This window comes from Methylobacterium sp. J-088 (assembly GCF_022829295.1).
In the GTDB taxonomy this organism is placed as follows: Bacteria; Pseudomonadota; Alphaproteobacteria; order Rhizobiales; family Beijerinckiaceae; genus Methylobacterium.
The window spans coordinates 1-51,395 of record NZ_JAKSYH010000229.1 but is presented as its reverse complement, the minus strand read 5'-3'; the positions used below and the strand labels follow the sequence as shown (position 1 = coordinate 51,395).

49 protein-coding genes and 1 pseudogene are annotated in these 51,395 nt (G+C 67.6%); 33 read left to right on the top strand and 17 right to left on the bottom strand.

Annotated elements, in window-relative coordinates:
- The 5 genes and pseudogenes from MKK63_RS25035 to MKK63_RS25015 all read right to left on the bottom strand — a co-directional run bounded on the left by MKK63_RS25035 (position 1) and on the right by MKK63_RS25015 (position 3,574).
- Entirely contained in the window at positions 1 to 204 is a 204-nt protein-coding gene (locus tag MKK63_RS25035) for a CsbD family protein (protein ID WP_244006485.1), read from the bottom strand.
- 97 nt (positions 205 to 301) lie between these two features.
- Positions 302 to 1,226: pseudogene (locus MKK63_RS25030) on the bottom strand (PhnA-like protein).
- A gap of 49 nt (positions 1,227 to 1,275) precedes the next feature.
- Complete coding sequence (locus tag MKK63_RS25025; protein ID WP_244006483.1) at positions 1,276 to 1,782, bottom strand: CsbD family protein; 507 nt, start codon at positions 1,780 to 1,782, stop codon at positions 1,276 to 1,278.
- Positions 1,783 to 1,844: 62 nt separating this feature from the next.
- Positions 1,845 to 2,024 carry a CsbD family protein gene (locus MKK63_RS25020; RefSeq protein ID WP_244006481.1) on the bottom strand — a complete coding sequence of 60 codons (180 nt, stop codon included), beginning with the start codon at positions 2,022 to 2,024 and terminating at the stop codon, positions 1,845 to 1,847.
- An 86-nt stretch (positions 2,025 to 2,110) separates the two neighbouring features.
- Complete coding sequence (locus tag MKK63_RS25015; protein ID WP_244006489.1) at positions 2,111 to 3,574, bottom strand: helix-turn-helix transcriptional regulator; 1,464 nt, start codon at positions 3,572 to 3,574, stop codon at positions 2,111 to 2,113.
- A 240-nt stretch (positions 3,575 to 3,814) separates the two neighbouring features.
- Here MKK63_RS25015 and MKK63_RS25010 point away from each other — a divergent pair, with 240 nt between their 5' ends.
- Together MKK63_RS25010 and aqpZ are read left to right on the top strand one after the other, a co-directional pair.
- The gene (locus MKK63_RS25010) at positions 3,815 to 4,456 is read left to right on the top strand and encodes a sigma-70 family RNA polymerase sigma factor (RefSeq protein ID WP_244006479.1); all 642 of its coding nucleotides are present in this window, start codon (positions 3,815 to 3,817) and stop codon (positions 4,454 to 4,456) included.
- A gap of 457 nt (positions 4,457 to 4,913) precedes the next feature.
- Positions 4,914 to 5,651 carry an aquaporin Z gene (gene aqpZ / locus MKK63_RS25005; protein ID WP_244006477.1) on the top strand — a complete coding sequence of 246 codons (738 nt, stop codon included), beginning with the start codon at positions 4,914 to 4,916 and terminating at the stop codon, positions 5,649 to 5,651.
- A 649-nt stretch (positions 5,652 to 6,300) separates the two neighbouring features.
- Here aqpZ and MKK63_RS25000 read toward each other — a convergent pair.
- Complete coding sequence (locus MKK63_RS25000; RefSeq protein WP_244006475.1) at positions 6,301 to 6,774, bottom strand: BA14K family protein; 474 nt, start codon at positions 6,772 to 6,774, stop codon at positions 6,301 to 6,303.
- Between the two features lie 721 nt (positions 6,775 to 7,495).
- Here MKK63_RS25000 and MKK63_RS24995 point away from each other — a divergent pair.
- The 4 genes from MKK63_RS24995 (at position 7,496) to MKK63_RS24980 (ending at position 9,527) form a co-directional block, all read left to right on the top strand.
- Complete coding sequence (locus MKK63_RS24995) at positions 7,496 to 7,768, top strand: hypothetical protein (protein ID WP_409564559.1); 273 nt, start codon at positions 7,496 to 7,498, stop codon at positions 7,766 to 7,768.
- Between the two features lie 211 nt (positions 7,769 to 7,979).
- A complete protein-coding gene (locus MKK63_RS24990) occupies positions 7,980 to 8,630 on the top strand; it encodes an NAD(P)-dependent oxidoreductase (protein WP_244006473.1) in 651 nt (216 codons plus the stop codon).
- A gap of 179 nt (positions 8,631 to 8,809) precedes the next feature.
- Complete coding sequence (locus MKK63_RS24985) at positions 8,810 to 9,049, top strand: type II toxin-antitoxin system Phd/YefM family antitoxin (RefSeq protein WP_244006471.1); 240 nt, start codon at positions 8,810 to 8,812, stop codon at positions 9,047 to 9,049.
- A 4-nt stretch (positions 9,050 to 9,053) separates the two neighbouring features.
- Complete coding sequence (locus MKK63_RS24980) at positions 9,054 to 9,527, top strand: type II toxin-antitoxin system VapC family toxin (RefSeq protein WP_244006470.1); 474 nt, start codon at positions 9,054 to 9,056, stop codon at positions 9,525 to 9,527.
- A 716-nt stretch (positions 9,528 to 10,243) separates the two neighbouring features.
- On the opposite strand, the gene repC is transcribed toward MKK63_RS24980, so the two are convergent.
- The 3 genes from repC to repA all read right to left on the bottom strand — a co-directional run bounded on the left by repC (position 10,244) and on the right by repA (position 13,862).
- Entirely contained in the window at positions 10,244 to 11,476 is a 1,233-nt protein-coding gene (gene repC, locus MKK63_RS24975) for a plasmid replication protein RepC (protein ID WP_244006469.1), read from the bottom strand.
- Between the two features lie 185 nt (positions 11,477 to 11,661).
- Positions 11,662 to 12,705: a plasmid partitioning protein RepB gene (gene repB, locus MKK63_RS24970; RefSeq protein WP_279574859.1), complete on the bottom strand. Its 1,044-nt coding sequence runs from the start codon at positions 12,703 to 12,705 to the stop codon at positions 11,662 to 11,664.
- Positions 12,702 to 13,862, bottom strand: coding sequence for a plasmid partitioning protein RepA (repA, locus tag MKK63_RS24965; RefSeq protein WP_244006467.1), 1,161 nt, complete (start codon positions 13,860 to 13,862; stop codon positions 12,702 to 12,704). Before repA ends, repB begins: the two co-directional genes overlap by 4 nt.
- A 702-nt stretch (positions 13,863 to 14,564) precedes the next feature.
- Between repA and MKK63_RS24960 the strand changes: the two genes are divergently transcribed.
- The 10 genes from MKK63_RS24960 to MKK63_RS24915 all read left to right on the top strand — a co-directional run bounded on the left by MKK63_RS24960 (position 14,565) and on the right by MKK63_RS24915 (position 25,315).
- The gene (locus MKK63_RS24960; protein ID WP_244006465.1) at positions 14,565 to 15,293 is read left to right on the top strand and encodes an SDR family oxidoreductase; all 729 of its coding nucleotides are present in this window, start codon (positions 14,565 to 14,567) and stop codon (positions 15,291 to 15,293) included.
- Positions 15,294 to 15,519: 226 nt separating this feature from the next.
- Positions 15,520 to 16,674 carry a transporter substrate-binding domain-containing protein gene (locus tag MKK63_RS24955; RefSeq protein WP_244006464.1) on the top strand — a complete coding sequence of 385 codons (1,155 nt, stop codon included), beginning with the start codon at positions 15,520 to 15,522 and terminating at the stop codon, positions 16,672 to 16,674.
- Entirely contained in the window at positions 16,671 to 17,297 is a 627-nt protein-coding gene (locus MKK63_RS24950) for an ANTAR domain-containing response regulator (protein WP_244006463.1), read from the top strand. The genes MKK63_RS24955 and MKK63_RS24950 overlap by 4 nt, the downstream gene beginning before the upstream one ends.
- Positions 17,298 to 17,471: 174 nt before the next feature.
- Positions 17,472 to 18,317: a nitrilase family protein gene (locus MKK63_RS24945; RefSeq protein WP_244006462.1), complete on the top strand. Its 846-nt coding sequence runs from the start codon at positions 17,472 to 17,474 to the stop codon at positions 18,315 to 18,317.
- Positions 18,318 to 18,358: 41 nt separating this feature from the next.
- Positions 18,359 to 19,534: a substrate-binding protein gene (locus MKK63_RS24940; RefSeq protein ID WP_244006461.1), complete on the top strand. Its 1,176-nt coding sequence runs from the start codon at positions 18,359 to 18,361 to the stop codon at positions 19,532 to 19,534.
- 105 nt (positions 19,535 to 19,639) lie between these two features.
- Positions 19,640 to 20,473, top strand: coding sequence for a branched-chain amino acid ABC transporter permease (locus MKK63_RS24935; RefSeq protein WP_244006460.1), 834 nt, complete (start codon positions 19,640 to 19,642; stop codon positions 20,471 to 20,473).
- Entirely contained in the window at positions 20,466 to 22,268 is a 1,803-nt protein-coding gene (locus MKK63_RS24930; RefSeq protein ID WP_244006458.1) for an ABC transporter permease subunit, read from the top strand. Before MKK63_RS24935 ends, MKK63_RS24930 begins: the two co-directional genes overlap by 8 nt.
- Positions 22,261 to 22,992 (top strand): ABC transporter ATP-binding protein, encoded by a 732-nt coding sequence (locus MKK63_RS24925; RefSeq protein ID WP_244006456.1) that lies wholly within the window; start codon positions 22,261 to 22,263, stop codon positions 22,990 to 22,992. The genes MKK63_RS24930 and MKK63_RS24925 overlap by 8 nt, the downstream gene beginning before the upstream one ends.
- Positions 22,993 to 22,995: 3 nt before the next feature.
- The gene (locus MKK63_RS24920) at positions 22,996 to 23,919 is read left to right on the top strand and encodes a DUF1028 domain-containing protein (RefSeq protein ID WP_244006454.1); all 924 of its coding nucleotides are present in this window, start codon (positions 22,996 to 22,998) and stop codon (positions 23,917 to 23,919) included.
- Positions 23,912 to 25,315, top strand: a complete 1,404-nt coding sequence (locus tag MKK63_RS24915; RefSeq protein ID WP_244006451.1) for an amidase — start codon at positions 23,912 to 23,914, stop codon at positions 25,313 to 25,315. The genes MKK63_RS24920 and MKK63_RS24915 overlap by 8 nt, the downstream gene beginning before the upstream one ends.
- Positions 25,316 to 25,333: 18 nt before the next feature.
- Here the strand turns inward: MKK63_RS24915 and MKK63_RS24910 are convergent, their stop codons facing one another.
- Positions 25,334 to 25,621, bottom strand: a complete 288-nt coding sequence (locus tag MKK63_RS24910; RefSeq protein WP_409564558.1) for a hypothetical protein — start codon at positions 25,619 to 25,621, stop codon at positions 25,334 to 25,336.
- Between the two features lie 229 nt (positions 25,622 to 25,850).
- Here MKK63_RS24910 and MKK63_RS24905 point away from each other — a divergent pair, with 229 nt between their 5' ends.
- Genes MKK63_RS24905 through MKK63_RS24895 form a run of 3 tightly spaced genes read left to right on the top strand, consistent with a single transcriptional unit; the run spans position 25,851 to position 28,404 of the window.
- Entirely contained in the window at positions 25,851 to 27,446 is a 1,596-nt protein-coding gene (locus tag MKK63_RS24905) for a flavin monoamine oxidase family protein (protein ID WP_244006449.1), read from the top strand.
- On the top strand, positions 27,443 to 27,886 hold the full coding sequence (locus MKK63_RS24900; protein WP_244006447.1) for a c-type cytochrome: 444 nt from the start codon (positions 27,443 to 27,445) through the stop codon (positions 27,884 to 27,886). Before MKK63_RS24905 ends, MKK63_RS24900 begins: the two co-directional genes overlap by 4 nt.
- Positions 27,883 to 28,404 (top strand): RidA family protein, encoded by a 522-nt coding sequence (locus MKK63_RS24895; RefSeq protein WP_244006445.1) that lies wholly within the window; start codon positions 27,883 to 27,885, stop codon positions 28,402 to 28,404. Before MKK63_RS24900 ends, MKK63_RS24895 begins: the two co-directional genes overlap by 4 nt.
- 254 nt (positions 28,405 to 28,658) lie before the next feature.
- On the opposite strand, the gene rhaI is transcribed toward MKK63_RS24895, so the two are convergent.
- Together rhaI and MKK63_RS24885 are read right to left on the bottom strand one after the other, a co-directional pair.
- Positions 28,659 to 29,951, bottom strand: coding sequence for an L-rhamnose catabolism isomerase (gene rhaI, locus MKK63_RS24890; protein ID WP_244006443.1), 1,293 nt, complete (start codon positions 29,949 to 29,951; stop codon positions 28,659 to 28,661).
- A 19-nt stretch (positions 29,952 to 29,970) separates the two neighbouring features.
- Positions 29,971 to 32,070 (bottom strand): bifunctional rhamnulose-1-phosphate aldolase/short-chain dehydrogenase, encoded by a 2,100-nt coding sequence (locus tag MKK63_RS24885; RefSeq protein WP_244006442.1) that lies wholly within the window; start codon positions 32,068 to 32,070, stop codon positions 29,971 to 29,973.
- A gap of 208 nt (positions 32,071 to 32,278) precedes the next feature.
- On the opposite strand from MKK63_RS24885, the gene MKK63_RS24880 reads away from it, so the two are divergent.
- From MKK63_RS24880 to MKK63_RS24830, 11 genes are all read left to right on the top strand, one after another.
- A complete protein-coding gene (locus MKK63_RS24880) occupies positions 32,279 to 33,100 on the top strand; it encodes a DeoR/GlpR family DNA-binding transcription regulator (RefSeq protein ID WP_244006441.1) in 822 nt (273 codons plus the stop codon).
- A 58-nt stretch (positions 33,101 to 33,158) separates the two neighbouring features.
- Positions 33,159 to 34,151, top strand: a complete 993-nt coding sequence (gene rhaS, locus MKK63_RS24875; protein ID WP_244006440.1) for a rhamnose ABC transporter substrate-binding protein — start codon at positions 33,159 to 33,161, stop codon at positions 34,149 to 34,151.
- Positions 34,152 to 34,536: 385 nt separating this feature from the next.
- The gene (locus MKK63_RS24870; RefSeq protein WP_244006439.1) at positions 34,537 to 36,096 is read left to right on the top strand and encodes a sugar ABC transporter ATP-binding protein; all 1,560 of its coding nucleotides are present in this window, start codon (positions 34,537 to 34,539) and stop codon (positions 36,094 to 36,096) included.
- Positions 36,093 to 37,118 (top strand): ABC transporter permease, encoded by a 1,026-nt coding sequence (locus MKK63_RS24865; RefSeq protein WP_409564557.1) that lies wholly within the window; start codon positions 36,093 to 36,095, stop codon positions 37,116 to 37,118. The genes MKK63_RS24870 and MKK63_RS24865 overlap by 4 nt, the downstream gene beginning before the upstream one ends.
- 4 nt (positions 37,119 to 37,122) lie before the next feature.
- The gene (locus MKK63_RS24860) at positions 37,123 to 38,127 is read left to right on the top strand and encodes an ABC transporter permease (RefSeq protein WP_244006438.1); all 1,005 of its coding nucleotides are present in this window, start codon (positions 37,123 to 37,125) and stop codon (positions 38,125 to 38,127) included.
- On the top strand, positions 38,124 to 38,465 hold the full coding sequence (locus MKK63_RS24855; RefSeq protein WP_244006436.1) for an L-rhamnose mutarotase: 342 nt from the start codon (positions 38,124 to 38,126) through the stop codon (positions 38,463 to 38,465). Before MKK63_RS24860 ends, MKK63_RS24855 begins: the two co-directional genes overlap by 4 nt.
- Positions 38,462 to 39,862 (top strand): FGGY-family carbohydrate kinase, encoded by a 1,401-nt coding sequence (locus MKK63_RS24850; protein ID WP_244006435.1) that lies wholly within the window; start codon positions 38,462 to 38,464, stop codon positions 39,860 to 39,862. Before MKK63_RS24855 ends, MKK63_RS24850 begins: the two co-directional genes overlap by 4 nt.
- Positions 39,863 to 40,208: 346 nt before the next feature.
- A complete protein-coding gene (ugpB, locus tag MKK63_RS24845; RefSeq protein ID WP_244006434.1) occupies positions 40,209 to 41,552 on the top strand; it encodes a sn-glycerol-3-phosphate ABC transporter substrate-binding protein UgpB in 1,344 nt (447 codons plus the stop codon).
- Between the two features lie 30 nt (positions 41,553 to 41,582).
- Positions 41,583 to 42,464, top strand: a complete 882-nt coding sequence (locus MKK63_RS24840; protein WP_244006433.1) for an ABC transporter permease subunit — start codon at positions 41,583 to 41,585, stop codon at positions 42,462 to 42,464.
- On the top strand, positions 42,464 to 43,297 hold the full coding sequence (gene ugpE / locus MKK63_RS24835) for a sn-glycerol-3-phosphate ABC transporter permease UgpE (RefSeq protein ID WP_244006486.1): 834 nt from the start codon (positions 42,464 to 42,466) through the stop codon (positions 43,295 to 43,297). Before MKK63_RS24840 ends, ugpE begins: the two co-directional genes overlap by 1 nt.
- On the top strand, positions 43,297 to 44,382 hold the full coding sequence (locus tag MKK63_RS24830) for an ABC transporter ATP-binding protein (protein WP_244006432.1): 1,086 nt from the start codon (positions 43,297 to 43,299) through the stop codon (positions 44,380 to 44,382). The genes ugpE and MKK63_RS24830 overlap by 1 nt, the downstream gene beginning before the upstream one ends.
- 81 nt (positions 44,383 to 44,463) lie before the next feature.
- On the opposite strand, the gene MKK63_RS24825 is transcribed toward MKK63_RS24830, so the two are convergent.
- From MKK63_RS24825 to MKK63_RS24805, 5 genes are all read right to left on the bottom strand, one after another.
- Entirely contained in the window at positions 44,464 to 46,950 is a 2,487-nt protein-coding gene (locus tag MKK63_RS24825; RefSeq protein ID WP_244006431.1) for a PAS domain-containing sensor histidine kinase, read from the bottom strand.
- A gap of 270 nt (positions 46,951 to 47,220) precedes the next feature.
- Positions 47,221 to 47,589: a hypothetical protein gene (locus tag MKK63_RS24820; RefSeq protein WP_244006429.1), complete on the bottom strand. Its 369-nt coding sequence runs from the start codon at positions 47,587 to 47,589 to the stop codon at positions 47,221 to 47,223.
- A gap of 328 nt (positions 47,590 to 47,917) precedes the next feature.
- Entirely contained in the window at positions 47,918 to 48,067 is a 150-nt protein-coding gene (locus MKK63_RS24815) for a hypothetical protein (protein WP_244006490.1), read from the bottom strand.
- 21 nt (positions 48,068 to 48,088) lie between these two features.
- Positions 48,089 to 48,361: a hypothetical protein gene (locus MKK63_RS24810; RefSeq protein ID WP_244006428.1), complete on the bottom strand. Its 273-nt coding sequence runs from the start codon at positions 48,359 to 48,361 to the stop codon at positions 48,089 to 48,091.
- A 335-nt stretch (positions 48,362 to 48,696) separates the two neighbouring features.
- A complete protein-coding gene (locus tag MKK63_RS24805; protein WP_244006427.1) occupies positions 48,697 to 48,906 on the bottom strand; it encodes a hypothetical protein in 210 nt (69 codons plus the stop codon).
- A gap of 577 nt (positions 48,907 to 49,483) precedes the next feature.
- Here MKK63_RS24805 and MKK63_RS24800 point away from each other — a divergent pair.
- The 3 genes from MKK63_RS24800 (at position 49,484) to MKK63_RS24790 (ending at position 51,196) form a co-directional block, all read left to right on the top strand.
- The gene (locus MKK63_RS24800; RefSeq protein ID WP_244006426.1) at positions 49,484 to 49,720 is read left to right on the top strand and encodes a hypothetical protein; all 237 of its coding nucleotides are present in this window, start codon (positions 49,484 to 49,486) and stop codon (positions 49,718 to 49,720) included.
- 160 nt (positions 49,721 to 49,880) lie between these two features.
- Positions 49,881 to 50,582: a response regulator transcription factor CtrA gene (ctrA, locus tag MKK63_RS24795; protein ID WP_244006425.1), complete on the top strand. Its 702-nt coding sequence runs from the start codon at positions 49,881 to 49,883 to the stop codon at positions 50,580 to 50,582.
- Between the two features lie 92 nt (positions 50,583 to 50,674).
- Positions 50,675 to 51,196 carry a MucR family transcriptional regulator gene (locus MKK63_RS24790; RefSeq protein WP_244006424.1) on the top strand — a complete coding sequence of 174 codons (522 nt, stop codon included), beginning with the start codon at positions 50,675 to 50,677 and terminating at the stop codon, positions 51,194 to 51,196.
- Positions 51,197 to 51,395 lie beyond the last annotated feature (199 nt).

Below are 51,395 nucleotides of genomic sequence, written 5' to 3'. Positions count from 1 at the left end.
TCAATGCTTGCCGGTGATCTTGTCGGCGAGGGACTTGGCGCCGTCCTTGACGTCGCCGGCGGTCTTCTGCGCCTCGCCCTTCAGCTCCTGCACCTTGCCCTCGGCCACCAGCTTGTCGTTGCCGGTCACCTGGCCGGCCGCCTGCTTGACGTTGCCGACGGCCTCGTTGGCCAGACCCTTCAGCTTGTCGGTCGTGCTGCTCATCGCGTGATCTCCTGCTGGACGTGGAGGCCGGGCGTCCCGGCCGGGATGGAGACCCCCGCCGGCGGCGGGGGCCCGTGAACAAAGCTGGTTGAGCGGCTCAGACCCGCCGGGTCTCGTAGGCGCCGAGCAGCGTCGCCGGCTTCGGGGCGCCCAGGCGGCCGCCGAGGAACGCCGCCAGCGCGCCCCAGGATCAGCGCGATCGCCGCGTAGAACGCACCCTGCGTCGCCGCCGACTTCGCCGTCACGGCCGCGGCCTCGGCCTTCTGCTTGGCCGTGGTGACCGCCTGCTCGTACTGCTTCTGGTAGTCGTCGATCTGCGCCTTGGCCTGATCCGGCGCGATGCCCTGCGCCTTGGCCAGCGCGTCCGCGGCGCGGGCCTTGGCCTGCTCCTTCTGGGCCGGATCACCGGTCAGCACCGCCTTCACCGCGGCCACCGCCGCGTCCTTGGCGGCCTGCGGGTCCTGGCCGGCGGACTGCTGGCGGACCTTCTGCTCGATCCCGTCGAACGGGTTGGAGATCTTCGACAACGAGGGGGCAGCCGCCTGCGCGGCGGTCTGGATCGTGCCGCCGACGAGGTTGCTCGCGCCGCCCAGCGCGCTCGACACGGTGCCGAGGGTTCCGCTGACGATGCCGCTCGCGGCGGAGGTCAGCAGGTACAGCACCACCAGGGTGGTCACCGCCCAGGAGACCAGCCCGTGCAGGGCGGCCGCCCCCGGCAGGGGCTTGCCGGACAGGCGGCCGGCGATCAGGCCGCCGGCCAGCGAGGCGACGATACCGGAGGCGACGAACCAGATGCCCGCGCCCATCGAGACCGTCGAGGCGGACGGGTTGTCGGCGGCGGTGGTGCCGACGGAGGCCAAGCCGACCCCGACGCCGACGAGGTTGACGATGACCTGGGTCACCAGGGCGGTCACGGCGCCGGCGAAGATGGCGCCCCACGAGACCTCGTTGAGCAGCACGGTGCGCGTATCGGCGTGTGCCGCTCCGGTCGCGAGGGGGGTGGTGGTCGTCTGGATGGTCACGTTTTCACTCCGGGTAGTGGTTCGTTCGTAGCCGAGAGGCTGTGGTGGCTCAGTCGCGGTTCGCGTTGACGAGCAGGGCAAGGCCGAAACCGACGGCGCCGGCGATCAGCAGCGAGGCCAGCGGGTACTCGGCGACCTGGCCGCTCACTCCGCCGTTGCCATGGCGCAGGGCGCGGGAGCCACGCTCGTAGGCGTCCTCGGCGTAGTCGGAGGCGTTGTCCGCCGCGCGGCGCACGGAGCGCTGCGCCCGGTCGAAATGGTCCTCGGCCGCACCCTGGGCGTGGCGGGCCCGGTCCTCGATGTCGTCGGCGCCGACGAGGCCGCCCACGGTCTCGCGGAGGCGTCCGCCGAGGTCACGGGCGGTGTCGGCGACCTGCCCGGCCGCGTCGCGCACGGTGTCCTTAGCCTGGCCGTAAAGGTTCTCGGCCTTGCCGCTCGCCTCGCGGGCCCGGCCCTCGGCCGAGTCCCGCTGCGAGCCGGTCAGGTCGCCCACCGCGCCCTGCACCTTACCGCCGAGTTCCTTCGCGGCGCCCGTGATCCGGTCCGTGTCGACCATGTCGTTCTCCTGTCTCTTGGTGTCTCGAAAGGATGGCCCGATCGGACCATCCCGCGGGAATGTCAGCCGCGCTCCGGCCCGGTGGGCTTGGATCGACCGGCCTTGGGGGTGTCGGCGTCCTTCTTCTGACGCCGGCCCTCGGCCTCGACCCGGGGATCGCCGGTGAGCTTGCCGAGGGCTTCCTTGACCGAACCCTTGAGGTGTTCGGCGGAAGTGGAATTCTTGTCTTCGGCCACGGTCATTCCGTATCGTTCGAGAAAACCCTGCACCGAAGCTGAGATGATCAGCTTGCCTCTATCTTCAATGGTCATTCTATACTAGTAAATAGTTATTTTGTTCCCGATACATGCGAGGGAAATCCATTTTCACGCCCCCAAACGACGGCCTCACTGCGTTTGTGGACGCCGATCTTGCGATAGAGCGCAGCGCCGTGATTGCGCACCGTGTTGCGCGACAGGTCGAGCTTGCGCGCGATGGCCGCGTCATCGAAACCGGCGCAGATCAGGTTCAGGATCTGCCGCTCACGGGCCGTCAGGTTGATGGTGGCCGCGTCGGAGGTCCCTATGTTCGGCCTGCGCAGGTTGGCGAGCTTCTCGATCAGCCCACGGCTGAACCAGGAGGTGTCGGCCATCACCGTTTCGATCGCGTCGAACAGCTCGCGCTCGGTGTGCTTGCGGTCGGTGATGTCCTGCATCACCAGCAGCGCGAACGCGTCGTGGTCGATCTCGATGCGCTCCGCCGAGACGAGGCAATCGAGGCTCGCCCCGCTCCCGTGGCGGAGGCAGACCTCCGCACCGAGGAGATAGCCCGTTCGCTCCAGGGCCGCCTCGAAGTCGGTCCGTTGCCGGTCACTCAGCCACAGCCCAGCCTCGTCCAGGCTGCGACCGACGATGTCGTCCTGACCCAGGCCGAACACGCGGGTGAAGGCTTCGTTGACCCCCGTGACCCGGAACCCGTCGGCCCGCGCCAGCACGGTGGGGACGGGTGTGAGGCGGAACGCCTTTGCGAAGCGCGCCTCGCTCTGGCGCAGCGCGATCTCCGCCTTCCGCCGCAATTCGAGGTCGGCGAATGTGAAGAGCATGCAGGGCTCGTCCCCCATCTCGATCGGCTGGCCCGCCACGATCACGAAGCGGCTGCCCCCGTCTGGCAAGCGCAGGCAGGCTTCCATCTGCGGGATGGTGGCGCCTTCCTTCAGGTGCGTGATGGCGAGGTCGCGGTTACGCGCCTCCGCCAGCACGTCCACCTCGTAGGCGGTCCGGCCGATCACGGCATCGCGGGTGAAGCCGGTCATCTCAAGGAAGCCGGTATTCACCTTGACGTGGCGCAGATCCGACAGGCGCGTGATGACCGCTGGGGCCGGATTGGCATTGAAGGTCGTCTCGAACCGCTCCTCGGCCTCGAACTGATCGGTGACGTCCTTCAGGATCAGTGCGAGACAGCTCGGTTTGCCCTCGCGGTCCGTGGCCACGAGGCTGCGCAGGGAATGGACGAAATCCTGTTCGGGCCGGTCGGCGCGCCGGACCTCGACGACGACGTCGTGGAACCGCTCGCCCGCCACGACCCGCTCGATCGGGTACTGGTTCGGGGTGACGTGGTTGCGGTAGCGCAGGCGGAATCGCTCACGGTACGCGTCGACCGTCGGTCCGAGTTCGTCCAGGCTGCCGGCGCCATGCATCGCGAGCGCGGCCTCGTTGGCGTAGGCGATCGTCTGGTCGGGTTCGACCAGGATCACGCCTTCGCTGAGGCCGGCGATGATCTGCCGGAGTTCGTGCCTGTCGACGCCCGCCGTCACGACCCGCATCGTCCTTTTCTATCGCCTCTGCCCGATCGGCAGCGACGCAAGAACAGATTGCGCGCAAGCTGGTTCCAAAATTTATGTTAAGATCCTGGTATACGCGTATCATTGAACTCGGGACCGGCGACCAAAGATTGATGCTCGACGAAGCCCATGTGACCGGCAAACGGTCCTGGGCGCCGACATCCAAGCGATGGTGAGTTCAATCGCGTGACCCATGTTGCCGAAGAATTCCGCGTGCCCGCCGCTCACGGAGCGGTGATCTCGATCGCGAGCGGCAGGCTCGGACGAGAACTACGGGATTATTACCCAGAAGTTGAATCCCTCGATGACGGATCGCCTCTGTCCGAGGCACTGCTGCGCCTGTCCGAGGCGCTGGATGCGGCCGAAGCGCGATCGGGAAACAGCTTCGCGGCCGACCTGATCGCCGTCTTGCCCGACCTGCGTCGCTACGCGCTGTCGCTGAGCCGCAACGCCACCGAGAGCGACGACCTCGTCCAGTACACATTGCTCAAGGCCTGGGAGCACCGCGCCAGCTTCAGCCCCGGAACCCGTCTGAAAGCGTGGCTCTTCACGATCCTGCGCAACGGCCATCTCAACAGCCGGATGAAGCATCGCCGCGAAGTGCCGGACCCGGAGGGCACGTACGCGGCCGGTCTGTCGAGCCTGGCCGATCAGGAGCACCGTCTCGACGTGCGGGATGTCCAAGAGGCGCTCGACCGCCTGGAGCCCGCCCAGCGCGAGGCGCTTCTGCTCGTCGCGATCGAGGACCTCTCCTACGAGGCCGCCGCCGAGCGAATCGGCTGCCCGGCCGGAACGGTGAAGAGCCGGGTCAGTCGCGCGCGGAACAGGCTCGCCGTCGAGCTCGGAGAAGCCTGAGCGACGCAGCCGGACGCAACGCCGGCACGCGCATCACCAGACGAGACGGACGATCCCCACACACCACGAAACGGAGGCGCCTCCATGAGAAGTCGTTACCGTCTCGCAGGCATCCTGCTCGCAGCCTCTCCGGCCCTGGCGCAGTCGCCCGAGGCGGTCACGGGGATAGCGGGCACCCGGAACGACAACCTGAAGGCGAGGTCCGTTGCTCAAGCGCCCGGGACGCCGCAGCTGTCGCGCAAGGACGGCCGCAAGCGCGATTCCGTGATCGATACCGGCACGGATCAATGCCGGGCCGTCCCCGATTCCGTCGACCTCGGCTTGGACCCGACCGACACGGAGTCGGCGGCCGTGGGAACGGGTCCCTCGCCGCATCCGTACCGGCGCCGGTCCCGAGGACCATCACAAAAGTCAAAGATGACCTGAACCTCAGAGACGCTTCCAAAGGAGAACGACCATGGGCCATGACCTGAAACGCCGTACCGCCGCCGAGTTCTTCGGAACCTTCTGGCTCACCTTCGGCGGCTGCGGCGCTGCGGTGCTCTCGGCCGCCTTCCCGGAACTCGGCATCGGTTTCGCCGGCGTCGCCCTGGCCTTCGGGTTGACGGTGCTCAGCATGGCCTATGCGGTCGGTCACATCTCCGGCGGGCACTTCAATCCTGCCGTCACCCTGGGCCTCTGGGCTTCGGGCCGCTGCGCCAACAAGCACGTGGTGCCCTACATCCTCGCCCAACTCATCGGTGCCGTCGTTGCGGCGGGCGCGCTGTATCTGATCGCTTCGGGCAAGGCGGGCTGGGTCCCCAAGGGCTTCGCCTCGAACGGCTACGGCGACCTCAGCCCCGGCAAGTACGGGCTCGCGGCCTGCCTCGTAACGGAGGTGCTGATGACCTTCTTCTTCCTGATGATCATCATTGGCTCGACCTCGAAGGGTGCGGCGAGCGGCTTTGCCGGCATCCCGATCGGCTTTGCTCTCGTGCTGATCCACCTCGTCTCGATCCCGGTGACCAATACCTCAGTGAACCCCGCCCGCTCGACCGGCGTCGCGCTGTTCGCCGGCAGTGAGTACGTGGCGCAGCTCTGGCTGTTCTGGCTCGCGCCTATTGCGGGGGCCATGATCGCGGGTGCCCTGGCCTGGTGGCTCTACGAGGACACCAAGATCGTCGACACCGTCGTGGTCGAGCGGCGCGCCGCCTGAGAGCAGAGTTCGAGATAGTAGGAAGGCCGGGCGCAGGCATGATTTCGGATGCGCCCGGCCCGTCGTTGGTCCGCTTCCGGACTGGTGCCCGATCCAAGCCGCGGACGGCCCCGATTCGTGCCAGATACGGATGCCGGCGATGATGAAAGCCGGCGCCTTTCAGGCCAGCGCGTATTGGAAACGGGTCCTGGAACAGGCAGAGTCGGCCTTGGCGCGGACGAGATCGAAACGGGCCCCCTCCCCTCTCTGTCATCCACGGCTCAGTCCGGAATGATGGGAGGGATGGCGCCCACGATGACCTTCGATCTCCACGGCACACCGCAGGCCGAGAATCCTCGCGCTGTACGGTCCATTCGTGTTGATGAAACTCACGATGCTGGGTCACGACCTCGAAGCGTCGCGCGCCGTGGGCACATCCGCGTCCACGGATGAGCTGTCTGCGCGTCTGCAGGCATACGCCGCCGCCATGAACCAGCAGGAACGACGGCGCGCCTTCGCCGAGGCCGCTGGCCCCTCCCCGACGCAGGCCGGCGGCCGATCCTTGCTCTGAGGAGGCGCGGCCATACCGGATCGAGTCTCACGACGACATGACGAAAGCCCCGGCCGCTTGTGAGCGACCGGGGCCGGCGTTCAGACGGTCCTTCGCCTGTTATGGGCAGGGATGACGGAAGCCGTCATAGCCGAGATAGGTGCCTGAGGCCGGGTCGTAGGAGGCATAGCGCGACGCGCAGTAGGCCGAACCGCGCACAACCACCGGACGGGCGTAGACGACCGGCGCGGGAGTCTCGTAGACCGCCACGGGCCGCGCTGCGCTATTCGCCGCCGCCGAACCGATCACGGTGCCGGCCGCAAAGCCGAGAAGGCCTGCGCCGACCGCGGCGCCGACACCCGGGCCTCGGCGGTAGCCATAGCCACCGCGCCATCCACCAAATCCGCCGCGGTGCCAGCCGCCGCGGTGCCAGCCGCCGTAGCCGGGGCGGAACTGGGAGTAGGACACCGGAAGGGTGCCGGCCTCCAGCGCATCCATGGCCTTGCCGGCATGGGCTGTCTCGGCTGCCTGGGCAGCGGGAGCAGCGAGGCTGGCCAGAACGGCCAGCGCGGCGACGCCGATCTTTATCCTCATCGAATGGCTCTCCATCGTTTGGGCGCAGATGCCTGTGTCGGCAGCCACATGAACGCTACGAACAATAGAGAGCCGTCACCGTTCCTGGGTCGGCGATACGTTTTGGTTTCCAATGTGTGTCTAGATCGGATAGAGCTCTGGCGTCCCGTACTATCCCGGCCGTTCCATCCGGCTCCAATACCCCATCAATCTGCACAAAGACATGGACTCGGTCGTTCTCAACCCAGGGCCTTTACGGCCGCCGACGATTCAGCCTTACCGGTATGGCTGAACTGCCAGCCAGGACTGTCCCAGTACGCTCCCCCTTCGTACGGACCCGGGTTGGTTCGATGTGGGGAATAGCGCCGCCGCATCGCAGTCTGCCGCACACGCGAGGCACCCTCAGCCTCGTACGCCGGTCGATCAGGCCGGCCCATGCTATCCCCCCGGCGCGACGGTGTTTACCGGCTCCGACACGCGTCGAGCCCCGCAAACGGCCGGATGAACTGCATTGCAAGTGCGTCCGGTTCCGGCAGCGTCGGGCCCGGCACCTCCGCGCCGTCGTTCAAGCAACATTCATTTCGGAAAGGAAGACGGCAGCCGGTCGATGTCCTTCCGAATGACAGCCTAAACCAATCGAAAGCATGTGAAGTCATAAAAATATGCCCAGACCCCTCTTCATAACGGAACGTGAGCACTTACATCGCAGTCGCGGCGATGATGCCGCCGAGGAATGATCACAATGATGAAGCGTGTCGCCATGGCCGCTGTTGCGGCGAGTGCCCTTCTGGCCGCCGGTCAGGCTGCCGAGGCGAAGGGTTGCATCAAGGGTGCCATCGTCGGCGGCATCGCCGGACACTATGCCGGGCATGGTGTGCTCGGCGCCGTGGGTGGGTGCGCCGCCGGTCGTGCCCTCGCCAAACGTCAGGCCGAGCGTCGGCAGGTCGCACCCCCCGTCAACACGGGCAGTGCAGTCCGCCCCGGCCGGGGCGCCGGCGGTTACGTCAGCTACTGACGCAACGGTGGCGCCGCGCGGATGCCTGCGCCACCTCCGCCACCGAGGGACGGCGTCCCGGGTGCTGGGGTCAGGGATGTCGTGATCAGGGGACTCGGCGGCGCGTCGGCCGGCCACGCGCGGCCCGGCCTTCGGGCAAACGGCCACATGGCGGGCGGCTCAAGGCGCCCGATCTACCGGTCTCCCTTCAGCATCGCGCCCCACGGTTCGCATGGCCCACATCCTCGTCATCGGTGCCAGCCAGGGCATAGGCTTGGAGACCGTGAAGGCGGCCCTGAGCGCAGGGCATCGCGTCCGGGCCTTTGCCCGCTCCGCGAACAGGATGGAGCAATCGGCCCCGAACCTGGAGCGCTTTCCCGGGGACGCCTTGAACCGGCACGACGTCGAGGTGGCACTCGATGGCGTCGACGTGGTGGTCCAGGCGCTCGGCGTCCCCGCGCGGGACCTGCTCGGGTCGGTCCGGCTGTTCTCGGATGCGACCGGCATCCTCGTGCCCGCCATGGAGAAGGCCGGTGTCCGGCGACTGCTCGCGGTCACCGGTTTCGGCGCTGGCGACAGCCGCGACGCGATCAGCCCGTTGCAGCGCCTGCCCTTCCGGCTGGTCTTCGGACGCGCCTACGACGACAAGGACGCCCAGGAGATGCGCATCCGCCGCAGCACACTGGACTGGACCCTGGTCCGACCCGGGGTGCTGACAGGCGGACAGGCGACCGGGCGGTACCGTGTCCTCGAAGACCCTGCGTCGTGGCGAAACGGGCTGATTGCGCGGGCCGACGTCGCGCATTTTATCGTCGAACACGTCGAGGATGCGCGCCAAATCGGCAAGGCCGTCGTTCTGATCGAGCGGGCCCTCCCCTTCTGAGGCCGGTCGGTCGCGGCGATCCCGTTATCGGCCAGGGCGGCATCACAAACCCCAGGGCGAGTGCCGGGCCGCGTAGAGCCCGTGGGAGGCTTTTGCCAAGGCATCCGGACGGCTGAGGCCGACCTTGCGGGGGCGCGGCTGTACGCCTAATATGACCATAGTGGTCATGGAGCCGTCTCATGCAGGAAATCCAGCTTCGCGACGCCAAGGCTACGCTCTCGGCGGTGATCGATCAGGCCAAGCAGGGCGAACCGTCGATCATCACGCGCCATGGCCGGCCCGAGGCCGTGCTGCTGAGCTTCGCGGAGTGGCAGCGGCTGTCGCAGGTCCCGTCCTTCGGCAGGCTCCTCATGGCGGCGCCCATCACGGACGACGACCTCCCCTCCGCTTCCGGTAGGTTGAGAAGCGCCGAGTTGTGACGCCGTGTATCTGGTCGATACCAACGTCCTGTCGGCCGGCGCGCCGACCAAGGCCGTTCCTGCTGTCGAACTGATCGACTGGATGGACCGCAACAGCGCCGACCTCCACCTGTCCGTGGTGACCATCGCGGAGATCGAGGATGGCATCGCGAAAAGTCGCAGGGATGGTGCTGCGCGGAAGGCAGAGCGGCTCTCAGAGTGGCTTGAGGTCGTCCTGCATCTGTATGCGGCTAAGGTTCTGCCCGTCGACATTCCAGTCGCTCGGCATATCGGGAGGCTGTCCGACGTGGCGCGCGGACACGGGCACGCGCCGGGCTTTGCCGATCTTGCGATCGCCGCCACGGCTCAGTGTCATGGTTGGACGGTCCTCACCCGGAATGTCCGGCACTTCACGCCGCTCGGCGTCGCTGCGCATGATCCCTTCGACACCGTGCCGCCGGACGTGCGCTCCGCGAGTTCTCCAACGCGCCAGCCATGATCGGCGGTCGCGCAGCAATCGATTTCGACAAGACGCGCATCAGCTGCCGCTGATGGTCGTTCCGCCGGAGGGGCTCGCCGCCCGGATCCCGCAAGATTCGATCGACGCTCCAAGATGGACGGCTCCGGTGAAGGCGTAATCGTCCGCCGGCATCGTTCTGCCTATCAGCACCCTGATCCTGAACGTTATCCGGCGACAGTCATGCGCGCCTGATGGTGCATCTGAAGTGACTATCCCGCCCCTCTTACCGCAGGACGGCAGTCGTTTATTTGGTTCGCATCGCCGTTGCCTCCGCGCCTGCATCCGTCTCCACATCGAATTGACCGGATCGGAGCAAAAAACCTGCCGCTCCTCCACGGGTATCAGCATCAGGTTGGCCGCAGTTCGCAGTTGCGCCGACCGCCCTCCCCGCTTTTGCGCCGCATCGGCACGTATGGGGATGGACTTGGCTTGCGTCGCCGTCTCGGCGGCGCTCGATCGTGCGGGCATGACGCCGGTCCGCGAAGGTTGCGGCCAGTCACCCACCAGAGCCCCCTCCCCGTGCGATTGGATTCGCGCAGGCCAGCCCCAGGATCGTCATGGTCGACACGGATCCGCGGAATTCCTGCTCTCTATCCGTGGAGCGATGAGATCCATGCCTCTCACCCTCGCCTCCGGCGATCGCACGAAACGACAGGTAAGCGCAGGTCCGAATCCTGATTCTGCGCGCGACCATCTCATTGCCGCACCGCGAGCGAGCCAAGCTTCGCCCGGTTCAGGGCCTGCAGCACCGGGCCGAGGCTGTATCGACCCGCTTTCTTGCGCTCCACGAGTGAGCGGAGATAGCCCCCCGGACTGCTGATCCGCTCAACCCTCTGCAGGATCGCCGCTACGGTGATGGCTGCGACGTCCTCGCCCATTTCAGTCCGTGCTTCCCGCCACGCATGGGGACTGATGCCCATGGCTGCCCGGGCAAGGTCCGCGACCGAAATGAGTTCGTTCCAGGTTCGGATCTCACCGCGTGCGTAGGCTTGGATATCCGGGCAGGCGTCGAGCACAAACCCAAGTGGGTAGGTCGCTCGAACCCTCGCGGCATCGACCGCCGGTCGGTCGATGATCGGACCCGCCGCTACGGCCTTTTTCTCTTCTTCCCCGGTAGCTTTTTCATAATCAGGTGACTCGGGATTTGAATTCTGATTGTGGCGATCATTCTGCGCGGCATTGCCGCTTGATTCTGCTGTTTCCCAATGTGCCGACAACAACTTGCTCAGATCGGCCCGCAAGTCAGCCAGGCCCGCTGCTGCAGCCGATAAGGCATCGCTGGACGGGGATCTCGGCAGGCTGTCGAGAATGGCGCGGTAACGGCTGCGGAGCAGCCCGGCCGATGTTGTGCCGCCTTCTACCTCTTCCAGAGCCAGGATCAGCTTCGCGCAGTCGCGACGCAAGAGGGTCACCTGCTCACGGGCGACGCGAAGTGTTCGTGCAGCCTCTCGGATTGCTTCGGCGAGGACTGCGAATTCACAGGCTCGGGCAACCAACGGCGACAGGTCGAACCCGAAGGCCTGGGTGACAGCTCCGGTCTGGCCGCGTCGGACGTAGCGCTTCCCATTCGGGCTGTCGCGCCGGATCACGATGCCGGCTTCCACCAAAGCCGCGAGGTGCCGACGAAGGCTTGCTTCCGCCATGCCGTGCGCTCTCAACGCCAGGGCCGTGTTCGACGGAAACACGACGAGCTCGCACCCCTCCCCGGGGCTCAACGTCGTTTCGGGATGGAAGGTCAACAGGGCATCCAAGACCGCGAGGGCGCGGTCGGAGAGTCCCAGGGCCGAGCGTGCGGCGGCAAGATCGCGGAAAACGGACCACTTGTTCACGGTGGTCTCGTTTGGACAGCCGGCCGCCTGCGCCTGCGCGTGGAATTGCGCAGCCGTCAGCGATCGCCGCCCGAAGGGCGTCGTGATGTGCAGGCTCATGGTGTGGCCGAGCACCGGGCAAAGTTCGGACGTTCGCCGAATCGACGTCAAAGTGCTTGACGATGTGCCGGGAGATGTGATTCTCTACGCTTGCTTAGGACGAGAGAGGGTCTTCCGGACGCGGTTCGGGGGGCCCTTTCTTTTTGCGGTGTTCTCGTCTCCTTTCGTTCGTGTGGCGGGTCGGGTTAGCCCTTGCTCTGCCGATAGGCCGCAAGGATCTCGGGAAGCCGGTCGAGGACATAGTCCGCCAACCCAGGCTCAATCTTTTCGTCGAAGGCGAGCGCAACGCGGTCGGCTGAACGCTCGACCCGGGCCAGCTTTCGACCGTGTTCGTCCTTCCAGATCTCGGCCTTCGGCCTGCGCTCCTGTTTCGGCGCAACGGCAGCGAAGATCGCTGCAAACCGTTCGTCCGTGTTCTTGGCTTGGAACGCCGGATCACCCAGGATCTCAGTCAGGGCAGGGCGGCTCGCATCCTTCACGCGCTCGGCCAGGAGCATCCAGCGCGGGCGGCCCGCCGCGGGAGCAGGACCGATCGCCTTGAGGATGTCCTCCGGAACGCTTCGGGCCACCGAGATCAAGGTCGAGAGATCGCCCTTCCCCACCCCCATGGCCGCGGTGATCGTCTCGCGGGGAAATCCGTGTGCCTCCAGACGCAGGGCGAAAAACGCACGCTCGATGTAGCTGAGGTCGCGCCGCTCGAGGTTCTCCTTGCCTTGGGCAATGACGAGCTCGGCATCGGTAAGCGGCCGCACCACCGCGCGCACCGGTCTCTCGAGGAGCTGGGCCGCGCGTGTCCGCCGTCGGCCGAATGCAATCTGATAGCGGCCGACGGCGGTGGGGTGAGGGCGGACCAGCACCGGCACCTGCTGGCCACTTTCCCGGATACTCTCCACGAGCGCGCCGAGGCTGGCATCGTTCGCATCGTCCACCCGGTCGGCAATGAACGAGGCGTCGATGAGCTTGGGGTCGAGGTCGATGACGGCCGAACCCTGCTCCAGAGCGGCGGCGGCATCCGCTTTCGCGGCCAGCCCACGCAGGGTGTTGCTCATCGCGCCGATGGCGCCACTCCGACGACGCTCCGGCGCCTGAGATGGGGGAGGGGGGTTTGCAGGTGCAAACTCATCGTTGGACTCACCCGGGTTTGCATCTGCAAACTGCTCCGGGCTTGACGCCGGCTTAGGGGTCGCCCGGGAGCCGAAGAGCGCGTCGAGGTTCGATCGGCGGCTCATGAGCGGCCCCACGCCAGTCGGATCAGCCCCTCGATCTCGCTATTGACCGCATCCAAAGCCTCGAGCGCCCGGTCGTAGGTCGAGCGCGTGATCCCCTCTCGGCCGATCTCGTAGAGAGTCTGCTTCGACAGCCCCGCGTCGGACACCGCCGAGGATTTCAGCATCGGCGCGGTCAGCACCGCGTCCTCGAACAGCGTGCGCAGCATTCCGACGATGCGGGTCTGCGGGGCGTCGTGCTGTTCGTAGCGCGTGATCAGGTAGCGCAGCCAGTCGTATTGAAGCCGCCCGCCATGCTCGGTGACGACGCCGAGCAGATCCTCCGTCATGGCCAGGAACTGGCTCATCGAAGCGACGTCGAGCATCTGCGGATGCACGGTCACCAGAAGCGCCGACGCCGCACAGAGAGCCGATAGCGTAAGGTACCCCAGCTGCGGCGGGCAATCGATGACGACCACGTCGTACTGGCTCTGGACCGATTCCAGCGCTTGCGCGATGCGGTCGAAGAACAGCGGTTCGCCGGGACGGCGCTCGCTGAGGGCGCGCGGCGTCTCGTGCTCGAACTCCATGAGTTCGAGGTTGGCTGGCACGAGGTCGAGGCCTGTAAAGTAGGTTCGGCGAATGATCGCTTCGAGAGGACGCCGTTCCGCGTCGTAGCGGATTGCGCCGTAGAGCGTCTCGTTCTCGCCGACCTCCAGTTCCGGCTGGACGCCCAGCAGAGCCGACATGCTGGCCTGTGGATCGAGGTCGAGCGCAAGGACCCGGTAACCCTTTAAAACCAGATGTTGGGCAAGATGCGTCGTTGTGGTCGTCTTGCCGGAGCCGCCTTTGAAGTTCGCGATGGCGATGACCTGAAGGTGCTCGTTCTCGCCTCGCATGGGCTGATAACGACGACCGCCACGTGTTTTCTCATCGAGATAAGCGCGAAGCCCATGGATATCGGCGAGACTGTAGGACCGCCGTCCGGTCGATGACACATCGGGTTGCGGACCATGCCCCTCGGATGCGAGTTGCTGAATCCGCGACACGGTCACACCGACGATGCGGGCCACCTCGGTGGAGGTGAAACGGCGCAGCGACTTCGCGGAACTGGGCGGAAAAAGCCCGGAGGAGATGGCCTGGAGCTGTTCGCGCAGCACCGCGGCGTGATCACCGATCATCGCGGCTGGCGATACGGGGGGAGGGGGCGCAACCATGTGAGCCCCCGTATACTGGTTCATCCTCTCAGGCCTCGCTTGCAGAAAAAGCGCCAAAATAGCGGACAAACTGCAACTGACTGCAGACAGTCACGATTCGCAAGCGTGAGTCGAGTCCCAAATGGTGACTCGGCAAGCCCGGCCGGAGATTGGGTTGTGGGCGAATCGGTTTGATGGTGTTTAGCCCGCCCGGTCGTTCGATGGCTTTCCGACCTGTCAGAGCAAGGTTTTGCCGCCGAGAAGCCCGTCCCAGCGACTAATAAAGACGTCCCGACCGCCGAAACGCGCGACGATGCCGTTCCACGCAGCTGCACCACACCGACTTCGCGATCGACCTGCCGCGCGGCAGGCGGCGTTTCGGGATCCCGTACCAGCGCTTGCCAGAAACCCCGACACCAGACGCGTGATGGACGCTTACGAAGGGACGCCTCGTCCGCGATAGTGCCCCGGGTTGACGACGCGATTGCAGTTATACGCGGCACAGTGCGACGGAGATCGAAACCACGCCCGAAGGTGTCGCAGCGGAGCTGCAACCGCGAAGGAGAGCTTTTTTGGAACTTGCGAACGTGCGCAGAACCGGATCAGGTCAGCGCTTGGAAAGCGGTGTAAAACAGGCTCTGCGTCGATCCTCTCCCATAGGGACACGGAGCCTTCAGGGAGCGCACCATGGCAGATCTTTCGGGCAAGACGGTCCTGATCACGGCGGCCGGGCAGGGGATCGGACGGGCGAGTGCGCTCGCCTTTGCGGCCGCCGGCGCTCGGGTCCACGCCACCGACATCAGCGCGGACGCCCTTGCCGAGCTGCGCGCCGACGGCCTCAGCACTGCGATCCTCGACGTGCGCGACGCGGCCGCCGTCGCGAGCCGGGTCGAGCGGATCGGTCGGATCGACGTGCTGTTCAATTGCGCCGGCGTGGTCCATGGCGGAACTATCCTGGAGATGCCCGATACGGATCTCGACGTCGCCTTCGACCTCAACGTCAAGGCGATGATCCGTACGATCCGCGCCGTGCTGCCCGGCATGATCGAACGACGCGACGGTGCCATCCTCAACATGGCCTCGGTGGCGTCCTCGGTGAAAGGTGTTCCGAACCGCTTCGCCTACGGGGTCACCAAGGCGGCTGTGATCGGGCTGACCAAGGCGGTGGCGGCCGATTACGTCGCCCACAACATCCGCTGCAACGCGATCTGCCCCGGCACTGTCGAGAGCCCATCACTGCAGGAGCGGATTCGGGCGCAGGGCGATTATGAGCAGACCCGGGCCGCGTTCATCGCCCGACAGCCGATCGGGCGGCTGGGCACGCCGGAGGAGATCGCCGACCTCGCGGTCTATCTGGCCGGAGCGACCTACACCACCGGCCAAGCCCTTGCGATCGATGGGGGCTGGACGATCTGATGCCTTCGCGTTGAAACTGTGCCGGATCGGTCGGCCCTCCGGGTCTTTCGCGTCGAAGCCGGTACGCCGCAGTCTAGGGATGGCGGCGCGAGGTCGATCCGTCCCCTTCGGCCCCGGAACGCGCCCGCCCCTGCGCCCCTTGCTTTCCCAGTGCCTCGCCCGTGAGATAGGACGGCCAATCGCAGCACCCTCCGGTGAGCGGACATTCAGCAAGGGTCAGGATGCCATGGCGGCCAGGGACGAAGCGACGTGGCGCGTCGGCGTCCTGTTTTCGCGAAGCGGGGTCAGCGGCATCACCGAGACCGAGCATTTTCTCGGCACCGCGCTCGCCATCGAGGAGATCAACACCGCCGGCGGCGTGCTCGGACGCCCGATCGAGCCGATCTGCTACGATCCCGCCGGCGACACCGACGCCTATCGTGCCCTGGCCCGGCGCATGCTGGCAGAGGATGGGGCCGAGGTGGTGTTCGGATGCTCGCTCTCGGCGAGCCGCAAATCGGTCATGTCCACCGTCGAGCGGCACAACGGCCTGCTCTGGTACCCGTCGATCTACGAGGGTTTCGAGTATTCGGAGAATATCATTTACACCGGAGCGACCCTGAACCAGAACATCTTCGCGCTGTCCGACTATTTGTTACAGCAACATGGCTCGCGGATCTTCATGATCGGCTCGGACTACATCTATCCCCGCGAGTCGAACCGGGTCATGCGCGACTTGATCGAGGCCAAGGGCGGCACCATCGTGGGCGAGCTTTATGCGCCGCTCGACGCCGACGAGGCCGCCCACGGGGCGATGGTCGCCGAGATCCGGCGGGTCGGCCCGGACGCGGTGTTCTCGACCGTGGTCGGGCGCGGGGCAGAGCGGCTGTACCGCGCCTACGCGGATGCGGGGATCGACCGGATGCGCTGCCCGATCGCGAGCCTGACCCTGGCCGAGGGGCAAATCCACGCGATCGGCCCCGAGCGCTGCACCGGCCACGTCCTCGCCGCGCCGTATTTCGCCGCCTTGCCGGGCGACGAGAACGAGCGCTTTGTCGGGGCCTTCGCGGCCCGGTTCGGGCCTGAGCGCCCCACCAGCATGTGGTCGGAGACCGCCTACGCGCAGGTGCATCTCTTCGCCCGGGCGCTGGCGGAAGCCGGCACACTCGATGCCGCGCGGCTCGGTGCGGCGGCCCTGCGCCAGCGGTTCGCGGCGCCGGAGGGCGAACTGACCTTCGACGGCGAGACCCGGCACATCTGGCTCACCCCCGGCATCGGGGTCGCGCGGGCAGATGGGCAGTTCGACGTGGTCTGGCGGGGCCGCCGGCCGGTGCGGCCCGATCCCTACCTCGCGTGGTCGCGCTTCGAGACGAACTGGCTGGACGAGGGGATCGCCGCGTGAGCGCCCCCGCGCGCAAGATCCTGGACGACCTGCGGCGGGCGCGCGCCCTCGTCATCCACCCCCGCGACGAGGAGGGCGCCGCCCTGCTCGAGCAGTTGCGCCGCCTCGGCTGCGCGGTCTCTTTGGTCTGGCCGCCGCCTGCCGCGCTGCCGCCGGAGATCGACACCCTGTTTATCCAGCTCGACGACGCGCAGGTGATGCACCTCCTGCCGTCGATCGAGGAGGCGGAACCGGCCGTCATCGCCATCGTGGCCTACGAGAGCCCGACCTCCCTGAAGGCGATCGCCGACGTGAACGCCCACGGCGTGCTCAACAAGCCGCTCCATCCCCGCGGCGTGCTGACCCAGTTCGCCCTGGCGCGCTACCGGCGCGGCTACGAGGGACGGCTGATCAGCAAGATCAACCGGCTGGAGGACACCATGAAGGGCCGCCGTACCGTCGAGAAGGCGGTCCGGCTTCTGGTGGACCTGAACCGGATCGACGAGGACGCCGCCTACAAGATGCTCCGGGACCGGGCCACCGCCGCCCGCGTGCCGATGGCGAGCGTCTCCGAGAGTGTGGTGGCGGCCTACGAGGCCATGAGCGGTCTGGGACTGCGCATCGCGTTGGCGGACAAGACCTGATCGCAGCAGCCTGCTGCTTTTATGGTCTTGCGGTCCGGAATGTGACGCGTATCGTCGTCGAACCGGGCAAGGTTGCCCCGCAGCAGCTTTGCTGCACCACATCACGGCTTTGAAGCCTCTGGTTCGCGGATGATCCTCTCCGCGTCCAGGGGCTTTTTGCGTTTTGGAGCGTCCATGGTCCAAGCGAACGATCCCGCGCGCCCGCCGATCCGGGTCTCCTGCATCCAGTTCGCGCCGCAATTCGGCGATGTCGCGGCCAACATGGCCCACGCGACGGATATCGTCCGCGCCGCCGCCGCCGAGGGCAGCCGGCTGATCGTCCTGCCGGAACTCGCCAGCACCGGCTACGTGTTCGAGTCCCAGGCCGAGGCGCGATCCCTCGCCGAGCCGGTGCCGGACGGTCCGACCACCCGCGCCTGGGCGGCGCTCGCGGCCGAACTCAACATCTATATCGTGGCAGGAATCGCCGAAGTGGCGGGCGACACCCTCTACAACGCCGCCGTGATCGTCGGGCCGGAGGGCTACATCGGCACCTACCGCAAGGCCCATCTCTGGGACCAGGAGAACGTGTTCTTCGCCAAGGGCGATCTCGGCTTCCCGGTCTTCGACACGGCGTTCGGCAAGGTCGGCGTCGCGATCTGCTACGACGGCTGGTTCCCCGAGACCTTTCGGCAGCTGGCCCTCGGCGGCGCCGAGATCGTCTGCATCCCGACCAACTGGGTGCCGATGCCCGACCAGCCGGCGGGCGAGGCCGCCATGGCCAACACGCTGCACCGGGCCGCCGCGCATTCGAACGGCCTCTTCATCGCCTGCGCCGACCGGGTCGGCGTGGAGCGCGGACAACCCTTCGAGGGCCAGAGCCTGATCATCGGGCCGAAGGGCTGGCCCCTTGCCGGCCCGGCGAGCCGCACGGAGACCGAGACCCTCTCGGCGCTGGTCGACCTCGACGCGGCCGGACGCAAGGACCTCAACACGTTCAACTCGCTGCTGCGCGACCGCCGCACCGACATCTACGGCTGAACCGCAGACCCGCGCCCCGTCCCCCCACAAGGAGTTCGTTCATGGTGAAATGGTCCCTCCTCGGCGCTACCACGCTGGCGCTCGGCGCCACCACGCTGGCGCTCGCGGCAACGGCCGCGCAGGCCGCCGACAGCAAGCCGATCGTCATCGGCATCCCGATCGGCCTGTCGGGCGCCAACAGCGTCGTGGCGCCCTCGGTGGTGCAGTCGGCCGAACTCGCGGTCGAGGAGATCAACGCCAAGGGCGGCGTGCTCGGCCGCAAGCTCGCCCTGGAGGTGGCCGACGACGCCTCGGGGGCGGCGGGCGCCCAGAAGGCATTCGACAGCCTGATCTACCAGAAGAAGGTCGACGTCCTGATCTCCATGGAGACGAGCGCGGCCCGAAACGCCGGCCTGCCCGCCGTGACCAAGGGGAAGGTACCCTACATCTACACCTCGTTCTACGAGGGCCATTCCTGCAACAAGAACATGTTCGTCGATGCCTGGGTGCCGGAGCAGCAGGTCCCGCCGGTGGTGGACGCCTTCAAGGCGAAGGGCGCCAAGACCTACTTCCTGATCGGCAGCGATTACGCCTTCGGCCGCGGCATGCTGGGCTTCACCAAGAGTTACGTCGAGAAGACCGGCGGCAAGGTTCTCGGCGAGGAATACCTGCCGATGGACGGCAGCGACTGGACGGCGATCATCTCCAAGCTGAAGGAAGCCAAGCCTGACGCGCTGATCACCTCGACGGCCGGCGGCGCGCCGAATGTCACGCTGACGAAGCAGTTGCGCGGCGCGGGCGTGGCGCTGCCCTTCGCCAATCTCGCGCTGGACGAGGGCACCGCCAAGAGCATGGGCGCCGATGCCGACGGCGTCTACCTTTCGGCCTCCTACGTCACCGGGATCGACAGCCCAGAGAACAAGACTTTCCTGGCGGCGATGCAGAAGAAGTTCGGCGCGGAGCTGCGCACTCCGAACGACCTCTCGGTGCCGGAATACGAGGCGATCTACCTGTACAAGGCCGCCGTCGAGAAGGCGGGCGGGACCGAGACCGCCAAGGTGCTGGAGGCGCTGCCGACGGTGAGCGTCACCGGCCCGCGGGGCACGATCCGGATGAACAAACAGCACCACGCGCCGCTGACCATGTATCTCGGCCAGATCCAGAAGGACGGCACCGTGAAGGTCGCCGGCACCTTCAAGGACGTCGATCCCGGGGAGCAGTGCCCGAAGCTGCAATGAGGGGCGGGGGCTGAGGGATCCGCGCGTCTCCCTCCCCCCTCTGCGGGGGAGGGGGCGCAGCGGCCCGTGCCGTGCCTTCCTATTCCCGCGCACCCGGAATCCCCGATGCTGCTGACCCTCGACATCCTGACCACCGCGGCGATCCTGTTCATCGTCTCGATCGGCCTCCTGGCGATCTTCGGCGTGCTCAAGATCATCAACTTCGCCCATGGGGCGTGGCTGACGGTCGGCGCCTATTGCGCGGTGGTGACCGCCAAGCTCGGGCTCAATCCCTGGGCGGCGCTGCCGCTGGCCTTCGTGGTCGGCGCGGCGCTCGGTGGGCTGGCGGAACACTTCATCATCCGCCCGCTCTACCGGCGGCCGCTCGACGCGATCCTGGCGACCTGGGGGCTCGGCATCGTGGTCGGGCAGCTCGTCACCCTGGCCTTCGGCCGGGACGTCCAGATGACCCCGAACCTCTTCGCCGGCACCATCGCAATCCTCGGCGTCGAGTATTCCGCCTACCGGCTCGTTGCGCTCGGCATCGCGCTGGCGATCGGCCTCCTGTTCGCGCTGACCATCGAGCGGACCCGGCTCGGCCTCTCGGCCCGGGCGGTGATCATGAACGAGACGCTGGCGCGCAGCCTCGGCATCGACACCGGGCGGGTGCGCCTCGTGGTCTTCATGATCGGCGCCGGCTTGGCCGCGCTCGCCGGCGTGCTGCTGACGCCGCTCACCAGCGTCGATCCCAACATGGGCGTCTCCTGGCTGATCGGTGCCTTCATGCTGGTGATGGTCGCCGACGCCTCCTACCTCGCCCTGGCGGCGGCCTGCCTCGTGTTCGGCGCCGCGCAGGTCCTGATCAGCACCTTCGTGAGCCCGATCCTGGGCAGCATCGCCATCGCGGTGCTCGCCGCCCTCGTGCTGCGGATCAGCCCGAAAGGTTTCTCCCGTGCTTGAAACCCTGCCCGCCGCCGGGCGCATCGCCCCGCCCCCCCGGCGCCGTCTCGCCGTCGCGGCCCCCTGCGTGGTCGCCGGCCTCGCCGCGATGGCGCTCTGGATCGCGCCGGCCGTCCTCGACACCTTCGCGGTCAACGTCCTGACCCGCTCGATGATCTACGCGGTGCTGGCCGTCACGGTGGACCTGCTCTGGGGCTTCGCCGGGATCCTGACCTTCGGGCAGGCCGCCTTCTTCGGCGTCGGCGCCTACGCCACCGCGATGATCCTGACCGCCCTCGGTGCCACGCCGGCGGGCTTCGCGGCGGCCCTCGCCACCGCCATTGCGGCACCGGCGCTCCTCGGCCTCGTGGTCGGTTGGCTGTCGTTCTATCACCGCTCGACGCCGCTCTACGCCTCGGTGATCTCGCTGGTCGTCCCGATCGTCGTGGTGCAGCTGATCTATGCCGGCGGGGAATCGACCGGGTCCAGCAGCGGCCTCGTCGGCTTCGACGTGCTGCCCTTGGAGATCGCGGGCTATTTCCGCCTCGCGGCGCTGGTCCTGGTCCTCGTCACGCTGGTGGCCTGGATCCTTGTGCGCTCGGATGCCGGGCGCGCCCTGGTGGCGCTCCGGGACAACGAGGCGCGCTGCGCCTATCTCGGCCTCAACCCCCGGCGCCTCCAGATCCTGCTGACCGCGGCTCTGGCCGCCGTCGCGGGGCTCGCCGGCTTCCTGTTCGCCAACGCTTCGGGCGTCGTCGCCCCGGAGAATGCCGGCTTCCTGTTCGGCACGGAACTCGTGATCTGGGTGGCCCTCGGCGGCCGCGGCACGCTGCTCGGCCCGGTGCTCGGCACCATCGCCATCGACTACCTCGCGGCGAACCTCTCGGGAGACCTGCCATTCCTCTGGCAGCTCCTGCTGGGCACGGCCTTCGTCATCATCATCATCCTGCTGCCGGGCGGCCTTGCCGACCTCGTCGGCCGCCTGTGGCGGGTTCTGCCGATCGGCCGCCGAACCAGAGCGGCGCCGCACCTCGTGGCCCGGGTCGCCGCGCCCGAGGCGGCCGGGACCGGCGTCCCGATCCTCAAGGTCGAGAATCTCGCCAAGGCCTACGGCGCCCTGACGGTGCTGGAGGGCATCGACCTGGAGATCCGGGCGGGCGAGCTCGTCAGCCTCGTCGGTCCCAACGGCGCCGGAAAAACCACGCTGATGCGCTGCCTCAGCGACGGCACCGAGCCGTTCACGGGGGCGGTCGCGATCGGTGGCACCGCGATCACCGGGCTGACGCCCAACCGGATCGTCGGCCTCGGGGTCGGGCGCAAGTTCCAGGTGGCGAGCGTGTTCGAGAGCCTGTCGGTGGCCGATTGCCTCCGGCTCGCCCGGGCACCGCATGACGGGCTGAGCCCGGTCGGGCAGGCCGAGACGCTCGGCCTGCCGCAGGCCGCCCTCGACGTGCTGCGGATGACCGGCCTCGACCACCTGCTGACGCCGCCGACGCGCCTCCTCTCCCATGGCCAGAAGCAGGCGCTCGAACTCGCCATGGTGGTGGCGCTGGAGCCGCGCCTGATCCTGCTGGACGAGCCCACCGCGGGCCTGACCAAGGCCGAGCGCACCACCATCGGGACAGTCCTCAAGGCGCTCACCACCGGACGCGGCATCGCCGCCGTGCTGGTCGAGCACGACCTCGATTTCGTGCGGGAGATTTCTTCGCGGATCGTGGTGCTGCACCAGGGCCGGCTGGTTCTCGACGGAACGGTCGAAGCGGTCGTCGGCTCCGAACTGGTCCGGACGATCTATTCGGGAGGCGCCCATGGCTGAGGCAGCACGGCACGGTGCACCGATGGAGGCCGCCCTCGCCCTCGAACGGGTGTCGAGCGGCTACGGCGCCGTCTCCATCGTGAAGGACGTGTCCCTGTCGGTCGGGCAGGGGGAGATCGTGGCGCTGCTGGGCAAGAACGGCATGGGCAAGACCACCCTGCTCAAGACCATCCTGGGCATGGTGGCCCTGCGCGGCGGAGCCATCACGATCGGCGGACAGGCGCTCGCCGGCCTCACGCCCGCCCGGCTCGTGGCGCTCGGCCTCGGCTATGCGCCCCAGGAGCAGCCCCTGTTCCAGGATCTGTCGATCCGCGACAACCTGCGCCTCGCCGTGCCGTCCGACCGGATGCTGCCGGCGGCGCTGGAGCGGCTGTTCGGCCACTTTCCCTTCCTGAAGGACCGGCTGGCCCAGCGCGCCGGCACCCTCTCTGGGGGCGAGCAGAAGATGCTGATCCTCGGCCGCGCCCTGATGCTGCGTCCGCGCCTCCTCCTGATCGACGAGATCTCCGAGGGGGTGCAGCCGTCGATGGTCGCGCGCCTGCGCGGCGTGCTCCAGGCCGAGCGGGCGGCGGGCGTCTCCATGCTGGTGGTGGAGCAGCACGTCGCCTTCGCGCTGGGGCTGGCCGACCGCTACGCGGTGCTCAAGCTCGGCGAGATCGTGGATAGCGGCCCCGCCCGGGCACCGGACGCGCAGGCCCGCGTGATCGACCATCTGGCGGTGTGAGCCATGAGCGAACTCAACACCTTCTCGATCGCCGCCCGCTGCCCGCGGACCGGGCAGCTCGGCGTCGCGGTGGCGAGCGCGGTGCCGGCGGTGGGCGGTCTCTGCCCGTATCTCCGGGCGGGGATCGGGGCCGTCACCACCCAGTCCTGGGTCAATCCCTACCTCGCCGCGCGCATCCTCGACGGTCTCGGGGCGGGGCTCGGCCCCGATGCGGCGCTCGCAGCGGCACTCGCCACCGACGACCGGCCGGACCTGCGCCAGCTCGGGCTCGTCGACGGGCACGGGATGGCCGCAGCCTGGACCGGGGCCGGTTGCACAGCGGAGGCCGGGCACCGCACGGGCCCGGGCTACGCCGTCCAGGGCAACATGCTGACGGATCCCGGCGTGATCGACGCCATGGCGCGGGCCTTCGAGGAAAGCGCCGGGCACGATCTCGACGAGCGGCTGATGCGCACCCTGGAGGCCGGTGACGCGGCCGGCGGCGACAGGCGCGGCAAGCAGTCCGCGGCCCTCAAGATCGTCGCCCGGGAGGATTATCCCTCCCTCGATCTGCGGGTCGACGAGCACGCCGAGCCCGTCGCCGAACTCCGCCGGATCCTCGGCGTCGCCCGGTGCCAGCTCGTGCCGTTCGTGGCGGGCATGCCGCGCAAGGACGGGCCCGCGGGGGCGCTGCCGGAAGCAGTCTCCGCGATGCTGCTCCGGCCGCCCGGGGAGCGGCCCGGTTCGGCGCCGGCCGACATCTCGGACCTCCTGTCCGACGTCATCGGGCTGCCCCCGGAGGCAGCCGAGCGAATGGCGCACCTGCAAGCGCAGTTCGCGCCGGTCCTGGCCGAGATCAGGACCCTGCGCGCCCTCGACCTCACGCAGGTCCATCCGGCCATCCTGTTCGATCCGAGTCTGCCCTATCGCGGGGTGCCCCATGAGTGACGCCCTGTGGCAGCTGCCGATCACGGAGCTCGCCCGGCGGATCGCGTCGCGAAACCTGTCGAGCGTCGAACTCGTCGGCGCCGCGCTCGACCGGATCCGGCGCCTCGACGGAGACCTCCAGAGTTTCGTGGCCCTCTCGTCCACCGCCCTCGACGCGGCGCGCGCCGCCGATGCGGAAATCGCCCGGACGGGTCCGCGCAGCCCGCTCCACGGGATCCCGATCGGCATCAAGGACAATTACACGACGGCCGAGCTGCCGACCCGGGCCGGAACGGCGGTGGACGGCCTCACCTTCCCGCAGGAGGACAGCCACGCCGTGTCGCGGCTCCGCGCAAGCGGCGCGGTGATCCTCGGCAAGACGCGGATGCACGAATTCGCCTGGGGCATGGTCACGCCGCCGACCCGCAACCCCTGGGACCGCGACCGGGTGCCCGGCGGATCGAGCGGTGGTTCGGCAGCCGCGGTGGCGGCCCGGCTCTGTCCGGCGGCGCTGGGCTCGGATACCGGCGGCTCCATCCGCATTCCGGCAGCCCTGTGCGGGATCGTCGGCCTCAAGCCGACCTTCGGCCGGATCGGCCGCTCGGGGATCGTCCCGCATTCCTGGTCCCTCGACCATGCCGGTCCGCTGACCCTGACGGTGGCCGATGCGGCGCTGCTGCTGCAGATCCTCGCCGGCCCCGATCCGGCCGATCCGGCCGCCGCCGCGGTCCCGGTGCCGGATTACGCGGCCGGACTCGACCAGACGCTGCAGGGCCTGCGGGTCGCGGTGATCCGCAACCACTTCTTCGAGATCATCGACGACGACGTCTTCGAAGCAGTCGAGGCGGCGATCCGGTTCTTCGCCGGGCAGGGCTGCAGGGTGCGGGACGTGGCGGTGCCGTCCCTGCGGTTCGGGCTCGGCGCAATCTACGCCATCGAGCTGGCCTCCTCGACGGCCTACCACGACCGCAATCTGACGCAGGGCCACGTCGCGGGCTTTGCGGAGGATGTCCGCGATCTCGTGGAGATGGGCCGCTTGGTGACCGGCCCGGACTACCTGCGGGCCGAGCAGGCGCGGGCGTTGATTATGGCCGAGATGGCCGCCGTGCTGGAGGAGGCCGACGTGATCGTCACCCCCACGGCACCCCTGACCGCATGGCGGGCCGACGAGACCACCGTCACGATTGCCGGGCGGCGGGAGAGCGTCCTGGCGGCGTCCTGGCGCCTGACCTACCCGTTCAATCTCACCGGGCTCCCGGCGATCGCGGTGCCCTGCGGCTTCGACCGGCGATCCCTGCCGATCAGCCTGCAGATCGCCGCGCGGCCCTTCGCCGAGGCCATGCTCCTGCGGTTCGCACACCAGTACGAGCGGGCGCATGACTGGTGGCGCCGGATCCCGCTTGCGCCGGATCCGTGACGCCGGCGCAGGCGCGCCTCAAGGCCTGGACCGTCCCGCGAGGGATTTCAGTACGGCGATGAGCTGTTTCTCGAAAAGCAGCGCCGAGCCGTCGTAAAACTCCGGGTCGAACGCATGTTTCGCGTTCATGACCGAGGACGCGCTCTGCACCGCGATCGGGCGACTTGCCTCGCCGAACGGGCCTGAGCCGGACCCGCCATAGCCGTCGTTGCAAGCGTGGCGGGCGCGGCGGATCGCCCTTGAGCAGACGGTGTAAGCGACCGCAGCCGAAACGCTGGCATGATCGAGCACGACGCTGACGGTCACGGCTTTTCGAAGTATACAGAGCACCAAATTAGACCACATTTTCTTGTATTACAATAAATAGAAAAGCAATATTCATCCAAATTTTTGTAAATTGTTCGATAGTATCTGGGTATTTAGAAAATATTGTGCAGAACAGATCGATCTTCCACTTTAAATAAGATCATCTGGCCCCGGTTTTGCTTTGCATTCCGCGCCCTTGACTCATCCGGAATAGGAGGCGGCAAGCGAGATGGCAGAGGCATCGGGTTTAAGTCGGCGAAAGCTGATCGCCATGGTCGGGGCGGCCGCCGGGAGTGCAGCCGCCTATCAGGTGATGACCAGCCTCGGGTTCGCCGAGGAATCGCCCTATCGTGGTCCGATCCGGCTCGACGGCGATCCCAAGGGCGCCTCGGTTCTGATCCTGGGGGCCGGCCTCGCCGGCATGACGGCCGCACTCGAGTTGCACCGGGCGGGGTACCAAGTCCAGATCCTCGAATACAACATCCGGGCCGGCGGCCGGAACTGGTCACTGCGCGGCGGCGATACCTACACTGAACTGGGCGGCGCCGTGCAGCGCTGCGAGTTCGAGACCGGCCTCTATCTCAATCCCGGCCCGTGGCGGATCCCCTATCACCACCACGGCGTCCTCGATTACTGCCGACGCCTCGGGGTCGCCCTGGAGCCGTTCATTCAGCTCAACCACAACGCCTATGTCCACAACACGACGGGCTTCGGGGGGGCGCCGCAGCGAATCCGCACGGTCAAGACCGATTTCGAGGGCGCCACCGCGGAGCTTCTGGCCAAGGCGACCCGTAAGGGCGCGCTCGACGCGCAGGTATCCAAGGACGATCAGGAGATCCTCATCGAGGCCCTGCGGTCGCTCGGCGGCCTGGACAAGGATCTCACCTATCGCGCCGGTGACACGTCATCGGAGTTCCGCGGCTACGCCCGCGATCCCGGCGGCGGGCTCTCGGCGCGCCCGGTCGACGGCGCGCCGATGGGACTCCACGACATCCTGACCTCGCGGCTGTGGCGCGGCCTGCAGAACTTCCTGCTGTACGAGTTCCAGACCACGATGTTCCAGCCGGTCGGCGGCATGGGCCGCATCGGTGAGGCCTTCGCCCGCGCCCTGCCGCCCGAGACCATCCGGTACGGCGCGAAGGTGATCGAGATCGCCCAGGACGGTCACAGCGTCACGGCCACCTACCAGGACACGCGCCAGGGCGGCGCGGTCCGGCAGGTCCAGGCGGATTGGTGCGTCTGCGCCCTGCCGTTGACGGTCCTGAGCCAGATCCCGACCCAGGTCGGCGCAAAGATGAAGGCGGCGATCGACGCGGTACCCTACGCCGCGTCCGTGAAGATCGGGTTGCAGTTCAAGCGGCGGTTCTGGGAGGAGGACGAGCACATCTTCGGCGGCATCTCCTACACCGATCTGCCGATCCGCCAGATCAGCTATCCATCGACCGGCTACAATACCGGCGGCAAGGGCGTGCTACTCGGCGGCTACACCTGGAACGGGCCCGGCTCCTACGAATTCACCGCCATGAGCCCCGCCGAGCGGGTGCGCCGCGCCGTCGCGTACGGAAGCCAGATCCACCCGCAATACCGCACCGAGTTCGAGACAGGCATCGCGGTCGCCTGGCACCGCGTGCCGTTCACGCTGGGCTGCGCCGGCGATTGGACCGCGGCGGCGCGCGCCGAGCATTACGACAACCTCTGCGCCCTCGACGGGCGGATCATGCTCGCCGGTGAGCACGCCTCCTACATTCCGGCCTGGCAGGAGGGCGCAATCCTCTCGGCGCTCGATGCGGTTTCGCGGCTCCACAAGAGGGTCCTGGCGGCATGAGCGGAGTCTTCGTATCCCGAACGATCGCCGGAGCGGTCGCAATCGCACTGATCCTGGCGACGCGCGTTGGCGCCTCTGCGCAGGAGCCAGCCACCAAAGCGGCGCTGCCGTCGGCCGGGCCGGCGATGAGCGTCGGCAAGAGCTTCACCGAGGTTGGGGGCGAGGCTCTTTACGCCCAGGTCTGCGCCGCCTGCCATCAGGCGGACGGGGAGGGCGCGGTCGGTGCGGCGTCCTACCCGGCGCTCACGCATAACGCGCGGCTCGCGGCGGCGGGCTATTCGGTCACGATCCTGGTGCGCGGCCTGCGCGGCATGCCGCCGATCGGACGCATGATGACCGACACACAGGTGGCGGAGGTCGTGAACTACGTCCGCACGCATTTCGACAATCATTACGACGACGCGATCACCCCCGAGGATGTGAAGGCAGCACGGCCATGATCGGACACACCCTGATGAAGCAGACGGTGATCCCCGGCTCCCTGGCGCTCGCGCTGGCCCTGACGGCCGGGCCGGGCCGCGCCGCGGAGGACATCGTCCGGCACCCGATCCCGGGCTCGGACTTTCCGATCTCGGAAGCGATCGAGGTGCCGGCGGGCCACGCGACGGTCTATCTCAGCGGCTTCGGGCCTGTGGTGGCGGACCCGAAGGCCGAGAAGAACACGCTTGCCGCCTTCGGCGACACCCGCACGCAGACGGCCTCGACCCTGGCGTCGATCGAGGCTGCGCTCAAACGGCAGAACCTGTCGCTGCGCGACGTGGTGAAGATGACGGTCTTTCTGGTCGGCGACCCGGCGAAGGGCGGCCGGATGGATTTCGCCGGCCTGATGGACGCCTACCGAGAACGGTTCGGGACGCCGTCCCAGCCGAACCTACCGGTCCGCTCGGCGCTCCAAGTCGCGGCGCTGGCCAATCCGGGATGGCTCGTCGAAATCGAGGTCACCGCCATCCGGCCATGACCGGCGGTCGAACCGAAATTGAATTACCCACTCCGTCATTCCGAGGCCGCTTGCGGACCCTGGAATGCGGAGCGGGCGACGGGATTACATTCACAGTTGCGTTTGCGCGAGGTTCTGAGGCTCTGCATCGCCAAGATTTGCGCCTTATGGACCTCGCAAACCGCGATCGAGGCGACGCGCCATTTGGCTATTGCATGCTTGTCGCCATGCCGTAGCCTCATCCGGCACGGTCCGGTCGTCGCGCGGCCGTCCCGTCAGACGATGCCGCCGCCACCGCCCCGGGCGGCCGGTCGCGCGGCGGCGACCTTGGCGCGGTAGCCGCTGTCCCGGTAAGCCGCGATCGGGTCGATCGCGCCGCCGGCATCCAGGCGAGCCCGGGCCAGGATCGGGCCGACATCCGTGCGGAAGGCCGCCTTCAGCGTCTCCGAGGCCATCAGCGCGTCGTTGTCCTCCTGATAGCCGGCGAGCGCCGCGCGATCGACCAGCAGCGCCTGGGCGTAGGCGCGCCGGATCTCGTCGGCCGAGCGGATCAGGCTCTCGATCGGGTCGGTCACGTTGTGGGACTGGTCGATCATGTAGGCCGGGGCGTCGCCGCTTTCGCCGAGATCGACCAGCTCGTTGAACACCAGGAACAGGCGGAACGGATCGATCGAGCCGGCATCGAGGTCGTCGTCGCCGTATTTCGAATCGTTGACGTGGAAGCCGCCGAGCTTGCCGGCGTGGGCCAGCCGCGACACGATCATCTCGATGTTCACGTTCGGCGCGTGGTGCCCGAGATCGACCAGGCAGGCCGCCTTCGGGCCGAGCGCCTGGGCGGTGACCAGGCTCGTCCCCCAATCCTGCACCACGGTGGCGTAGAAGGCCGGCTCGTACATCTTGTGTTCGGAGAACAGCCGCCAGCCCTCGGGGAGCGCCGCGTAGATCTCCTGCATCGAGGCGAGATAGCGCTCGAAGGCCCGGCCCATATGGCTCTGGCCCGGAAAATTCGCGCCGTCGCCGATCCACACGGTCAGCGCCTTCGAGCCCAAGGCCTCGCCGAGGCGGATGCAGGCGATGTTGTGCGCCACCGCCTGCGCGCGCACGGCCGGATCGACATGGCTGAGCGAGCCGAACTTGTACGACAGGGGATGGTCCGGATCGCCCGGATGATCCTGGAAGGTGTTGGAGTTCATCGCGTCGAAGCCGAGGCCTAAGGCCTCCGCCCGGGCGCGCAGCTCCCCGGGGGGCGCCGTGTCCCACGGGATGTGCAGCGAGACGGCCGGGGTGGCGCGGCCGAGCTGCTGGATCACCGCGCAATCGTCGAGCTTCTCGGCGATGCCGCGCGGCTCTCCGGGGCCGGGGAAGCGCGCGAAGCGCGTCCCGCCGGTGCCGACGCCCCAGGACGGGACCGCCACCGTGAAGGCCGCGACCTGCGCGGTCACGGCCGCGATGTCGAGGCCCCGGCGGGCGAGGCGCTGGCCGAGGGCGTCGTAATCCTCGGACAAGGTCCGGGTGAGGGCCGCGTTGTGGGCGGCGATCCGGTCGGGGTCGATCGGCAGGTTGGTCATGATGCGCGCTCCGGTCCCGTCACCGCGTGAAGGACTGGGCGTTGCCCGCATCGACGTTGAGGATGTTGCCGGTCGACTTGGCCGAGAGGTCGGAGGCCAGGAAATACACCGCCTCGGCGATGTCCTCCGGCAGCACCGAGCGCTTCAGCAGGGAGCGCTGGCGGTAATGCTCCTCCAGGGCGTCGCCCTCCAGGCGGTAGGCGGCGGCGCGCTGCTCGCGCCATTCGCCGGTCCAGATCTTGGAGCCGCGCAGCACCGCGTCCGGGTTGACGACGTTGACGCGGATGCCGGCCTCCGCACCCTCCAGCGCGAGACAGCGGGCGAGGTGGATCTCCGCCGCCTTGGCGGTGCAGTAGGCCGAGGCGTTCGGCGAGGCGGCGAGCCCGTTCTTGGAGGCGACGAACACCACGGCGCCGCCGAGCCCCTGCCGCCGCAGCAGCCGGAAGGCCTCCCGCGACACGAGGAAATAGCCCTTGGCCAGGATGTCCATGTTCCGGTCCCACAGGGCGAGGCTCGTGGTCTCCACCGGCTCCGAGGAGGCGATGCCGGCGTTGGACACCACGATGTCGAGGCCTCCGAATTCCAGCGCGGCGGCCGAGAACCCGTCGGCGACGGCGGCCTCGTCGGTCACGTCGAGCGTCACGCTCCGGATCGGGTCGCGGCCATGGGCCTTCACGAAGCCGGCCTCGGCCTCGCCCAGCGCCCCGGCGTCGATGTCGGCGAGCAGCACGCAGGCGCCCTGGTCGATCAGCTGCGCCGCCACCGCGCGGCCGATCCCGCCGGCGCCCCCGGTCACCAGCGCGACCCTGCCGGCGAGGCTCTTGGGCTTGGGCATGCGCTGGAGCTTGGCCTCCTCCAAGAGCCAGTACTCGATGTCGAACGCCTCCTGCTCGGGCAGGCCGACATAGGTGTCGACCGTCGAGGCGCCGCGCATCACGTTGATGGCGTTGACGTAGAACTCGCCGGCGATGCGCGCCGTGGCCTTGTCGCGCGCGAAGGTGATCATGCCGACGCCGGGCACGAGGTACACGACCGCGTTGGCGTCCCGCATGGCCGGGCTGTCGGAGTGGCGGCAGCGGTCGTAATAGGCCGCGTAATCGGCCCGGTAGGCCGCGATGGCATCCTCGAGGGTCGCCAGGACCGATTCGGCCGAGGCGGTCGCCGGGTCGAAATCGAGCACCAGGGGCCGGATCTTGGTCCGCAGGAAATGGTCCGGGCAGCTCGTGCCCAGGGCCGCGAGTTCGCGCAGCCGCTTGGAATTCACGAAGTCCAGCACGGCGGCGCTGTCGTCGAAATGGCCGACCTTGCGCTCCTGCGTGCCGATCCGGCCGCGGATCTCCGGCATCAGCTTGGCCGCGATGGCGCGCCGCTCGGCACCCGGCAGACTCTCGGTGACGCCGCCGCCGAACACGGGCCGGCCTTCCGTCTCACGGTCGAACCACGCGATCGCCGTGTTGATGATCCGCAGCGTGGTCTCGTAGCACGACCGGGCATCGGCGCCCCAGGTGAACAGCCCGTGGCTCTCCAGCACGACGCCCTTGGCGTGCGGGTTGTCGTGCGCGAAGTGCGACAGCATCAGCCCCAGTTCGAAGCCGGGCCGGCGCCAGGGCAGCCAGCCGATCTCGTCGCCGAAGATCTTCTGCGTCAGCGCCCGGCTGTCGCGCGTGGCCGCGATGGCGATCACCGCGTCGGGATGCATGTGGTCGATATGCGGATACGGCAGGTAGGCGTGCAGCGGCGTGTCGATCGAGGCCGCGCGCAGGTTCAACGCGAAGGTGCAGTGGGGCAGGTAGCCCACCATCTCGTCCTCGTGCGCCGGGCCGCGATAGACCTCCCGGAGCTGCTCCAGCTTGTCGAGGTAGAGGGTCGCGAAGCCGTCGCGCTTCATCGTGCCGACGTCGCCGCCCGAGCCTTTGACCCAGAGCACCCGCGTATCGCGGCTGGTCAGCGTATCCTTCGCGGTCACCTTGGCGGAGGTGTTGCCGCCGCCGTAATTGGTGATTCGCTTGTCGGCGCCAAGCAGGTTCGAGCGGTAGAGCAGCAGCGCCGGCTCGTCGAAGCCCGCGACCGCCGCCTCGTCCCAACGACTCTCCAGCAGGCCCTGAGCGGCGTGCGACATGGTCCCCTCCCGATTTTTTATGGTGATTCCGGTAGCAACCGACGGCGAAGCCCCCATCCGCCGGCTGCCGTCAGAACAGTGGCAGGATCGATCATATTCTGTCGAAAAACTTCATGATTGCGCACGTTTGCGACGCAATATGAAAGATTTTGCACGAAACTGTTGACGCACGGTCGGTGAGGTGATTGGATCATGACAGGAGGAAACGATGCATGAGCGCGAACGCCACCGCATCATTCTGGCTCTGCTGAGGGAGCGCGGGGTGGCGACCGTCCAGGCCATCGCGGCGGCGACCGGCGGGTCCGAGGCGACCGTGCGGCGCGACCTGACGGCCCTGGCCGATCAGGGTCAGCTGAAGAAGCTGCGCGGCGGTGCGGAGGCGCTCGACGCGCCGGCTCATCCCGCCCTGAGCGTCGTGCCGCTGGCGACGCCCGCCGCCAACACCGGGCCGAACATCCTGGAGAAGCGGGCCATCGCCCGGGCGGCCGTAGACCTCTGCGCCGAGGGCGATTCGATCATCATCAACGGCGGCACCACGACCTTCCAGATGGTGCACGCGCTGGGCGACCTGAAGCTGCAGGTCCTGACCAACTCGTTCTCGGTGGCCGATCATCTGCTGCGCCACTCGGCCTGCGCCGTGATGGTGCCCTCGGGCACGATCTACCGGGAGCAGAACATCATCCTGAGCCCGTTCGAGGATGACGGGACGGTGCATTTCCGGGCGCGCCGGATGTTCATGGGCGCGATGGGCCTTTCGGCCCTCGGCCTCATGGAGCGGGACGCGCTGATCATCTCGTCGGAGCAGCGCCTGATGCGGCAGGCCGACGAGCTGATCCTGCTCGTGGACGCCACGAAGTTCCGGACCCAATCGTCGATGATCCTGGCACCGCTCAACCGGGCGACCCGGATCATCACCGACGACCGCATCACCGACGCGGAGCGCCGGATGGTGGAGGCTGCGGGCGTCGACCTGATCGTGGTCGATCCGCGTCAGCCCGCGCGTCGGAAGGAGACATCCGCGACTGCGTAAACGAGCAAGATAGCTCAGCAGCCGTCAGGATGGGACTAAAACAGGGGGGAAGACTGCTATGAAGCTGCTGAAGACGCTCGTCCTGTCCACGGCGCTCGCCGCCGGGCTCTTTGCTACGGCCGCGCAGGCGGCCGAAATCCGGATCGCCCTGGTGGCGAAATCGCTGGGCAACCGTTTCTTCGAGGCGGCCGCCAAGGGCGCCGAGGAGGCCGCCCAGAAGCTCGGCGACGTCAAGATCATCTATACCGGCCCGACCACCACCACGGCGGAGGGGCAGATCGAGGTGATCAACGCCCTGATCTCGCAGAAGGTCGATGCCATCGCGATCTCGGCCAACGACAAGGACGCCGTGGTCCCGGTGCTGAAGCGCGCGCAGCAGCGCGGCATCAAGGTGATCTCCTGGGATTCGGCGGTCGCGCCCGAGGGCCGCCTGCTCCATCTCAACCCCTCGTCCGATCCGCTGATCGGCAGCATACTGGTCAAGCTCGCCACCCAGGCGCTCCCGGACGGGAAGGGCAAGATCGCGATCCTCTCGGCGACCCCGACCTCGACCAACCAGAACACCTGGATCGCCGAGATGAAGACGGCTTTGCGCGACCATCCGGGCATCGACCTCGTCGCGACGGTCTACGGCGACGACCTCAGCGACAAGAGCTACCGCGAGACGCAAGGCCTGCTCCGGGTCCATCCGGAGGTGACGGTGATCGTCGCGCCGACCTCTGTCGGGATCACCGCGGCCGCGCAGGCGGTCAAGGACGCGGGCAAGACCGGCCAGGTGTTCGTGACCGGGCTCGGCCTGCCCTCCGAGATGGCCGGGGCGGTGCATGCCGGGGTGACCAAGAGCTTCGCCATCTGGAACCCGATCGATCTCGGCTATTCGGCCGCCACTCTCGCCTACGACCTCGTCAAGGGCGCCAAGGTGGAGCCGGGCGCGACGCTGTCGATGGGCCGCGTCGGCACCCTGAAGGTCGAGGCCGGCAACACCGGCGCGATGGCGGAGCCGACCGTCTTCGACAGCACGAACATCGACCGCTTCGCCGACGTGTTCTGACGGCCCCGACGGCCCCCTCTCCCCGCGTGCGGGGAGAGGCCCGCACGGACCTCGTCGTCCGTGCGGGAAGCGAAGCGGAGGTGAGGGGGCGGCTCCGGACGAGCCTCATCCGTTGAAGCCCCCTCACCCTCGGCTGCCGCCTCGCTCCGGCGACGACGAGGTCGCCGGAGCCCTCTCCCCGCAAGCGGGGCGAGGGGATCCCCGTGGCGATCCTCGGCGCAGCCGGACTCGGAAGCGATCCGGTCCCCGCGTCCCCGAGCGGCGCGGAGACGAAAACCACGGCATCTCCAGGACCCCGAGGCGCAGCGCGCCGAACGAGGCCTGCCGGACGCCCGCGCGCGATCCCCGTGCGCGGCACCCACCCCAAACACGGGAGCGACACGCCATGTCCGGCGCCCTGCAGATCGACCATCCGTCCGACGCCGAACCGGCCGCGCTCCCGCCGCGCCTCGAACTGCGCGGCATCGCCAAGCATTTCCCGGGCGTGCGCGCCCTCGACGGGGTCGACCTCGTGCTGCGCCCCGGCCGCGTCACCGCGCTGATCGGCGAGAACGGGGCCGGCAAGTCGACGCTGGTCAAGATCCTCACCGGCATCCACCGCCCCGACGCCGGCGAGATCCGGGTCGGCGGCAAGCCGGTCAGCTTCGCCGCGCCGCAGGACGCGCAGGCCGCCGGGATCACCGCCATCCACCAGGAGACCGTGCTGTTCGACGACCTCACGGTGGCGGAGAACATCTATCTCGGCCACGCCCCGAAGACCCGGCTGGGCTTCGTGGACTGGTCGGCCATGCGGGCGCGGGCGACGGCCCTGCTCTACGGGCTCGACGCGCCGATCCGGCCCTGGACCCGGCTGCGGGACCTGTCCATCGCCCAGCGGCACCTCGTGGCCATCGCCCGCGCCCTGTCGATCGACAGCGAGATCGTCATCATGGACGAGCCGACCGCGGCTTTGTCCCACAAGGAGGTGGACGACCTCGCCCGCGTGATCGAGCGCCTGAAGGGGCAGGGCAAGGCGATCCTGTTCATCAGCCACAAGTTCGAGGAACTGTATCGGATCGCCGACGACTACACGGTGTTCCGCGACGGCCGCTCGGTCGGGGCCGGCCGGATGGACGCGGCCACGCACGACGACCTCGTGCGCCTGATGGTCGGCCGCAGCGTCGATCAGGTCTTCCCCAAGGTCCCCGCCACCCTCGGCGAGGCGGTCCTGGCGGTGTCGGGCCTGTGCCACCCGACCGAGTTCGACGGCGTCAGCTTCACCCTGCGCTGCGGCGAGATCCTGGGGCTCTACGGCCTCGTCGGCGCCGGCCGCTCGGAGCTGTGCCAGGCCCTGTTCGGTGCCACCGTGCCCTCGGGCGGCACGATCGCGGTCGAGGGCCGCAAGGTGGCGATCCGCTCCCCGGCGGACGCGGTGCGCGCCGGCATCGTCTACGTGCCGGAGGAGCGCGGGCGCCACGGCGCCGTGCTGGCGATGCCGGTCTTCGAGAACGTGACCCTGGCCTGCCTCGGGAATGTCTGGCGCCACGGCTTCATCCGGTCGGGCGAGGAGTTCCGGCTCGCCCGCCACTACGCCGAGCGGCTGGACCTGCGCGCCGCCTCGCTGGCGCAGCCGGTCGGCACCCTGTCGGGCGGCAACCAGCAGAAGGTGGTGATCGGCAAATGGCTCGCGGCCGGGCCGAAGGTCGTCATCCTCGATGAGCCGACCAAAGGCATCGACATCGGCTCGAAGGCCGCCGTCCACGCCTTCATGAGCGAGCTGGCCGGCCAGGGGCTCGCCGTGCTGATGGTCTCGTCCGAGTTGCCCGAGATCCTCGGCATGGCCGACCGCGTGATGGTGATGCGCGAGGGCCGGATGGCGGGCCTGTTCGAGCGCGAAGGCCTCACCGCCGAGACCCTGGTGGCGGCCGCCACCGGCAACACGCAAACCCGGAGCGACCGGCCATGAGCGCGCCCGTGCCCCCCCGCCTCGCCGACGACCTCGACCTGTGCGGGCCCGTCCTGCGCCGCGAGACCCTGCTGGCCGCTGCCCTCGTGCTGCTCCTCGGCGTGATCGCGCTGCGGTTCCCGGCCTTCGTCACCGCGTCGAGCCTCGGCGGCGTGTTCAACGACAGCGCCATCCTGATCATCATGGCGCTCGGGCAGGCGGCCGTGCTGCTGACCCGGTCGGTGGATCTGTCGGTGGCCGCCAACGTGGCGCTCACCGGCATGGCGGTGGCGCTGATCGACGCCCATCACGGCCTGCCGCTGGGGCTGACCATCCTGGCGGCGCCGGCTTTGGGCCTGCTGCTCGGCGCGTTCAACGGCCTCCTCGTGTGGCGGCTCGGGATGCCGCCGATCGTGGTGACGCTCGGAACGCTGACCATCTATCGCGGCCTCGCCTTCGTGCTGTCGGGCGGCACCTGGATCAACAGCTTCCAGTTCTCGCCAGCCTTCCTGGCGCTCCCCCGGACGGAACTGCTCGGGGTGCCGGTGCTGAGCTGGATCGCGGTCGCGGTCGTCGCGGCGGCCGCGATCGTCCTCGGCCGCACGGCGGCGGGCCGGGGCTGGTTCGCGGTCGGCGGCAACCCGACCGCCGCCGCCTATGCGGGGATCGACCCGGGCCGCGCGCGCTTCCTCGCCTTCTGCTTCTCCGGCCTCCTGTCGGGGCTCTGCGGCTACCTCTGGGTCGCCCGTTACGCGGTGGCGTATGTCGATCTGGCCTCGGGCTTCGAGCTCGACGTGATCGCGGCCTGCGTCATCGGCGGGGTGTCGATCGCGGGCGGCATCGGCTCGGTGGCCGGCGCCGTCCTGGGCAGCCTGTTCCTCGGCACGATCAAGAACGCCCTGCCGGTGGTGAACGTCTCGCCCTTCGCGCAGATGGCGATTTCGGGAACGATCATCATCGCGGCGGTGGCCCTGAACACGCGCGCCGAGCGCCGTCGCGGCCGCATCATCCTGCGGCCGGCCGGCCCGCAAACGGCGGAGTGAGGCCATGGCGCTGCAGACCACCTCCCGGGTCATCCCGGACCGCCTCCTGGGGCCGATCGGGCGCTCCGCCATCCGCTGGGAGACGCTGCTCCTGGTGCTCGCCGCGGCGATCTTCCTCGCCAACGCGCTGGCCTCGCCATACTTCCTCGACATCTGGAACCTGTCGGACGCCACGTTCAACTTCACCGAGAAGGCGATCATCGCGTTGGCTCTCGCCTTCGTGGTGATGGCCGGGGAGATCGACCTGTCGGTGGGCGGCACCATCGCGCTCGCCTCCACCGCCATGGGCGAGGCCGCGGCCCTGGGCTTCGGCACGCCGGCCCTGGTGGCGGTCGGGCTCGGCGTCGGCGGGGCCTGCGGCCTCGTCAACGGCGTGTTGATCGCCCGGCTCGGCCTGCCCGCGATCATGGCGACGATCGGCACGATGAGCCTCTACCGGGGCCTGAGCTACCTCGCGCTGGGCGACGGGGTGCTGAAGGATTACCCGGCCTCCTTCGGCTGGATCGGCCAGGGCTATGTCTGGCAGGCTCTGTCCTTCGAGTTCGCCTGCTTCCTCGTTCTGGCGGCCCTGGCCGGGCTCGTGCTGCACCGGACCGTGTTCGGCCGGGCCGTGCGGGCGATCGGCAACAACGCCTTCGCGGCGCGCTTCTCGGGCCTTCCGGTCGAGCGGATCCGGCTGATCCTGTTCCTCCTCACCGGCCTCGCGGCGGGGCTCGCGGCCGTGATGCTGACCAGCCGGCTCGGCTCGACCCGGCCATCCATCGCGCTGGGCTGGGAACTCGACGTGGTCACGATCGTGGTGCTGGGCGGGATCAGCATCCAGGGCGGATCGGGCACGATCCCCGGCGTGGTGCTCGCGGCCTTCGTGCTGGGCCTCGTCACCTACGGGCTCGGCCTGCTCAATGTGCCGGGCATCATCATGTCGATCGTCATCGGCGCGATGCTGATCGGCACCATCGCGCTGCCGATCCTGGCCGGCCGCGTCCTCGCCGCGCAGAGGCGGTCATGATCGGCCCGTTCGACCCAGAGGCTTACGAGAAACACGCCTTCGCGATGCGTCTCCGGCCGGGCTGCGAGGCGGCCTATCACGAACGCCACGACGCGCTCTGGCCCGAGCTGGCGGACCTGTTGTGCCGGGCCGGGGTGGCCGATTACTCGATCCACCTCGAGCCGGAGACGAACCTGCTCTTCGCAATCCTGTGGCGGCGGCGCGACCACGGCATGGAGGCCCTGCCGGACCACCCGGTGATGCGCCGCTGGTGGGCCCATATGGCGGATCTCATGGAGACCGAGCCGTCGGATGCGCCGGTCGTGCTGCCGCTGCATACGCTGTTCCACCTGCCATGACATCCGCCCCGAAGACGCCCACGCCGCGCAGGATCGCGGTCATCGATATCGGCAAGACCAACGTCAAGCTGGTCGTCGTCGATACCGCGACGTGCGACGAGATCTGGGTCCGAACGGTGCCGAACACGATCCGGCGCGACGGCCCTTATCCGCACGCGGATGTCGCGAAGATCGAGGCCTTCCTCGTCGATGCCCTCGCGGACGCGGCGGCGGCTGTCGGGATCGACGCCGTGTCGATCACCACGCACGGGGCCACCGGCGCGCTGATCGGGCCGGAGGGCCTCGTCCTGCCGGTGCTCGACTACGAGCATGACGGGCCCGACGCCCTCGATGCGGAGTATGGCCCGGTCCGTCCGGCCTTCGCTGAGAGTTTTTCGCCGCGTCTTCCCGGAGGGCTGAATCTCGGGGCGCAGCTGTTCTGGCAGGCGCGGTTGTTTTCCCAGGCCTTTGCCCGCGCGACTCACTTCGTCACCTATCCGCAATACTGGGCGTGGCGCCTTACGGGCGTCGCGGCCACCGAGCCGACCTCGCTCGGCTGCCACACCGACCTTTGGGCGCCCGGAGCGCGGCGGTTCTCCAGCTTGGTGGAGCGGATGGACTGGGGCCGCCTGATGGCGCCGGTACGCTCCGCTTTCGACGTGCTCGGCACCGTGCGCCCCGACCTCGCCGACCGGATCGGCCTCGGCCCGGCCGTCCCGGTCGCATGCGGGCTGCACGATTCCAACGCCTCCCTGCTGCCCTACATCCAGGGGAGCACGGAGCCGCGCACGATCCTGTCGACGGGGACCTGGATCATCGCCTTCGCGGTCGGCGGTGCGCTCGATCGGCTCGATGCCGGGCGCGACATGCTGGCCAACGTCGATGCCTATGGCCGGCCCGTGCCTTCGGCCCGCTTCATGGGCGGCCGGGAATTCGACCACCTGACCGGCCGCGTGCCGGTCGAGCCGGATCCGGCCACCGTCGCGTCCGTGCTTGCGCGAAACATCCTGGCGCTGCCCGGCTTCGCCCACGGCAGCGGTCCGTTCCCCGATGCCATCGGCGCTTGGTCGCCCGATCCGGACAGCCTGTCTGCCGCCGAGCGCACCGCCGCCGCGACTCTCTACGCCGCCCTGATGACCGTGACCTGCCTGGATTTGCTCGGAGCGGCGGGGCCGATCTTCGTGGAAGGTCCGTTCGCCCGGAACGCCCTCTATGGCGCGGCGCTGGCGCAGCTCACGGGGCGGCCGGTGCAGGCCTCGGCGCATCGGACGGGGACAAGCGGCGGCGCCGCCCGTCTGTTCGCGTCGAACGGTGCGAGCGACACGTCAGGGCGGGAGCCCACTGCGGGCGCTGCCGCTCTGGGCCCGACCTTCGACGCCTACGCGGCGCGATGGCGGCGTGAAGCGGTTTCGCACTGACGATGATCAAATCCGCCAGCCTGGACGCGAAGCGGCTGGTCGAAGCGGGTTCACGTCAATCGAACTGCTTCGGCCAACGAACAGCAAACCTTACGGTGAGAGCCTCGTAGACGGCCGCTCCTTGGCTTCCTCTGGAGGGCGTCGCGGATTTATTCGGGCGGGAATATCTCAGATCCATTGCAGGACCGCGTCGCGGCGCTGGGGGGCAGACCGCTTTATTCCCCTGTCACGTCCGTGCATGATAGTAAAATAAGCACCGCGTTTCCGGGCGCGGGTGCTTCCACGGGATCTGGTCTCAAGCCTGACGTCAACAGGCGCATCGATCCCGCCGCGGGGAGGGTTTTGTATGGATCGTCGCGTCCTGTTGGCCGGCGTCGGCGGTCTCGCCGCATGGACTGCGCTTCGCCCGTCCACCCCGGCCTCGGCCGGGGATCGGACGCCCGTGGTGCTCTGGCATGCGATGTCGGGCGCGAACGGCGAAGAGGTCGAGCGTCTGGCGCGCGACTTCAACGCGAGCCAATCCGAGATCACGCTGGAGGCGGTGTTCAAGGGCTCCTATCCCGAGACGCTGACGGCGGCGATCGCCGCCTACCGCGCCGGCAAGGCGCCCCACATCGTCCAGATCTTCGAGGTCGGCACGGGCACGATGCTGCAGGCCGGCCCCGCTATCAAGCAGGCCTGGAAGCTCGCGGAGGAGACGGAACTCGGCCTCGATCCCAAGGCCTACATCCCCGGCGTGCGCGGCTATTACAGCCTGCCGGATGGCAAGCTCGCCTCGATGCCGTTCAACTCCTCGACGGCGGTCATGTGGTACAACCGCGACGCCTTCGAGAAGGCGGGGCTCGATCCGGACAAGCCGCCGGCCACCTACGACGACTTCGCCAAGGCGGCCCGCACCCTCGCCTCCAAGGCACCGACGCCCATCGCCAGCACGTCGGCCTGGATGATCTGGATCCAGTTCGAGGAATACGCTGCGATCCAGAACCTCGCCTACGCAACCCAAAATGACGGCTATGACGGCCTCGGCGCGGAACTGCTGATCAACACCAAGCCCTTCGTCGATCAGCTCCAGCGGTTCATGGACCTGGCGAAGGACGGCGCCTTCAAATATGCCGGCCGCGATGGTGCCCCGGACGCGGTCTTCTACTCCGGTCAAGCCGCGATCGGGTTCGGCTCGTCCTCGGGCCGCGCCGACATCGTCAAGAACGCCAAGTTCCGTTACGCCGAGGCCTTCCTGCCGACGGAGCCGGCGCTGAACCCAAGCCCGAACAACTCCATCATCGGCGGCGCCAGCCTATGGGCGATGACGGCGCCGAAGCGCTCCGAGGCCGAGTACAAGGCCGTCGCGGCCTTCTACGCCTTCATCGCGAAGCCTGATCAGGTTGCCCTCTACGCCCAGAACACCGGATACGTCCCGGTCACGCTCGCCGGCTACGAAGCCACCAAGCAGGCGGGCTATTTCGATAGGAACCCCGGCACCGACGTACCCGCGCGTCAGCTCTCCCGCGGCGAACTGACCCCGAACTCGCGCGGCTTGCGCCTCGGCCGCCTGCCGGAGATCCGCGCGATCCTCTACGAGGAGATCGAGAAGGCGCTTCAGGGTCAGCAGACCGCGCAAGCGGCGATGGATAGCGCCGCCGCGCGCGGCAACCGCGTGCTGCGCGACTTCCAGAAATCCGCGCGCGGCTGACGCGGCGGACCGGCGCAAGGCTCACCTGGCATGGAACGACGGACGCTGTTCCCCGGTCGGCTGCTGCCGGCCCTTCTGATCCTGCCGCAGCTGGTGCTGACGGTCATCTTCTTCCTCTGGCCCGCCATCCAGGCGGTCAAGTCGAGCCTGGAGCGTGAGGATGCCTTCGGCACCAGCACCGAGTTCGTCGGGCCCGACAACTTTACCGACCTATTCGCGGATCCGCTCTACCTCGCGGCGATTGGGCGGACGGTGGTGTTCTGCGCCTGCGTGACCGCCGTCTCGATGGGTGTGGCGCTCGTGCTCGCGGTCCTGGCGGATACCGAGATCCGGGGCCGCGCCTTCTACCGCACGATGCTGATCTGGCCCTATGCAGTGGCCCCCGCCATGGCGGCGGTTTTGTGGGTACTGATGTTCCACCCGCAGATCGGCCTTGTCGGCGCGTGGCTGAACCGGATCGGGATCGCCTGGGACTACAAGCTCGACGGCACGCAGGCCATGGCGCTCGTGATCCTGGCGGCCGCCTGGAAGCAGATCAGCTACAACTTCATCTTCTTCCTGGCGGGCCTGCAGGCGATCCCGAAGACGATCATCGAGGCGGCCCGCATCGACGGCGCCCGGGGCCTGCGCCGGTTCCGCACCATCCTGCTGCCGCTGCTGATGCCGACGGTCTATTTCCTGCTCGTCGTCGATCTCGTCTACGCGGCCTTCGACACCTTCGCGACGGTCTACGCGGTGAACGGGGGCGGGCCTGGCCAGTCGACCCAGACGCTCGTCCTCAAGGTCTATCTCGACGGCGTCGTCAACGCGAATGTCGGCGCGTCCTCGGCGCAATCCGTGGTGCTGATGGTCGGCGTCATCATCCTCTGCGCCCTGCAGTTCCGGTTCCTCGGGCGGAAGGCTGCCACGTGATGCGGCGGAGAACGCTGAATCTGATCCCCCACGCCGTCATGATCCTGGCGATCCTGCTCTTCGCCCTGCCGATCTGGATCGCGATCGCCGGCTCGACCCAGGATTCGGCCGCGATCGCCCGGGGCGACGTCTCGCTGATCCCGAACCTCTCCGGCCTCGGAGTCTACCGCGACGTGCTGATGAACGGGTCGGCGGGGGCTGGGCCGGTCTGGCGCGCCCTGCTCGTCTCGGCCGGGATGGCGCTCGCCATCGCGTTCGGCAAGATCGCCCTGTCGCTGCCCTCCGCCTACGCCGTCACCTTCTTCCGCTTTCCCTTCCGCATGGCGGCCTTCTGGCTGATCTTCCTGACCCTGATGCTGCCGGTGGAAGTGCGGCTGATCCCGACCTTCCAGGTCATGTCCTCCCTGGACCTGATCAACAGCTTCACGGGCCTGACGATTCCCCTCATCGCCTCCGCGACGGCGACGCTGCTGTTCCGACAGACCTTCCTCGCCGTCCCGGACGAGCTCGTCGAGGCGGCGCGGATCGACGGGGCCGGGCCCTTGCGCTTCCTGCGGGACATCCTGATCCCGATTTCGGGCGCCAACATCGCCGCCCTGTTCGTGATCCTGTTCGTCTACGGCTGGAACCAGTACCTGTGGCCGCTCCTGGTCGCGACCGATCCGAAGCTCGACACGGTGGTGATCAGCATCGTCAAGATGATCGGCGTCGACACCGCCACTGAATGGAACAAGGTCATGGCGACGGCGGTGCTGGCGCTGATCCCCCCGGTGGCGGTGGTGCTCCTGATGCAGCGGTGGTTCGTGAAGGGCCTCACGGAAGGGGACAAGTGATGGCGGGCCTACAACTCGACGGCCTGCGCAAGAGTTTCGGCAGCAACGAGATCCTGAAGGGGGTCGATCTCGCCCTGGCGGACGGCGAGATGCTGGTGATCGTCGGCGCGTCGGGCTGCGGAAAATCCACCCTGCTGCGCGTCGTGGCGGGTCTCGAGACGCCCACCGCCGGGCGCGTCCAGATCGACGGGCGCGACGTCACCGACCTCGACCCGTCGGCGCGCGACATCGCCATGGTGTTCCAGAACTACGCCCTGTACCCGCACATGAGCGTGTTCGACAACATGGCCTACGGGCTGAAGATCCGTGGCCTGCCCCGCGCCGAAATCCGCGCGAAGGTCGATGCGGCCTCGGCCCTGCTGGGCTTGGAGGCGCTGCTCGAGCGCAAGCCGCGTCAGCTCTCCGGCGGCCAGCGCCAGCGGGTCGCCATGGGGCGCGCCATCGTCCGCGACCCGAAGCTGTTCCTGTTCGACGAGCCCCTTTCGAACCTCGACGCCAAGCTTCGGGTGCAGATGCGCGGCGAGATCCGCCGCCTCCAGCGCCGCCTGAAGGTGACGAGCCTCTACGTCACGCACGATCAGGTCGAAGCGATGACTTTAGGCGACCGGCTGCTCGTGATGCACCAGGGCGTGCCGGTGCAACTGGCGACGCCGACGGAGGTGTACGCGCGCCCCGCCGATACCTACGTCGCGGGGTTCATCGGTTCTCCGGCGATGAACCTCCTGCCCGGTCTGCTGGGTCGGAACGGGACGATGGTGCGTGTCGCGGACGCAGACATCGACCTCGGGCCGCAGCGGTTGGATCGGCCGGACGGTCACCCCGTGATTCTGGGCATCCGGCCGGAACATGTCGTGCTCGACGCATCGGGCATGACATGGCCGGTCGAGGTCGTGGAACATCTCGGGGCCGAGATGCTGGTTCATGCCGGTCGTCCGGGCGAGGCGGCGTTGACACTCAAGATCGCAAACGGCACGCCGCTGAGCGACGCCATCCGGGTGTCGTTTCCGTCGGCGCATATCCACGTCTTCGACCAAGCGACAGGGCTACGGTTCGAATCGATTGGATCGGGCCCATCGTCGTCGTAATCGGCAATTGCGCATTCCACGCAGCCTCCGTCGGCGGCACTCAGTAGGGCAGGGCGGTGTTGTGCTCACCGTTTCCGGCCGTCAACGCGACCCGCTCACTCCTGCGGGCGGGCAGGACGCTTCCGTCAAGATGTCGGAACCGGCGCCGCCGCTCAGTGTCGTCGCGCCGGCATCCTGAACGGCGCGGCGCAGGATGCGGGACAGGTCGGCGACGGAATAGGGCTTGCGCAGCAGGTCGAACCCGTGCGTGCCCTCCGACGCGAGCACGTCGCTGTAGCCAGAGGTCAGCACGACCGGGATATCCGGTCGCCGCCGCCGGATCTCGCCGGCGAGTTCGACGCCGTTCATGCCCGGCATCACCACGTCGGAGAACACCACCTCGAATCGGGCTGGGGTGCGCGCGATCTCGGCGAGCGCTTTCGGCGCGTCCGTCACCCAGACCGTTTGGTAACCCAATTCCCGCAAAGCCTGCTCGGCGAAGGCGCCGACGTCGAGATTGTCCTCAACCACGAGGACCTGGGTGCCGTGCCCTTCGGCGAGCGCCTTCGGCTCTTCGGCCGGTCCGGCGGTGCCCGCGGAGGCGACGCGGGGCAGAAACAGGGTGAAGGTCGTGCCGATGCCGAGCGTGCTCTCGACGATGACCTCGCCGCCGGACTGTTTGGCAAACCCGAAGACTTGGCTGAGGCCGAGGCCAGTTCCCTGCCCGACGGTCTTGGTCGTGAAGAACGGCTCGAAGATCCGTTCCAGGTTCTCCGGCGCGATGCCGGAACCCGTGTCGGTGATCGAGATCGCCACGAACTCTCCGCGTTGGCGGGAATGCGCCCGCACGGCTGGTACCGTCGTCGCCCGGCGGAGCCGGATGCGCAGGTGCCCTTCACCGTCCATCGCGTCGCGGGCGTTGATGACGAGGTTCACAAGGGCGGTGTCGAACTGGCTCGGATCGGCATTGATGTGCAGGTCGTGGCTGTCGCCCTCGGGCAGGTCGAGCTCGACGTGCACCCGCGCGCCCGTGAGCGTGCCCACCATATCGGCCACGGCGATGACGGCGCGGTCGACCGCGAAGATCTCGGGCTGCAACGCCTGCCGCCGGGCGAAGGCGAGGAGTTGGCCGGTGAGCTTTGCGGCCCGGTCCACGGTGTCGGCGATGGCCCCGACATACCGTTGGCGCCGCTCCTCCGCCAGATCGGGGCGCTTCAGCAGGTCGGTGGAGGACTTGATCACCGTCAGCAAGTTGTTGAAGTCATGGGCCACGCCGCCCGTGAGTTGCCCCACTGCTTCCAGCTTCTGAGATTGGCGAAGTTGCTCCTCCAGCGCGCGCCGCTCGGTGACGTCGCGGCCGGCCGCGTAGAAGCTGCCGCCCGTCGGAATGGCGTTCCAAGAAATCCATCGATAGGCGTCCTCGCGCGTTCGCATGCGCACGTCGACGTCGGCGAGAGGGTTGCCGCCGTCGAGGCGATCGAACGCCCGCGCGGCGATATCGAGATCGTCGGGGTGGACGAACGCATCGAAACGCGCACCGACTACCTCGGCCAGGTCCCAGCCCAGCATCTCGGTCCACGCGGCGTTCGCCGTGCGGAAGCAGCCGTCGAAGCCGCAGATCACCAGCAGGTCTCGGCTCGCGCGCCAGACGAGGTCGCGCTCGGTGGTCCTCTCGTCCGCCGTCGCCTGGAGCGTGGTCTCGGCCCGGCGGCGGTCGGTGATGTCGTTGAACAGGAGGGCCACGCGGTGCTGCTCGGGCTCGCCGACGCGGAGGGCGTGAACGTCGAACCATCGCCCCAGCGCGATCGCCCCGCTCTCGAACCTGATAGCGCGGCCGGTACGCGCGACCTCCCCGTAGGTGTCGAACCAGGAGCGTTCGAGGCCGGGTACGAGTTCGCTGATCCAGCGGCCCGCGGCGTCGCGCAGTCCCGTCTGCCGCTCGAAGGCCGGGTTGACCTCGACAAAGCGGTAATCGACCGCCCGTCCCTCCGCGTTGAAGCGCATCTCGACGATGCAGAAACCGCTGTCGACGGCGTTGAACAGGGCCCGGTATCGGGCCTCGCTCTCGGCGAGCACGCCCTCGGCGGTCCGGAAGCGAGTAACGTCGAGCTGGCTCGCGAAGAAGTAACGGAGCTGACCGTCAGGATCGAAGACCGGGCTGACGTAAAGCTCGTTGCGAAACGGCGTGCCGTCGCGGTGGTAATTCAGGATCTCCACAACGACGTCGCGCCGGCCGGCAATGGCATCGCGCACCTTGGCCACGTCGGCGGGATCGGTGTCGCGGCCCTGGAGGAAGCGGCAATTGTGCCCGATAAGCTCGGCGGCATCGTAGCCGCACAGATTCTGGAAGGCCCGGTTGGCGAAGACGATGGGGTTATCGGGCTGATTGGGATCGGTGATGATCTGCGGCATGCGGGTCTTCTCCGCCGCCGTGAACAGGAGGTCGGCCGAGGCCGCGGACGTGCGCTGGCCCTGGCTCGGCCGCTGCAGGCCGTCGCCCGGCCCCGCCGCCAGCTGTGCCTGCAGGCGAGCCACGCGCTCTTCGAGTTCGCGTTCGCGCCGTCGCAGTCTCTCGATCTCTGCGTCCATGGCCCCCTCGGTCGGGCATGGAGATAGCTTCGGCGACGGCACGGGACAACGTCTTACATTCGGACGTGAGCCATCGCGGTGATGCCGCAGGACTGATCTTTTCCGCTGGGCGTGGTCCGCCCCAAGGTACAGCTGTCGAGCCGGGACGAGAACGGACGGATGGGAACGAAGCGGTACACGCAAGCGGACCGTCTCGCCAAGATGCAGCGGGAGGCGTGCTAGTCGGCAAAAGTTTGAGCATTAGCCGGGCGCAATGCGCGGCTGCGACGATCAGATACCAACGCTTGCCGCTCCGGCTTCGGCGGCCTGTTGGACAGTCGCTCCCTTCCGCAACGCCGTCGAGATCGCCGTCGACGCCGTATCGACAGCCGCAGCGCGATCCTCGCCGTGATCGTGCGTGCCGTTCGTGCCTCCGCTCAGTCTAGCATGGTAGTTGTCTGGAAAGTGCTGATCCATTCGCATCTTCAGCAGTTTTGTCGCAGCGCGATAATCGGCATCGAAATTTCTAGACCGCCCTCCGGTCTCAACCTTGTAAACCCCAGCCTCTCCCTTTTCGGCCATCGATCGGCTTCTGCGCCGATCCCCGCCGACAGAGAAAAATTGGACAATCTTGGAGAGCAGCCAAACGAGCGGGTTCATCGTGACGTCCTGATGGAGCAGCGTCGAACGCGCTATCCCGAAGACGACAACGCGTCTCAGCGACTTGTGGACCCCGAGGTGCGGCTATGATTCCTCCGAGCATCGCTCTCGGCTGAGGTCGCTGCAGCAGACTTCACGCCCGCTGATCGTCCCCCGTTGCGCCGACCCCGTGCGGAGCTTCGCCCTGCCTCTGGCCGTCCACTCCCAGTGGCGCAGCGCTGTAGCCTTCACCGGGGAGGACATAGCCGAGTTCGAGCACGCATTTACGTCCACGCCACGCCCCGTCCAATTTCCGCATACGAAGGCGACGGGGCTCACACCCCGCCGTTCAACCGCTTGTCGATTCCAGCGACTCCAAGGGCCGCCTGTCTTCCGTGGCTGTCAGGCCCATCAGCACGCCGGCCGAACTGATCACCGTCACTGCGAGGCCGCCTACGAACACGGCGATCATCGCGTAGGAGAACAACCTGAGCTGCATGGTTTCGATCTGCCTGACCGATCAGCAACGGTTCCCACCGGCGGTCTGGCCGTACTGCTTGACCGGAAAGTTCTGCTGGTTGGCGTTGCCCTCGGCAGCCGAGCTCATCGGGCAGGTCGCAGGGTTGTTGTCGTATCCGAATAGGCTGCCAGCTGGGGCGCCAAGCGCGCCGGTGGTTTCAACATCGTCGGACGTCGAGCCGGCCCAGGCAGGACGGTCGTAGGCCATAGCGGACGAGATCGGGGCTACGGCAAGCACGAGAACAGCGATAGTGGCGGCCATACGGGTCTTCATGATCTAGCTCGTGCTCCTTTACGCAGTACAGTCCGAGTCGTCCGGTCTATTTCTTCTTGCGTAAGACTTATATAAGTACGACCATTCTTTAGTGACGTGCCCCTGCGCACGCAGCGTATGGGATTAAGCCGGGTGGAGGTTCTGCTCGGACTCTGACAGCGGGGGCCGCAGACAGGCTGCTGCGCATCGTCGTGACGCGCGAGCGAGAGCGGAACGCCGCCGTTAGGCTGGGCTGGGCTACGGGGTCGTCCCTGGACAAAGACCCTGGCGCCCACTTCCACCGATGATCTCGACATGCCCAGCCCGCGTCCCTGGTTGACGCCTGTCTGTTGCTCTCAGACGTCGGTCTCCCGCTTAACGACGGCGTCTTCGTCGGTGCCTTTCTGCGTCAAGCCGACCTCCGGACGATGGGTCGGATCCATAGGGGCTCTGGGGCTGACTGGAGAAACAGCTTGCCGTTCAGCTCCAACCCGAGCCCACCGCTCGCCGTCGTACTCGCTGTTGGCGAGATCCTGCATATTCGTGCTCTTCGTTTCGTCGGGCATCAGACGCTCTCCGTGTGAGAGGGAAACTCGGGCCGGTGCTGCTGTATCCGTACCCCTTCCTCAGCAGGAGGCCGACACGAACATCAGATCCTGGCGTGAAGTCGCATAGCCGGTGCTAGATACTCGGCCTGCTCATTGCCTGCTGTATGCAGACCGGCCCGACCAATTGCTGATCGATGCCGAAACAAGCGATCACCGCGCAGGCGGTCGCGATCATGCGAGGAGAGGGAATGTTGCAAGCGCGGATCCTCCCCAACCATTGTATTCCGTCGAAAGCCCTGGCCAACTGGTTGCCGAGCGATCTCCGCTACTACGTCGTCTCGACGAAACGCGACCTAGCAACCTTCGCTCCGGTCCACAGACCGAACTCCACTGAGCCGAACCACCTCATTGCGGACTCCGGCCCGCATACTGCGGGGTGAAATCTTTCGCACCAGCTGCCAGCGACTCATGACATTCATCTGCAGCGGCTATCGTCCTAAAGCGAGAAGCGTCGAAGCTGTCCGGCTACAGGTTGATGCGGACTGGCGGGCGATCGTGTTGGGTGTAGGCTGGCGGTCTATACGGAGGCGTTACGATGGCACGGACAGAGCGAGGGCAGTGTCGGTTCACCGTGAAAGAGGATGCTGAAGGGCGCCCATTCATCGCCCTCGAGCCTCTCGGCGGTGCGGTTGAGGCTTTCGGCGATGTGGTCCTCGACCTGACTCTGCGGGCCAGCGTCAACTACGCCCATGCCCAGCAGATCGCGGAGATCCTGAATGATCACGTGACCGGCCTATCGGTCACGTTCACAGACAAAAAGGCGAACGGATAGATTGATGAGCGCGAAGAGTATGCTTAGCCGTTCCAGCCCGGAGTTGAAGGGCTTTTGGACGGGCGGTGCGGTTCGTCACTGAGCGCTGAACAGCGGGCGTTCTCGTTAACGGTTCGGTAAAATTGCCCATGTATGAAGCCTTAACTTTTGAGGTGGTTTCATGCGTGTTCTCCTGATCGAAGACGATGCCACCGTTTCTCAAAGCATTGAGCTGATGCTCAAGTCCGAGAACTTTAATACCTTCACCACTGATTTGGGGGAAGAGGGTGTCGATCTCGGCAAGCTGTATGATTACGACATCATCTTGCTTGATCTGAACCTGCCCGATATGTCGGGCTATGAGGTCCTGCGCTCGCTGCGCGTGGCGAAAGTGAAAACGCCGGTTCTCGTCCTCTCGGGCTTGGCCAGCATCGAGGACAAAGTGAAGGGCCTCGGGTTCGGGGCGGACGACTATCTCACCAAGCCGTTCCACAAGGACGAGCTGATCGCGCGCATTCATGCCATCGTGCGTCGCTCGAAGGGCCACGCCCAATCGACGATCACGATCGACGATCTCTTGATCGACCTTGACGAGAAGCTGGCTTCGATCGAGGGTAAACGTGTCCCGCTGACGACGAAGGAGTACCAGTTGCTGGAACTCCTTGCACTCCGGAAGGGCTCGACGATCACGAAGGAGATGTTCCTCAACCACCTCTACGGTGGCTTGGACGAGCCGGAGCTAAAGATCATCGACGTCTTCATCTGCAAGCTGCGCAAGAAGCTCGCCAACACCAGCTCGGGTAAGAACTACATCGAGACCGTCTGGGGACGCGGATACGTGATGCGAGATGGCATCAGCGAAATCCGCGCGATGGCAGGTTAAAAATCTCTTATTCGACAAAGAAATTCTTTAATTCGCGTTGATTTCTAGTGTTCGCCGGCACATACGTTCTGCTTCGATTGAGCAGGTGTGCCGTGGATGAGAACGCAGAGACCGTCGAGACAGCTGCCGTCGATTATATCGAATTTACGGCCGAAATTGTCTCAGCCTATGTGTCGAGGAATTCGGTACGACCCACCGATATGGCGGAGCTGATCGCCTGCATACACAATGCGCTCACCGGGCTCGGCCAGAGCAGCGCGACTGAAGCTCCGGCGACCGAGAAGCTTACCCCCGCTCAGATCCGAAAGTCGGTCACGCCGGACGCCATCATCAGCTTCATTGACGGCAAACCGTACAAGGCGCTCAAGCGCCATCTCAACGGCAACGGCATGACGATCGAGCAATACCGCGAGCGCTTCGGCTTGCCGCGGGACTACCCCTCGACGGCAGCCAACTACTCGGCCCAGCGCTCGGCCCTTGCTAAAAACTTTGGGCTTGGCCAACAGCGCAAGAAGGCCGCTCCTGCGACTGAAGAGTTCGAGGAGACGGTCTCGGAGAAGCCGAAGCGCCCTCCTGGGCGGCCGCGGAAGCACAAGACGGCTGCCGAGGGGTAGTAGCAGGGAGGCTACGGATCCCTCCACCTCGGATCCCTCTCCTCCTGCATCGCAGCGTTTGAGCGCCCTCACGCTCCTGCCGGCGAGCGCGCCGGTTGCCGTGTCCTCCCCGTTCACGTGTAGCCGGCGCGTCCTACACAGTGACAGTGCGCCCTTTGGATCGGCGCACATCCTCCCGAAGACAGCAGGTGCTACAGCG

Excerpts from the sequence above, each read along its gene's own strand:
- MKK63_RS25035 (WP_244006485.1), bottom strand. The coding sequence starts at position 204 with ATGAGCAGCACGACCGACAAGCTGAAGGGTCTGGCCAACGAGGCCGTC.
- MKK63_RS25025 (WP_244006483.1), bottom strand. The coding sequence starts at position 1,782 with ATGGTCGACACGGACCGGATCACGGGCGCCGCGAAGGAACTCGGCGGT.
- MKK63_RS25020 (WP_244006481.1), bottom strand. The coding sequence starts at position 2,024 with ATGACCGTGGCCGAAGACAAGAATTCCACTTCCGCCGAACACCTCAAG.
- aqpZ (WP_244006477.1), top strand. The coding sequence starts at position 4,914 with ATGGGCCATGACCTGAAACGCCGTACCGCCGCCGAGTTCTTCGGAACC.
- MKK63_RS25000 (WP_244006475.1), bottom strand. The coding sequence starts at position 6,774 with ATGAGGATAAAGATCGGCGTCGCCGCGCTGGCCGTTCTGGCCAGCCTC.
- MKK63_RS24995 (WP_409564559.1), top strand. The coding sequence starts at position 7,496 with ATGATGAAGCGTGTCGCCATGGCCGCTGTTGCGGCGAGTGCCCTTCTG.
- MKK63_RS24990 (WP_244006473.1), top strand. The coding sequence starts at position 7,980 with ATGGCCCACATCCTCGTCATCGGTGCCAGCCAGGGCATAGGCTTGGAG.
- MKK63_RS24985 (WP_244006471.1), top strand. The coding sequence starts at position 8,810 with ATGCAGGAAATCCAGCTTCGCGACGCCAAGGCTACGCTCTCGGCGGTG.
- repC (WP_244006469.1), bottom strand. The coding sequence starts at position 11,476 with ATGAGCCTGCACATCACGACGCCCTTCGGGCGGCGATCGCTGACGGCT.
- repB (WP_279574859.1), bottom strand. The coding sequence starts at position 12,705 with ATGAGCCGCCGATCGAACCTCGACGCGCTCTTCGGCTCCCGGGCGACC.
- repA (WP_244006467.1), bottom strand. The coding sequence starts at position 13,862 with ATGATCGGTGATCACGCCGCGGTGCTGCGCGAACAGCTCCAGGCCATC.
- MKK63_RS24960 (WP_244006465.1), top strand. The coding sequence starts at position 14,565 with ATGGCAGATCTTTCGGGCAAGACGGTCCTGATCACGGCGGCCGGGCAG.
- MKK63_RS24955 (WP_244006464.1), top strand. The coding sequence starts at position 15,520 with ATGGCGGCCAGGGACGAAGCGACGTGGCGCGTCGGCGTCCTGTTTTCG.
- MKK63_RS24945 (WP_244006462.1), top strand. The coding sequence starts at position 17,472 with ATGGTCCAAGCGAACGATCCCGCGCGCCCGCCGATCCGGGTCTCCTGC.
- MKK63_RS24940 (WP_244006461.1), top strand. The coding sequence starts at position 18,359 with ATGGTGAAATGGTCCCTCCTCGGCGCTACCACGCTGGCGCTCGGCGCC.
- MKK63_RS24935 (WP_244006460.1), top strand. The coding sequence starts at position 19,640 with ATGCTGCTGACCCTCGACATCCTGACCACCGCGGCGATCCTGTTCATC.
- MKK63_RS24925 (WP_244006456.1), top strand. The coding sequence starts at position 22,261 with ATGGCTGAGGCAGCACGGCACGGTGCACCGATGGAGGCCGCCCTCGCC.
- MKK63_RS24920 (WP_244006454.1), top strand. The coding sequence starts at position 22,996 with ATGAGCGAACTCAACACCTTCTCGATCGCCGCCCGCTGCCCGCGGACC.
- MKK63_RS24915 (WP_244006451.1), top strand. The coding sequence starts at position 23,912 with ATGAGTGACGCCCTGTGGCAGCTGCCGATCACGGAGCTCGCCCGGCGG.
- MKK63_RS24905 (WP_244006449.1), top strand. The coding sequence starts at position 25,851 with ATGGCAGAGGCATCGGGTTTAAGTCGGCGAAAGCTGATCGCCATGGTC.
- MKK63_RS24900 (WP_244006447.1), top strand. The coding sequence starts at position 27,443 with ATGAGCGGAGTCTTCGTATCCCGAACGATCGCCGGAGCGGTCGCAATC.
- MKK63_RS24895 (WP_244006445.1), top strand. The coding sequence starts at position 27,883 with ATGATCGGACACACCCTGATGAAGCAGACGGTGATCCCCGGCTCCCTG.
- rhaI (WP_244006443.1), bottom strand. The coding sequence starts at position 29,951 with ATGACCAACCTGCCGATCGACCCCGACCGGATCGCCGCCCACAACGCG.
- MKK63_RS24885 (WP_244006442.1), bottom strand. The coding sequence starts at position 32,070 with ATGTCGCACGCCGCTCAGGGCCTGCTGGAGAGTCGTTGGGACGAGGCG.
- MKK63_RS24880 (WP_244006441.1), top strand. The coding sequence starts at position 32,279 with ATGCATGAGCGCGAACGCCACCGCATCATTCTGGCTCTGCTGAGGGAG.
- rhaS (WP_244006440.1), top strand. The coding sequence starts at position 33,159 with ATGAAGCTGCTGAAGACGCTCGTCCTGTCCACGGCGCTCGCCGCCGGG.
- MKK63_RS24870 (WP_244006439.1), top strand. The coding sequence starts at position 34,537 with ATGTCCGGCGCCCTGCAGATCGACCATCCGTCCGACGCCGAACCGGCC.
- MKK63_RS24865 (WP_409564557.1), top strand. The coding sequence starts at position 36,093 with ATGAGCGCGCCCGTGCCCCCCCGCCTCGCCGACGACCTCGACCTGTGC.
- MKK63_RS24860 (WP_244006438.1), top strand. The coding sequence starts at position 37,123 with ATGGCGCTGCAGACCACCTCCCGGGTCATCCCGGACCGCCTCCTGGGG.
- MKK63_RS24855 (WP_244006436.1), top strand. The coding sequence starts at position 38,124 with ATGATCGGCCCGTTCGACCCAGAGGCTTACGAGAAACACGCCTTCGCG.
- MKK63_RS24850 (WP_244006435.1), top strand. The coding sequence starts at position 38,462 with ATGACATCCGCCCCGAAGACGCCCACGCCGCGCAGGATCGCGGTCATC.
- ugpB (WP_244006434.1), top strand. The coding sequence starts at position 40,209 with ATGGATCGTCGCGTCCTGTTGGCCGGCGTCGGCGGTCTCGCCGCATGG.
- MKK63_RS24840 (WP_244006433.1), top strand. The coding sequence starts at position 41,583 with ATGGAACGACGGACGCTGTTCCCCGGTCGGCTGCTGCCGGCCCTTCTG.
- ugpE (WP_244006486.1), top strand. The coding sequence starts at position 42,464 with ATGCGGCGGAGAACGCTGAATCTGATCCCCCACGCCGTCATGATCCTG.
- MKK63_RS24830 (WP_244006432.1), top strand. The coding sequence starts at position 43,297 with ATGGCGGGCCTACAACTCGACGGCCTGCGCAAGAGTTTCGGCAGCAAC.
- MKK63_RS24825 (WP_244006431.1), bottom strand. The coding sequence starts at position 46,950 with ATGGACGCAGAGATCGAGAGACTGCGACGGCGCGAACGCGAACTCGAA.
- MKK63_RS24820 (WP_244006429.1), bottom strand. The coding sequence starts at position 47,589 with ATGAACCCGCTCGTTTGGCTGCTCTCCAAGATTGTCCAATTTTTCTCT.
- MKK63_RS24815 (WP_244006490.1), bottom strand. The coding sequence starts at position 48,067 with ATGCAGCTCAGGTTGTTCTCCTACGCGATGATCGCCGTGTTCGTAGGC.
- MKK63_RS24810 (WP_244006428.1), bottom strand. The coding sequence starts at position 48,361 with ATGAAGACCCGTATGGCCGCCACTATCGCTGTTCTCGTGCTTGCCGTA.
- MKK63_RS24805 (WP_244006427.1), bottom strand. The coding sequence starts at position 48,906 with ATGCCCGACGAAACGAAGAGCACGAATATGCAGGATCTCGCCAACAGC.
- MKK63_RS24800 (WP_244006426.1), top strand. The coding sequence starts at position 49,484 with ATGGCACGGACAGAGCGAGGGCAGTGTCGGTTCACCGTGAAAGAGGAT.
- ctrA (WP_244006425.1), top strand. The coding sequence starts at position 49,881 with ATGCGTGTTCTCCTGATCGAAGACGATGCCACCGTTTCTCAAAGCATT.